Genomic DNA, 56,065 nt, shown 5'->3' on the forward strand with positions numbered 1-56,065 from the left:
CATCCCACAGGTGTGTATCGCCATTGTCTGCTGGACCGGACGTCGGCTCGGGCTCGGGCGCACGGGACGTGCTGTCGGTGTCGTCGTGCACGACTGATGTGGGGTCTGCGGGGTTGTTCACTCCGGGTTTCGCGGCTTTGGAGAACAGGGCTTCGAGGTAGGCGCGTAGTTCGGGGTCGACGCAGAAGCGTCCTTCCGACATCCCGTCGGCACCCTGCTCACCGAGATAGAAGAACGCATCACGTCGCTTCCGCGGCCTGGGCTGCCCGTTCTCGTCGTCGTCTTCGTCGTAGTCGCCGTCGGGGTTGAGGATCGAATCCAGGTGCGCCACCAGCGGCGCGAAGTCGTCGGGCCGCCTGGTCGATGCGTAGCCCACCAACTGCTGTTCGGCGAGATCGCGGGTCTGCGGATCCACACTCGAGGGCAGATGGCGGAAGAACTCGCGGATCATCTGCACATGCTTGGTATCGAGCAACCCGGCCCGTAATGCTTCGGCGGTGTGCGGCAGCAGTGCAGGCAGGACGTCACCGGACAATGCTGTCCGGTCGCCCAGCTCCGCAGCCAGACGTACCCGTGCCCCGGCCGCGCGTGGGGTGATCCGCAGCATCCACGCCACCGACGACGGCACCGACGCCGAATATACATCGAGTCCGTGCTGCGCGATCAACTCGTTCAACCAGGTGTGCGAGTGCGCAGTCAGCGACCGGGTCACCGTTTCCATCCGCTGGATCACCGCGCGCCGGTCGGCGTTCGTCCACGACACCGACGCCTGTTCCGTCAATGCGGCGACCGCGGACTCGACCCGATCGACCACCACCGATAGTTCGGGATCGGACACCTCAGGGGCGGGCGGCACCGTCTCGATGCCGTCCACCCCTGATCCGCCGTCCCCCGAAAGCATGCACAAAATCTATCGCGACCCACCGACACACTTTCGAACACACGTTCCCAACGGCCCTGCGTCGTGGAACGGGCCAATCGAAGTCGGAGGGCCTATGTGGCGGATTACACATGGCCCACAAGTGTGACGTTGCCGATTTCGAGTAACGACGAGTCGCGTAGATGCTGCCGGCGACGTTCAATATTCCCAAGGCGGACGTAACGATCACAGCAGCGTTGCTTGCATCGGTGACGAAAGCCACCGCTTGGCAGCATCTCCGAACTCGAGTGTCGAGCCGGTGTCCGATGTTGTGTGTTGACCCAGTGGGGATGATCGACATGAACGACGCATCTCGTTTCGCCGCATCGTGCAGTTCGCCGAAGGAACTGATCACTCGACTTCAGTTCGGTACCACGGACGTGTGGCCGGAGGACATCGCCCTTCCGGCCCGTTGGCGCTACATGGCCGACCTAATAGATTCCGATCGTGGCTTGCTCGTCGAGTTCGACGGTGCCCTGTCCACACCGGTTGCGGACGCACTCGGTGCGACGGCGGAACTGTGCAGGCAATCGGCCACCGAGTCTGTGCCCGCGGCCGACTGGCAGTATCTGCGGCGAGCGTTGGGATGGCTCGAGCGTGGCAGTTCCGGTGTCGATCGCGCTCTCATCGCCGTGGGCGACGAGTTGGCACTGATCGGGCTCGACGGGGCGGAACAGGACTTCTCGGTTGCGACCTGGCTGTGCATTGATGTCTTGGACAGGTTTGCCGCCGCTGGCGATACCGTCGGGTATTGGGTCGAGTACGTGTACAGATGTGAGTCGAATGTGGCCGAGCAGTGCATCGATTCAGGTCTTGTCGGCAGCGAGAGCACCGAACTGTCGGTAGCCGTGTGACTGGTGGTAACGGGAGAGTCGTCGCCGAACGCCGCGCGGAACATTTGCGTCGTGGTGACCGTTGTACCGCGCATGACACGAGCAGCGGTCGCAGCGTCCTACGGTAGTTCCGATGTCATCGAGATCGTCGACGTCGATCTACCGGAACCGTCCGAGGGTGAGGTACTGATCGCGGTGAAGGCGATCGGCGTCAACCCCTTCGACTACAAGAGCTACAGCGGTTCGTTCGGCACCGACGCGTCGAAGCTTCCGATGGCATTGGGCAGCGAGGCCTCGGGGATCGTGGTCGCGTCGGGCGGAGCCGTCGAGGGGCCTGCGGGACCCATTGCCGTCGGCGACGAGGTGATCGTGTCCGGCCACACCGGAACGTACGCCGATACGATTCTGGCTCCCGCGCGGTTCGTGTTCCCGAAACCGGCAGAACTGGACTGGGAGGTTGCTGCCGGTGTTCTCGCTGTCGCTGGAACTGCTTACGACGCACTCGAATCCGTGGGAGTCGAGAGCGGCGACACGCTGCTGGTGCACGGCGCGGCAGGCGGTGTGGGATCGGTTGTGACCCAACTCGCGGTGGCGCGCGGCGCCACCGTCATCGGGACCGCGCGCCGGCAGAATCACGATGCACTCCGGGCCTATGGTGCCGAACCCGTCGAATACGGCGATGGGCTGATCGACCGCGTCCGGGCAGCCGCTCCGAAGGGAATCGACGCCGCCATCGATGCAGTGGGTACCGACGAGGCCGTGGACGTCTCGCTCGAATTGCTCACCGATCGAGCCAGATTGGTGACGATGGCCGCGTTCGGTCGGGCAGCGGCAGACGGGTTCCTCGCCGTGGGAGGGCCGGAGAGTATGAAACGTCGACGCCTCGCGTCACCGACGCTGTTGGAGCAGGCCGGTGCGGGAGTGTTCGAGGTGACGGTCGCCAAGACCTTCCCGCTCGCCGACGCCGCGAGGGCGCACGCAGAGCTGCAGTCCGCGCACCCGCGCGGAAAGTTCGTCCTGATTCCGTAGCTCGGCCGTGAGGGGAGAACTATCGGTAGTAGTCGTCCCACCAGGTCAACACTCTGGTTCCGATCAACGTCAGCCACTTCGAGGGTTCACCCTCTGATACATCCGTCTCGAACCACACCTCGCCCGGGTGAGGCCTGGCCTGTAACCATGATCCATCGCTTCGGCGGGCGGACCTGATGGCTCCGATTGCCTCCTCCAGGCGAGGATCCGGCGCTGTCCCATCGAGCAGAGAGGCGCGTCGGAAGTAGTCGACAGCATTGAGCGCGCTGTACCTCCACCGGAACGGGTAGCAGAACTGCCCGACCCATTCTCCGACCCGTCTGCCCGTGGACAGGGTGTAGAGGAGTTTGCGCTCGAGCAGGTACTCCTCGCCGATCCGCCGGACCGCACGAGTTCTCTCGGTGCCACCGACTGCGGCGTCGTACTCCAGTAGCCCTTTCAGTGAGTTCAACGTCGAGTGGAACGAACTGCGAGTCGATCCCTCGACCCACTCGCAATTCCATCCACCGTCCGGCAGTTGATGGTCGAGAAACCATTCGACGATGCCGTCGACGTCCGCGCCGAGCCACACTCCATTGGCAACGGTCCACGCATTGATACAGCAGTCCACTTCGCCGCCCCAGTACGGCAGGTTCTCGTACTCCCACCGACTGTTCGTGTCGAGCAGTTCGACTGTGCGGCGGGCCCGCAGAACGGCGGCGTCGACGCCCCACTCGCGCAACGAATTCAGCGACCAGGTGGTTGCAGTCCAGGGCTGGCCCACTGCCGTGGCACCATCGAAGTTCGCAGGGAAGAACGCACCGCCCGCCCATTGGCCGTCCGGGTCCTGCAGCGCAAGAAGTCTCGCACCGAAACCCTCGGTGGCGACTCGGGCGCGAGTTGCTTCCCATACCGTGGCGGGTTCTCCCAAGAGGTCGCGCTCGACCTGCCAATGCAGCGCAGGATCGGAATCGACAAGCCAGTTGCGAAGCGAATCGGCGATCATGACGGCGAAGCCTAACGCCGCTCGTTCCAGCGGACGTGCCAGTTAACGATCGGGTCTCGACGCGCGTGGGGTAGTGGTCGGCACGATCTACGATGGGCTCATGACTGCCGATCCGACCACGCCCGCACCGTCGAACAGCTCGGTGAACTGGAAGAGGCGGGGGATCCTCGTTGGAGCCGGAATCGTCCTGCTGTTGATCGCCTACTTCGTTCTGGCTGCATTCCTGCCGCGCTGGTGGAGCCTCCGAGTGGAGAGCCTCGCCGATCGCACGTTCACCAAGGGCATTCTGTGGGGCCTGTTGTTCGGCATCGTGTGCACGTTCGCTCCGTTGGTGTTCTTCTGGAGCGCCTGGTCGGTTCGCAAGGGCAGAGCCGGAAAGCCGCTGGCCATCGGAGCGGTGATCCTGGCCGTCGTCACAGCCATCCCGAACCTGTTGACCCTCACCATCGTTCTCGGCACCAGCAACGCCGCCCATGCCGGCGAGCGCACCCTCGATACGAGCGCACCGGGTTTCCGCGGTGCGACGGCACTCGGTGCGATCATCGCCGTGGTCCTGGTTGCCCTGCTCGTATTCGTGGTGGTGCGCAGAAGCCGTCGACGCAGAGTTGCCGCGCTGCCGCACTGACCGTCCGGCGCTGCGCAATCTCGTCGGTTCGACGCCATCCGTCATCGACGCTGCGTGCGCCTGGGACCCGCGTGCCGAGATTTCAACCGTTCTGCCGTCGATCAGGCTCGCAGCGTCATGATCTCCGCGCCGTCCTCGGTGATCATGACGGTGTGCTCACTGTGGGCGGTGCGGCATCCGGTCGTACTGCGAAGGGTCCATCCGTCGGCATCGGTGACGAGTTCGTCGGTGTCCGCCATGACCCAGGGCTCGAGTGCCAGCATCAGGCCGGGGCGGAGCCCGTAACCCCGTCCGGGCCTGCCGTTGTTCGACACGTGCGGGTCCTGGTGCATCGTCGAGCCGATGCCGTGACCACCGAACTGCATGTTGATCGGGTAGCCGGCACCGCTCAGTACCGTCCCGATCGCGTGCGAGATGTCGCCGATCTTGTTGCCTGGACGCGCCGCGGCTATGCCCGCGGCCAACGCTCGTTCGGTCGCGTCGATCATCGTTGTGTCCTCGGGTCGAGGTTCGCCCACGACGAAGCTGATGGCTGAGTCCGCTGCCACGCCGCCGAGTACGACAGCGAGATCGAGCGTCAGTAGATCGCCGTCGGCCAGCGAGTAGTCGTGTGGAAGGCCATGCAGTACAGCGTCATTGACGGAGGTGCAGATGTAGTGACCGAACGGGCCGCGGCCGAAGGACGGGGCGTAGTCGACGTAGCAGGATGTCGCTCCCGCTCCGAGGATGATGTCCTTGGTCCACTGGTCGATTTCGAGCAGATTGGTGCCGATGGTGGCGCGCTCTCTGATGGTCCCGAGGATCTCTGCGACCAACGCGCCCGATTCACGCGCGAGGGGGATTGTGCTCGGCGGGAGGATTTCGATCATGTGCTGCCTTTCGTCGTATGACGAATAACTATACCGGTATAACTATTGGTGTCGAGACTCGACGGGTGTGTGTGCCCTGGGGCGTTCGTGCGACTCTATTTGCTGTGTCCGCCCATCCGCTCGACGATCCCGTCCGCAGTTCTCTCGAAGGCCCGCTCGCGCGGTTCGCGGTTCGGCGCGGCCGGGTAGTGCGTATGGATCCCGACGTGTCCCCCTTTCTGATGCACCCCGAGATTCTCGAGCCACAGGACTGGGAGGACATCGCCACGTTGTTCGGACCGCGAACCATCGTGGGATTGAACGGACCCGAACGCGAATTGCCGACCGGATGGTCACGTGTGGAGACTTTCGGCTTGGTGCAACTCGTCGGCACGCATCTCGAGACGCGGCCCTTCGGCGAGTCGGTCGAGCTGGGTGCTGCGGATGTTCCGGAGATGCTCGGTCTCGTTCGGCGCACCGAGCCCGGACCGTTCCTGCATCGGACCATCGAGCTCGGTACCTACCTCGGAGTCCGACGGAACGGTTCGTTGATCGCCATGGCAGGTGAGCGCATGCATCCACCGGGGTGGACGGAGATCAGCGCGGTGTGCACCGACCCTGCCTTCCGCGGGCAAGGTCTTGCCACGGACCTGGTGCGTGCGGTCGGCCACGGTATTCGTGCCCGAGGCGAGGAACCGTTCCTGCATGCCTCGGATGCGAACGTGCGCGCGATCGAGCTGTACCTGTCCATCGGATTCGAGCTGCGGCGAACATCGCGGCTGACATTGGTGAGAACGCCTGCATCGAACCTCGGGTAGGTGCCGAGATCCGCCGTTGCGGGAGCTGCCGTCGAGGATTTATCGTTACTTGTGCAAATAAATGGCGACGTCGTCTACGACGATGGTCTCGTTGTCCTCGACGAGGCCGGAGTCACGCTGAGGTATTACTACTTTCCTGTCGCCACCGCGAAGTTCGTGCCCTACTCGAAGATCCGCGCCGTCGACACCGCCGTCCTCGGCATGTGGAACGGTAGGTGGCGGCTGTGGGGTGCTCCGTGGATCGATCAGTGGCTTCCGCTGGACGTGAAGCGCCCCACGAAGGACACTGCAGTGGTGCTCACCCTTCGCCGCATCTCGCCGGTCTTCACTCCCGATGATCCGGAGCGAGTGGCCCAGCTGATCCGCGAGCGCATGACCGCGTCGACGTGACCCGGCCCGACGAGCGGTTCACTCTTGCGAGCGAACGCACTTTCCTCGCCTGGTTGCGGACCTCGCTCGGTCTACTCGCCGGCGGCATCGCGATCGTTCATCTCGTTCCCGACTTCAGCACCGGATGGGTCCGAACCACCCTCGGCCTGATCCTGATCGGACTTGCCGCAGCGGCCCCGATCATCGGTCTGCGACGGTGGATGCGCGTCCGAGACGCGCTCGAGAACGGCGCACCGATGCCGAGGTCCCGAGACCTGTGGGTCTTCGCCGTCGGCATCGGTGCAGTGGCTGTGCTTGCCGCGGTCGTCACCGTTCTGGGGATCCAGTAGCGCGCGGCCCACCGCGGCAGGTGCACAATCGAACAACTAGGACGACCAACGACAGGAGTTCGGCGTGGCGCAGGGTCTCAAGCTCGGGTACAAGGCATCGGCGGAGCAGTTCGGGCCGCGGGATTTGGTCGAGCTCGGTGTTCTGGCCGAGCAGCACGGTATGGATTCGGCAACGGTCAGTGACCACTTTCAGCCGTGGCGGCACGAGGGTGGCCATGCGCCGTTCTCTCTTGCATGGATGACGGCTGTCGGTGAGCGGACCAAGACGATTCAGCTCGGTACATCGGTGTTGACGCCGACGTTCCGATACAACCCATCGGTCATCGCCCAGGCGTTCGCGACGATGGGTTGCCTGTATCCCGGGCGCGTCATGCTCGGGGTCGGTACCGGCGAGGCTTTGAACGAGATCGCCACCGGGTTCACCGGCGAGTGGCCGGAATTCAAGGAACGGTTCGCGCGGCTGCGTGAGTCGGTGCGCTTGATGCGTGAGCTGTGGCTGGGCGATCGGGTCGATTTCGAGGGCGAGTACTACACCACCAAGGGCGCGTCGATCTACGACGTCCCCGAGGGCGGCATTCCCGTGTACATCGCCGCGGGTGGTCCGGTGGTGGCCAGGTACGCCGGACGGGCCGGTGACGGGTTCATCTGCACATCGGGTAAAGGCATGGAGCTCTACACCGACAAGCTTCTGCCCGCCGTGGAGGAAGGGGCCGGTAAGGCCGAGCGCGACAGCGGTGAGATCGACAAGATGATCGAGATCAAGATCAGCTACGACACCGATCCTGAACTCGCACTGGAGAACTGTCGTTTCTGGGCTCCGCTGTCGCTGACGCCCGAGCAGAAGCATTCGATCGACGATCCGATCGAGATGGAGAAGGCAGCCGACGAACTGCCGATCGAACAGGTCGCGAAGCGTTGGATTGTCGCGTCGGACCCCGACGAGGCGGTGGAGAAGGTCAAGCAGTACACCGATGCGGGCCTGAACCACTTGGTGTTCCACGCACCGGGACACGATCAGAAGCGCTTCCTCGAGCTGTTCGAGAAGGATCTGGCCCCGCGCCTACGCACACTCGGCTGACGCCGGGGAGCCGGTGATTCGACGAGGTCAGCGATCGGCCGTGAGCGCGAACAGTCGCATATCGCGGTCGGTTCGAGTCTCGTACTCGCCGTACACCTCGATCATCGCGTCGAACTGTCGGTAGATGCGGGCCTTCTCGTCGCCGGTGATCCGGGTTGCCGTCACCGGGATCTTCCTACCGCCGATAGCGACAACCGCTCTCGGGTCGGCGAGGAGATTGGAGGTCCACGCCGGGTGGTGCTGCTGGCCGAAATTGGATCCGACGACGAAAATCTTCTCGCCCTCCCGGTAGTACAGCAGCGGGCTCGTTCTCGGCTCACCGGACTTGCGGCCCGTGGTCGTCAGCAACAGCACCGGCGCAGCGATCGGGCCGAGGACGGTGAAGCGGCCGTTGGACTTGGTCAGCAGCCATCGGTCGATGCCTGCGAGATTCTTGATGACCCAGGAACCGGGCTTGGTCGAGGCGAATTTCACAGCGGGTTTACGGATGAACGAGTTCTCGCTGCCCCAGCGCACATCCGGGAATGGTGAATCGGCCATGGTTCATGGGACAACTGGACGCCACTCGCTGTCAACACCTGGACCACTAAGCTGTTGGTCATGGCTGAGCCCACCACTGCCGACCCTGCCGGTATGTACCCCTCCAGCATCTATGTCGCATCACCGGAAGGCGACACCGGGAAATCGACCATCGCGCTGGGGGTGCTGCAGATGCTCGCCGCTACCGCGGCCCGGGTCGGGGTGTTTCGGCCCATAGCGCGCTCGACCAACGAGCCCGACTACATTCTCGAACTTCTCGTCGAACACACCACCGCAGACCTCACGTACGAGCAGTCCCTCGGTGTCACCTATGAGCAGGTGCACACAGATCAGGACGCGGCGCTCAGCGAGATCGTCAATCGGTACCACGAGGTTGCCGCCCACTGCGACGCCGTGGTGATCGTGGGCAGCGACTACACCGATGTCGGTAGTCCCAGTGAGCTCGGCTTCAACGCCCGTATCGCGGTCAATCTCGGTGCCCCGGTGTTGCTCGCGCTGCGTGGATCCGACCGCACACCCGACGAGATCGCGCAGTTGGCCACGCTGTGCCGGGCCGAGCTTCGCCAGCATCACGCACACTTGGCGGCGATCGTCGCAAACCGCTGTGCGCCGGACGATCTCGATGCGGTGACCGACGCGCTGGCCTCCGTCGGCGTACCCGCATGGAGCCTGCCGGAAATCCCTCTGCTGGTGGCTCCGACCATGGCCGAGCTGCTCGAGGCGGTGGACGGCACGCTCTACAGCGGCGATTCGTCTTTGCTGCAGCGAGAAGCATTGCGGGTCATGGTCGGTGGGATGACGGCCGAGCACATCCTCGAACGTCTCACCGAAGGCGTCGTCGTCATCGCGCCGGGGGATCGTTCCGATGTACTCCTCGCTCTCGTCAACGCTCATGAGGCCGAGGGGTTCCCGTCCCTTGCCGGCATCGTCATGAACGGCGGTATCGAGCCCCATCCGGCAATCGCACGTCTGGTGGCAGGACTCGGCCCCCGGTTGCCGATCCTCACGACCGCACTCGGCACGTACGACACGGCCTCCGCGGCGGCGCGGACCAGAGGCCGAGTCGCGGTGGGATCGCAGCGAAAGGTCGATACCGCGCTCGGTTTGATGGAACAACGGGTGGACGCGAAAACGCTGCTGGGACGGCTCGATATCGCCATCCCCACCATCACGACACCGCAGATGTTCGAGTACCAGTTGATTCACCGGGCCCGCGCGGACCGAAAGCACATCGTCCTACCCGAGGGCGGCGACGACCGCATCCTCCGGGCCGCTGGGCGACTGCTGCAGCGGCAGGTCGCGGACCTGACCATCCTCGGCCAGGAAGGCCCGATTCGCCGACGGGCATCGGAGCTGGGCGTCGATCTCGACAAGGCCACGGTCCTCGACCCGACCGATTGCGAATACGCCGAGGACTTCGCGGTGGAATACACCGAACTGCGCAAGCACAAGGGTATGACGCTCGAGCGCGCACGCGAGATCATGACCGATATTTCCTACTTCGGAACGATGATGGTGCACAAGGGAATCGCCGACGGCATGGTCTCGGGTGCGGCGCACACCACAGCCCATACGATCAAGCCGTCGTTCGAGATCATCAAGACCACGGACGGAGTGTCGACGGTGTCGTCGATTTTCCTGATGTGCCTGTCCGATCGGGTGCTCGCCTACGGCGATTGCGCTGTGGTTCCGGACCCGACGGCCGAGCAACTCGCCGACATCGCCGTGTCCTCGGCGCAGACCTCGGCTCAGTTCGGAATCGAGCCGCGAGTGGCCATGCTGTCCTACTCCACCGGCGAGTCCGGGTCGGGGGCGGACGTCGACAAGGTCCGGCAGGCCACAGCGCTTGTCCGCGAACGCAACCCGGAGCTCCTCGTGGAGGGTCCGATCCAGTACGACGCCGCCATCGAGCCGTCCGTCGCTGCCTCGAAGCTCCCCGAATCGGAGGTGGCAGGCAGGGCGACGGTGTTCATCTTCCCGGACCTCAATACCGGCAACAACACCTACAAGGCCGTGCAACGCAGTGCCGGTGCCGTCGCCGTCGGACCTGTTCTGCAGGGCCTGCGCAAACCCGTCAACGACCTTTCTCGCGGCGCACTCGTCGAGGACATCGTCAACACGGTCGCCATCACCGCCATTCAGGCGCAGGGCATTTCGGATGCAGCGCAGCAGGAGGACACAGCGCAGCAGGAGGGCGCATCGTGAGCATTCTCGTCGTCAACTCCGGATCATCCTCGGTGAAGTTCCAACTGGTCGAGCCCGGTTCGGGCGAGTCCATTGCCGGTGGGCTCGTCGAACGGATCGGTGAGTCCGACGGCAGAGTCGAACTCGACTACCGAGGTGAGAGCCTCGAACGAACCCAGCACATCGACGATCACGGTGCCGGTCTCGCGCTGGCCTTCGAGATGCTCGCCGACGCCGGTGTCGATCTGGGCTCGAGCGTCACTGCCGTCGGGCATCGCGTCGTTCACGGCGGCACGGTGTTCTATCGTCCGACGATCATCGACGATGGCGTCGTTCAGCAAATATCCGACCTCAGTAGCCTTGCGCCACTGCATAATCCACCGAATGTGCTGGGTATCGAGGTCGCCAGGGCGCAGCTGCCGAACGTTCCGCACGTGGCGGTGTTCGACACGGCATTCTTTCATTCGCTACCGGCCGCGGCCGCGACCTATGCCATCGATGCGACCGTTGCCGCCGAGCACGACATCAGGCGCTACGGTTTTCACGGCACCTCGCATCACTATGTCTCGGGCCAGGTCGCGACGTTCCTCGGGCGCGATCCTGCAGATCTGAACCAGATCGTGCTGCACCTGGGCAACGGGGCGTCGGCCTCGGCGGTGGCGGGCGGTCGAGCGGTGGATACCTCGATGGGGCTGACGCCGCTCGAGGGCCTGGTGATGGGCACCCGTAGCGGGGACATAGACCCCGGCGTGATCATGCACCTTCGCCGCAGCGCCGGCATGAACATCGACGAGATCGACGATCTGCTCAACCGTCGATCCGGGTTGATCGGGCTTTCCGGGGTCAACGACTTTCGGCAGTTGCAGCAACTCATCGACGATGGAGACGCCTCGGCGCGTCTGGCCTACGACGTCTACATTCACCGCCTGCGCAAGTACATCGGCGCGTACATGCTCGGGCTGGGCCGGCTCGATGTCATCACGTTCACCGCAGGCGTCGGTGAGAACGCCGCGGCGGTGCGCGCGGACGCGCTCGCCGGTCTCGGCGGTTTCGGGATCGAGATCGACCCAGAACGTAATGGGGTGCGCAGCAAGCAGCCTCGGGTGATCTCCACCGACTCGTCGGTGGTGACGGTATTGGTGGTGCCGACCAACGAGGAACTGGCGATAGCGCGCTCGACGGACGATCTGGTGCGAGGCGGCAGCTAGAACAGCGAACGCGGCCGAATCGAGTTCGCCAGATCCACCAGTGAGAAGCGGTGTGAGCGGTCGGTTGCATTGCGGGCCAGCGCCCGTAGGCCCTTCTCGGTTCCACGCCGCAGCCCGTCCTCGGTGAACGGGACGCTCAGTATCGGCTCTCGTTCGGCGGTGGCAGCGTGGCCGGAGACGATCCAGTCCAGGGCCATCGCCAACACCAGTGTCCGCATTTGCAAGGCCCGGCTCTCGGCTTTGGGAAGCAATGCGACTCGTCTTGCGGCAGAACGGAAGTCGGCCTCCGTCAGCTCGGCCCGTGAGCGATCCATGAGGAGCGTCAACACACTGGTCATGCGGGCCATCGAATAATGGCGCGAGCTGATCGGGACCTGATCGAGTGCGGCAATGGCTCCGGCTTGATCGCCGCGCCGCTGTAGCTGCCGGGCCAGGCCGAACGCCGAGCTGACGATACCGCGATTGGTCCGCCACACGGCTCGGTAGAGTCCCTCGGCTCGGGCCCGCCACCGCTCGGCCTCGTCGGCGTCACCGGAGGCAGCATGACCGAGCAGTTCGGAGGTGGCACCGAGCGCGACCTTGGGGGCGAGCTCGCCGGGCATGGCGCCGAGCACGTAGTCGAAACTGGCGAACGCAGAGTCGTATTCGTGATGAAGCAATGCGATCAGACCCGCGTACCACTGCACGCGCCACGGATCGTCCTCCCGGTCCTCGGACTGCACGGCGGCGAGGACGGCGGTTGCTTCGACGACGTTCCCGAGGTCCAGGTGGGCTTTGACCTCGGCGAGGGTGATCTCCAGTCCCAGTTCGCCAACAGTGGTTTTTGCAGATTCTTCTGCTTCGGCGCTCGAGGCGACGCGCTCGATGCCGTTTCGTTTGGCATGTTGCAGTGAGTCCAGGGTCTGTCGGGGTTCGACGTGTACGGCCGCTGCAAGCAGTGCTGCACTCGGATCGTTGGGGTCTACCAGCGGAACGGGGAGCGCGGCAACAACTTCGGCTGCTGTCATGCGCTCGTGTCGCACGGTTCCGTCCACGTAGGTGTCGGTGCGACCTACCGACTGCTCGGTGCCGAAGGTGGTTCTGGGTGGGCTGAACACCGTCGACAGGCCGGGGCGCTCGACCCCGGTCCGAAGGGCCAGGATTTCGCGGAGCACACCGATCGCCTGCCCGGCGAATTCTTCGGCGGATCGGAACCGCTTCTTGGGGTCTTCGTGGATGGCGCGGAGGAGCAATCGGTGGAGCGACGGATACTGCTGCAGCACTTCGGAACTGTCCACCGGAGGCAGTCCGTCGAGATACTTTCCGTTCTTCGACGGCATGTCCAGTGTCAGTACCGCGAGGGTGCGGCCGACCGTGAAGATGTCCGATGCCACGGTCGGTCCGGTCTTGACTATCTCCGGTGCCTGGTAGCCCACCGTGCCGTACAGGTAGCCGTAGTCTCCGATGCCGGCGACCGCACCGAGGTCGATGAGTTTGATCTGATCCTCGGAGACCATGATGTTCTCGGGTTTGAGGTCGTTGTAGACCAGGCCGATCGAATGCAGGTAGCCCAGTGCCGGAAGTACTTCGAGGACGTAGGCGAGGGCCTGCTCGACGGGTAGGCGAGTGCCTTCGCAGGCGGTGAGGATGTCGCGCAACGACCGCCCGCCGACGTATTCCATGACGATGAAGCCGACGCTCGACCCGTCATCGCGGGGCTGTTCGACGAAGTTGTAGATCTTCACCACGCCGGGGTGTGCGACCTCGGCCAGGAACTGACGCTCCGCCACGGCGACGGCGTGTGCCTCTTCGTCGCCGAAGTGCAGCAGTCCTTTGAGTACCACCCAGCGATCGCTGACGTTGCGGTCGATGGCGAGGTAGATCCAGCCGAGCCCGCCGTGTGCGATGCAGCCCTGCACATCGTATTGGCCGACAACACGATCGCCTGGTTCGAGCAGTGGAGTGAAGTCGAACGTTGCGCCGCAGTGTGGGCATATTCCGGTGGCGATGTCCGGCTCACCGGGTTCGCTGCGGCCCACCTTCGCGTTGCATTTCCAACAGAATCTCTTGTGTTGCGGCACCGACGGATCCGACATCACTGCGGTTTCGGGATCGACCGGTTCCACTCGGGGCACGTCGACCAGGCCGCCGCCGAGTCGACGTCGAATGCTGGTGCTGCGCGATCGACCCGATCTCGATCTGCCCGATCGGGTGCGCGCGGACGTGGACGGTGGTGCGGCGGATTTCGCTGTGCCCGGTCCGGTTTTGTCGGCCGGCGGTGAGGAGGGTCGCGGCGTCGGAGCAGTTCCGTCGTCCACCGGCGACCGCGAGACGGACTGGGTGCGCTCGCCGTCGTCCGCCCGAACCACTGCCTGCGTTCGTTCGGCCGGAGCGGTGGAACGTTGTTCGCCTTCGTTCATGGTGCGGTCCTCTAATCGCTGTACGACGCGCTGGGCGGCCCGGGGGATGGCCCGAGTACGGTCAGCCACCGGTTGTAGATGCGATTCCACGTGCCGTCGGAGCGGATCCGCGCCAATGTGCCATTGACGAAGCGCACCAGATCCTCGTTGTTCTTGTTGATTCCGACGCCGTACGGTTCCGGGCTCAGGCTGGCACCGACTATCTCGAGGTACGGGTCCTGCGCCGCGAGACCGGCAAGAATGGCATCGTCGGTGCTGATGGCGTCGACCTGCCGCTGTTGCAATACCACCAGGCAGTCCGACCACATCGGAACCGTGACCACGGTCGCAGCGGGTTGTATTCGCTGCAGTCGACGCAACGAGGTGGTGCCTTCCACCGCGCACACCCGTTTGTTCGCCAGATCGTCGACATTGCGGATACCGGAGCCTTGCACAACCAGAACACGTTGCTGCGCTTGGAAGTACACGGTGGAGAACTGCACTTCGTTGCGCCGAGCGCAGGTGATGGTCATGGTCTTGACCACGATGTCCACCGAAGAGTCCTGCAGAGCTTCCAGTCGCTGCGCCGAGGTGAGGATGCGGAAGTCCAGCCGATTCGGATCACCGAAGATGTCTCGCGAGATCTCGCGAGCGATATCGACGTCGAATCCGACCAACTGCCCGCTCATCGGATCGCGGAAGCTGAAGAGATTGCTGCCGGTGTCGAGTCCGACGACCAAGCGGCCCTTGGCACGTAAAGCGTCGAGCGTCGGCTGCGGCGCATCCGAGCCGGGTGGCAGCGGGCGCAGGCTTGCGGTGGGGCGAGCGCACTCGTCGTCGGCGGGAGTTTCCGTGGGCCGAGCGGCCACCGAAGCACCGTCCGGCAGCGGCGGTTCGGTGAACGTCGTATCGACCTGCGGCGGAGGGCTTTCCGGCGGCGTGCAGCCGACCAGCAAGCTCATGGTCAGGATGCCGACGGCGAGCAGGCGTTTCACAGGTACTCACGCAACCTCGGGAACAGGCCGATGACGAATGCCACCGAGGCGGCGATGGTGAGAACCCATGCGCCGTTGGACAAGCCGGACAGCACCCACACCGAGCGGTCGATATTGGACCGCAGTTCGCCTCGTGCGTTCTCGATCCCGTCGACCAGGACGCTGTCGAGCGCATTGAACGCCGCAGCCGAATCGGACTCCCCGGTGCCGGTGGCGATCGCAACCGCACCGTTGAAATCGCCTGCCTCCAGCGCGGAATCGATCCGCGAATGCGAGGCGGACCAGGTGTCGAGTGCGTCGGTGACCGCGGTGTCGCCCTCGAACATCTCCGACATGCGAGAGACGTTGGCGTCGAACGACTGTCCGTAGTCCTGGCTCCCGCCGCGGCGCGCAAGATCGAGCGTCTCGTCCGCTCGGGCCTGTTGGGCCAGGATGAAACCCGTTGTGTAGGACTTCAACGGAGTGACGCCGCGATCGAGTGCGCGATCGGTGGCGATGGAGGAGACGAGTCCGACCACCAGCATCCAGCCGAGCAGCCCGGCAACGGCTGCCGTCGCAGTGAGGAACCCGGCATTGAGCGTCCGGCGCGTCGTGCGCGAGAGGTACCACTGGCTCAGGCCTGCCATGACCAACAGGAAGACCACGGACCCGATCGGAAACAACGGCGGGCTGGTGAACCGCTCCTGATCGGCCGACACCCGCGAGGCCTGCTCGGTGTACAACTTCTCGGCCAGCGGCAGCAAACTGGTCTGCATCATCGTCGACGCCTCGCCGAGATACGCAGCGCCCACAGGGTTGCCGCTCCGGTTGTTGGCGCGAGCGGTCTCGACGAGTCCGCTGTAGACCGGTAGTCCGGTCGCGATCTGCGTCAATACGGCGCTGGTGGCCTCGTCGTTCTCACTCACTCCTGCGGAGGCCACGATCAGCTCCGAGGACGCCTCGCCGAGCGCCTGCGAGTAGCGTTCACGCACCTCGGGCGGTTCGAGACCGCCCGCGATGAACGCGGTGGCGGCAGCGGCGTCGGCCACCGACAGGGCACCGTAGAGATTCTGCGCCGAGTTCGCGAACGGCTCCGTTCGCACCAGCAAGGTGCCCAGGGTGTCCACTCGTTCGGTCACGGCCGTGGAGGCCAAGCCCCCGACCGTCAATGCCAGGACGACGAGGGCGAATACCATCGCGACCAAACGCGCAGGCGTCGAGCGCATGGTGTATCGAACCGGCGGCTTACCTGCAGCAGCACCGACGGGAGTTGCCGTTGTCGGTGGGACGGCAGCAGAGGGAGTAATGCCGGCCGCGATCACGTCACCGAGCATATAAGTAGCCGGACCGTACTGCAGCCACTCGCCAGGATGATTCACCTAGGGTGGGGAACATGCGAGGTGACGGGGACGGTTGGGTGATCGGAGAGAACGGTTCTCGGCACTGGGGAAAGCACGGAGCCGCCGGACTGTTGCTGCGGGCACCGTCCAACCCGGGAACCTCGAACCCCGGTACCTCGAACCCCGGTGGTGCGAACTGGGGAGAGCCCGTCGTGCTGCTGCAACACCGCGCCCTCTGGAGCCATCAGGGTGGGACGTGGGCACTGCCCGGCGGTGCCCGTGATTCTCACGAGAGCACCGAGCACGCGGCGGTTCGGGAGGCCCACGAAGAAGCCGGAATCACGGCCGAGCAGCTCTGTGTCCGCAGCGAGCGGGTCACCGCGAGTGCCTCGAGTGGTTGGTCCTACACCACCGTCGTCGCCGATACCGACCGTGCCCTCACCACGGTGCCCAACGGCGAGAGCACCGAGCTGCGCTGGGTACCGGAATCCGTCGTCGCCGAGCTGCCACTGCACCCGGGGTTCGCATCGAGCTGGCCTGCCCTGCGCACCGTGCCGCTCCGGGTGCTGCTCGATACCGCCAACGTGCTCGGTTCGCGGCCGAACGGATGGTGGAAGGACCGCGCGGGGGCCACCGGCGCGCTTCTGGCCTCGCTCGCCGAGACGCTGCCCCGCACAGTCGAACTACCCGGCGGCCAGTACGGGTGGCTCACCCGCATCGAAGCGGTGCTCGAGGGCCGGGCCCGGGAGGCTGTGGTGAACGATCCACGAGTCCCGGTGATCATCGCCGACGGCAGCGGTGACGACACCCTTGCCGCGCAGGCCCAGCTCGACGGCGGTCTCACGGCGATGGTCACCGCCGACCGCGGCCTGCGGGACCGGCTGCCCGCATCGGTGCAGGTTCTCGAGCCCTCGGTCGTGCTCGGCTGGTTGTAGAACAGCGCCGGAGCTCGACGCCCGGCGGGAACCTCTGTCGTCGGCCCTCCAATCAGCGCGGGCTCCTGGTCACCAGTTCGGCAGCGCCACGAACAGAAAACTCACGCCGACGACAATGCCGAGCGCGCCGCTGCCCACCGCCAGGGCGGTGTCCTCGCGGGGAGCCCTCTCGCCCTCGAGGTCCGGGCTTCGATATGCCCACAGCGCAGTTGCGACGGCGACGAGTCCGGCCACGACACCGACACCTGCGGCCCAGAAGGTGACGACGGACAGGGCACCGATCATGATCGCGAACTCGGTCAGCTGCGCTCGGGTCCTGGGGCGTCGGTCCCACCACCGCGCCAGTACAGAGTTCTCGGGATCTCTGGTCGGTGGTGTGTCGGAAGCTACTGTCACGGCCGTCTCCTTTCTCTCGTCGCGTACGTCGCTGCTGTTCTTGCCCAGCACGGACGACCGGGAAGACGCATCGGCGTCGACTCGGGGGTGTCTTACAGAGGTGTTCTTCACCATTCTGGCAGCGGCCGGCCACGGCCGCCAATCCCTTTCGCGATTGCGATGCGGATCACCTGTCGGTGGGTCGTTCGGGCCAGGCCCGACCGAGGTTTCCTGCTGCGGAGGGGATTTCGTGAAGGGTCTACCTACGTCAGTGCGCGGAACGCTGCGTATGCCAGCGGCGGATCAGTATCGCGCCGCCCACCAGCCCAGCTACGACGAGAATCAGCCCTGCGGCCACACTGGACACGCGGCTCGGCCACGGCAGAAAAGTCGGAACATCGAACATGTTCAGCCAGAACGGCTCCAGCACCGCTCCGGCGGGGGCAACCAGACGCGCGAGCAATCCCGCGGGGCCTGTGTTTCGCGCTGCGGCCCCGAGAAGACCGAGGGGACCGCCCGTGACGAGGGCCAGAAGGAACCACCACTGGTTCGAGGCCCACACGGTCGCGTCGAACATGCCGAACAGCAGTCCGACACCGTAATGGACCCCCAGCGCGATCAGGCCTGCCGCGATCCCGGCCGCGAATGCCTGCAGCGGACGGCGGACGAACCAGCCGCACAGAATGGGCAGACCTGCCCACACTGCACCCGAATTGACCAGCTTGCTGATCGTCGAGCGCACCGCCAGCAGGGTGTCGGCCTCTGCTGACAGCTGGCTCACACTCGTCACGTTGGAGGCCAGCGACACCAGGGCCACGACCACCGCAGCCGCAACGACGAGCCCCCACCCCTTACGCGCCACGCCGGGTGACACTACGCACCGTTCGATGTCCTTGTTCGGCAGGTGAGCGTCGGCGTCAGACCTGCAACGCCTGCACCAGCTGACGAGCAGCGGCCTGCGGATCGCGGGCCTCGGTGATCGCGCGGACCACCACGATGCGATCGGCTCCGGCGGCCCGAACCTGATCCACATTGGTCCCGTCGACTCCGCCGATGGCGAACCACGGCCGCTCCGGCAATGCATCGGCAGTGGCCCGCAGCGTCTCTAGCCCTGCGGCCTTGCGGTTGGGTTTGGTGGGCGTCGGCCACACCGGACCGACGGCGAAGTAGTCGACCCCGTCCTCGATCGCGGCGAGTGAGGCCTGGGCGCGGTTCTGCGTCGAACGGCCGATCACCACGTCCGGGCCGAGGATCTGCCGCGCGTAATGCACCGGCAGATCCCCCTGGCCGAGGTGCAGCACGTCCGCGCCCGAGGCCAACGCCAGATCCGCCCGATCATTGACCGCAAGCAGCGCTCCATGTCGCTTGGTCGCGGCCACCAGGACGGCCAACGCAGCGAGCTCGTCCTTGGCTTCGAGAGGGCCGAACTCGCGTTCACCGGCAGAGTTCTTGTCGCGTAGCTGAATGATGTCGACGCCACCGGACAACGCCGCTTCGGCGAACTGGGCGAGGTCGCCTTTCTCGCGCCTGGCATCGGTACACAGGTACAGGCGAGCGGACGCAAGACGCTCGCGGGGAGTCTGATTGCGGACGGTCTGAGATGGATGCACGAGACGAACTGTATTCTCATAGTGGCCACCACCGAAGACGGAGTGGCCGAGAAATCGCGGGAGTCCCGGGGATCGTGGGGCTGAGAGTGGGTTCGCCGCCCTTACCGTCAATACCTGAACCCGATCATGCGGGCGCAGGGAGTGAGGTTGTGAATCGCGTGCATATCGTTGTGATCGGCGGAGGCGTCATCGGGCTGTCGACGGCGCTGCGACTGGGCCAGGACGGTCACCGGGTGGTCGTCCACGATCCCGCTCTCGGTCGAGGCGCGTCCTGGGTCGCAGGCGGAATGTTGGCACCGCTGTCCGAGGGCTGGCCCGGCGAACACGAACTACTGCATCTCGGTGCCGCCTCGTTGGCGCGCTGGCCGGAATTTGCCCGACGCCTCCCCGGCCCCTCGGTGTTCTCCTCGACCGGATCCGTCACCGTGGCCCTCGACTCGGCCGATGCCGCCGATCTGCGGACCATCGCGGAATGGGTGGCCGAGCAGGGGCACGAGCTGGAGATTCTCGGCCGTGCGCAGCTGCGAGAACTCGAACCCGCGCTGGCGCCCAACATCCGCCTCGGCTTGCTGGCCCCGACCGAACTGTCCGTCGACAATCGAGCGCTGGTCGCCGCCCTCGAGCAGGGCTGCATCGGTGCCGGAGTCGAGTTCGTGACGGAGCCGGTGCACACCGTGCCCGACGCCGATCACGTGGTCCTGGCCGCAGGGTCCAACTCGGCCGCGCTGTGGCCGACGCTGCCCGTTCGGCCGGTCAAGGGCGAAATTCTGCGATTGCGGCGACGGCCCAGCGCCGCTGCGCCGCCGCAGCGCACCGTCCGCGGCACGGTGCACGGCAGGCCGATCTACCTGGTGCCACGCGGCGACGGGTTGGTCGTCGGTGCAACACAATACGAATCAGGCCAGGACACCCAGGTCACCGTCGCCGGAGTACGAGACCTGATCTCCGATGCCGAACGACTCATGCCGAGCATCGGCGAGTACGAACTGTACGAAACCGCAGCGGGACTGCGCCCGATGAGCCCGGACGGCATACCGATCATCGGCCGCCTGACCGACAACGTCCTCGTCGCGACCGGTCACGGCCGCAACGGCATCCTCCTGGCCCCCATCACCGCCGACGCCGTTGCCGCGCTGATCGACGGCCGCGAACTCGGCGAGGCGAAAGCAGCCACCCCCGAACGTTTCTCGCACATGTGCAGCCAACAGATCGAAAGGACACCATGACTCAGGTCGCCATCGGCATCACCGTCAACGGTGAGGACCACCTGCTCACCGAGGACATGACCATGCGTCGACTCCTCGAGTTCCTGGGGTTGCCGGAGAAAGGAATCGCGGTGGCGGTCGACGGCACCGTGCTGCCCAGAAGCAACTGGGATACCACCACCGTCGAAAAGGGCTGGACCATCGACGTGCTCACGGCGGTGCAAGGTGGCTAGCGCTCTCACCATCGCCGGCCGTAGCTTTACCTCCCGGCTCATCACCGGCACCGGGGGAGCGGCCAATCTCGCGGTACTCGAAGACGCCCTCGTCGCGTCCGGAACCGAGCTGACCACCGTCGCGATGCGCCGCGTCGACGCCGCGGGTGGGACCGGAGTGCTGGATCTGCTGCGCCGGTTGAACATCGCGCCGCTGCCGAACACCGCGGGGTGCCGGGGTTCGGCCGAAGCGGTCCTCACCGCACAGCTGGCACGTGAGGCGCTCGAGACCGATTGGGTCAAGCTCGAAGTGATCGCCGACGAGCGAACCCTGCTGCCCGACGCCATCGAGTTGGTCAAGGCCGCAGAGCTTCTCGTGGACGACGGCTTCCAGGTGCTGCCGTACACCACCGACGACCCGGTTCTGGCCAAGCGCCTCGAGGACATCGGTTGTGTCGCCGTCATGCCCCTCGGCTCGCCCATCGGGACCGGCCTGGGAATCTCCAACCCACACAACATCGAGATGATCGTCGATGCCGCGTCGGTTCCGGTGATCCTCGATGCGGGTATCGGCACCGCCAGCGATGCGACCCTGGCGATGGAACTCGGCTGCGACGCAGTGTTGCTCGCGACGGCGGTCACGCGTGCGAAGGATCCGGCGATGATGGCGTCGGCGATGCGTCATGCGGTCGCCGCGGGGTACCAGGCTCGGCACGCAGGGCGTATCCCGAAGCGATTCTGGGCGCAGGCCAGCTCGCCCATGTGACCGCCGCGTCGTCTGCGCCCCCGGCCGCGCACACGGCCTCAGGGTTCGACTCATCCGAAAGGATGATGCGATTGGCGACTGTGGGTCGATGTGCGGTCGGTCTCGATCGAGCACAGTGATACCCATGATCGAAGTGACAGGACTGACCAAGCAGTACGGAGCGGTGACGGCGGTCGACAACCTCACCTTCACCATCAAACCCGGTATCGTCACCGGCTTCCTGGGTCCCAACGGCGCAGGCAAGTCGACCACGATGCGCATGATCCTCGGTCTCGACAGACCCACCTCGGGTACGGCGACGATCGAGGGCAAGAACTACAGCAATCTGAAGCAGCCACTGCGAACCGTCGGCGCTCTGCTCGACGCCAAGTGGGTACATCCGAATCGATCGGCACGTGCGCACCTCGAGTGGATGGCCGCCTCCAACGGCATCCCCAAGTCGCGGGTCGAGGAGGTGTTGCGTCTGGTGGGATTGTCCGAGGTGGCGAAGAAGAATGCCGGCGGTTTCTCGCTCGGTATGTCTCAGCGGCTCGGTCTCGCCGGTGCGCTGCTGGGCGATCCCAAGGTGCTGCTGTTCGACGAGCCGGTCAACGGCCTCGACCCCGAGGGTATCGTCTGGATCCGAAAGTTCATGCAGCGCTTGGCGGCCGAGGGTCGTACGGTGCTCGTGTCGAGCCACCTGCTCTCGGAGATGGCTCAGACGGCCGAACATCTCATCGTCATCGGACGCGGCAAGCTGATCTCGGATTCCTCGGTGCAGGAGTTCATCGATCACGCCTCCGAAGCGTCGGTGCGCGTGCGCAGCCCGCAGCTCGACGGCCTCCGTCAGGCCCTGACCACCGCCGGTCTCACCGTGCGTGAGCCGGACAGGACAGACGAGTTGCAACCTTCGCTCGTAGTGCTCAACTCCACGACCGATGCGATCGGCGATATCGCCGGTCGAGCCGGAATAACTCTGCACGAGTTGGCCTCTCAGCGTGGCTCGCTCGAGGAAGCTTTCATGAAACTCACCGGAGACACAGTCCAGTATCACGGCTCGGGAGCGGAAGATCCCAACAATCAGCAAGCGATGGGCGGTGCACTCTGATGGGCGTCATGGCAGCAGAGAGAATCAAGTTCACCTCGACCAAATCACCGTGGTGGTGCAGCGCGATCGTTGTCGTGTTCGGCCTCGGATTCGGAGCCATCCTGGGCTGGGCAGCCAAGACTGCCCTCGGTCCGGATGCGCCGGAGGGCCTGCCGCCGACCACCGCGTACGACGTCGTCGGGAGCGGTGTGGGCGGCCTGGGGCTGATGGTGCTGATGATCCTGGCAGCACTGACCGTCACCAGCGAATACCGCTTCGGCCTGATCCGAACCACCTTCCAGGCGGTCACCAACCGGGCATCGGTGCTCGGTGCGAAGGCACTCATCGTCGGCGTGTACGGCGCGGTGCTGTCGTTGATCCTGGCGTTCGGTGCGCTGTTCCTGGCCAAGGCGATCGCGGGTGAGGAGGCAGGGGCACTGCTGAGCTTCGATGTCGACGGCACCTGGCGCGTCATCTACGGCACGGCAATCCTGGCATTCGTGCAGATAGTCCTGGCCGTCGCGGTGGGTGCGCTCGTTCGGCAGTCCGCCGGTGCCATCGCCGTGCTGCTGTTGTGGCCGTTGCTGATCGAAAGCCTCGTCGGACTCATCCCGAAGGTCGGCGAGAAGATCCAGCCGTTCCTGCCGTTCAAGAATGCCGACCATTTCCTCGGCGGCTCGGCGGGGACCGATTTCCACTGGGGTCCGATCGGCAGCCTGATCTACTTCGTTGTCTTCACCGCGGTGATCTTCGGAGTAGCGGTCTTGGTCGTCAATCGTCGGGACGCCTGACCTCACTCTGGGTAGGGTGTCCGATATGCGGATTTCCTTGCTTGCAGGTAGCGCCGTCTCGGTCTTGATTCTGGCCGGCTGTTCGTCCACCTCGGACGAGCAACCGGCCAGAGTTTTCGCCACACCCGACGGGCCTGGTCTTGCGGCTGCGGTCACCGAGGACGGCCTCGTCGGGCATCTCGAGGAACTCGAAGCCATCGCAGCCGCGCACGACGGTAATCGGGCCGCCGGTACCGCGGGATACGACGCGAGCGTTGATTATGTTCTCTCGCAACTCGAATCGGCGGGCTTCGACGTCACCACTCCGGAGTTCGAATTCGAAACCTTCGAGGCGCAGACTCAAACTCTGTCACTGGCGGGCACCGAGGTTCCGGTGTTCGCCCTCAGCTACTCGCCGACCACCAGTGCCGAGGGCATCACCGCACGGGTCGTCGGCACCCCGGCTGACGAGGACGGGTGTGAGGCAGCCGATTACGAAGGCCTCGATCTGAGCGGTGCCGTTGCCGTCGTACCGCGTGGAGTGTGTTCGTTCGGCGTGAAACAGTCTGTCGCAGCCGATCTGGGAGCCGCTGCCGCAATCATCGTCAACAACGAAGCCGGACCACTCGATTCGGGGACGCTCGGCGATCCCGAGACCGGAAGGATTCCCACCGGCGGCGTCAGCCAGGAGGACGGCCCGGCGGTGCTCGCGGCCCCCGAGGTCACGCTCACACTCGTCACGGCGACCGACACGACCAAGAGCCGCAACATCATTGCGCAAACCACCACTGGATCCACCGAGAATGTGGTGGTGGCAGGCGCACACCTCGACAGCGTCCCGGAAGGTCCCGGCATCAACGACAACGGCACCGGTACCGCGGCAGTGCTCGAAACGGCACTGCAGATGGGCAGCGCGCCCGAGGTGACCAACGCGGTGCGCTTCGCGTTCTGGGGTGCCGAGGAGAACGGCCTCGTCGGCTCGACCAAATACGTCGAGAACCTCTCCGATGACGAGAAGCAGAACATCGCGCTGTACTTGAACTTCGACATGATCGGCTCACACAACGCCGGCTATCTCGCCTACGACGGCGATGATTCCGACCAGGTGGGTGAGCCCGCCGGACCGGCCGGGTCCGATGCCATCGAGCGCACCTTCGTCGAGCGATTGGGCGATGAAGGGATTGCCGTCGACGGTACCGATTTCGACGGCCGCTCCGACTACGGCCCGTTCATCGAAGTCGGTATCCCCGCGGGCGGCGTCTTCAGCGGCGCGGACGAGAACAAGACTGCCGCGCAGGCCGAGAAGTGGGGTGGCACGGCCGATCAGGCCTTCGACGAGAACTACCACACCGACCAGGACACCCTGGCCAACGTCGACCGTGACGCACTGGCGAAGAACGGTGCGGCCGTCGCCTACGGAATCGGCGTCTACGCACAGTCGGTGGAAGGCCCCAACGGGGTGCCGGTCGGGGCGGAGCGTGAGGCTGCGCGCGCCGAAGGATGACCGTGGGTATGTGTGACAGTGAGTTACGCTCGGTGCTGTGAACGCAGTCGTCGACTCGGTGGTGGAGTGGGTTCGCACCACCAACCGAGCGCCTACGGTCGTCGGGGCCGTCCGGCGCGTACGTCGAGCATTGCCCGGTGACCCCACGTTCGGTGATCCGCTGTCCATCGACGGTCCTGGGCGAGCACTGGCAGTGGCCCGGGTGGCCGATCGATTCCTCGCTGCGAACGGACTGGACGACGAACCGGGCGCGTCCCGGGAAGTCGGCCTCGGGGCACTGCAGGTATGGCAGGCGATCCTCGAGCGCACCGGACGCGGCCGCGGTGAGCGCGAGGTCACCATCGTGTTCACCGACCTGGTCGGGTTCTCGTCATGGTCGCTGCGGGCCGGTGACACCGCCACTCTGACACTGCTGCGCAAGGTCTCCAAAGCCGTCGAACCCGAGGTCGCGTTCCGCGGCGGCCACGTCGTGAAGCGACTGGGCGACGGCATCATGGCGGTGTTCACCGATGCGGGCAAGGCCGTCGAGGCGGTGTTCGCGGCCCGAGAGGCTCTCGCAGGCGTCGACGTGGACGGCTACACCCCGACGATGCGAGTGGGGATTCACACCGGCAATCCCCGCCAGGTCGGATCGGACTGGCTCGGCGTCGACGTCACGGTCGCCGCCCGCGTGATGCAGACCGGTGGAAACGGCAACGTGATGATCTCGGAGGCGGCGCTGGCGGCGGTACCGCCGGAGGTGCTCGACGCGTTGGAGGTGGTGTCCAAGCCTTATCGACGCAGCTTCTTCGCTCCGAAGATCAAGGGTGCACCGGACGATCTACGCATCCTCCGACTCGTGCAGTCGCCACAGCGGTGATACCGGGCCGTGCCCTGCGCCCAGGTCGTAGGACGCGGCCAGGCAGCGGGTGACCCACTGCTTTCCGAACGCCACCGCGTCGGGCATCGAGTAACCGTGGGCCAGCGCCGACGCGATCGACGCGGCGAGGGTGTCGCCGCCGCCGTGATCGTTGCCGGTGTCGATGCGCTCGCTGGTGAATTCGAGGAACTTGTCGCCGTCGAAGAGAAGGTCGGTGCTGTGCGTCGACGTGCGTAGATGGCCACCCTTGACCAGGGACCACTGTGCTCCCAGGTCGTGCAGGGCCTCTGCGGCGCGGCGGGCACTGGCGTCGTCCACCACGTCGATGCCGGTGATGAGCCGTACCTCGTCGAGATTGGGGGTCACCAGCGATGCGATCGGGAACAGGGTGTGCCGGATGGCGTCGAGGGCCTCGGCGTGCAGCAGTGGATCGCCGTGCATGGATGCACACACCGGGTCGACGACGAGGGGAACCGGCTGGTCACGGCCGATGCCGACTTCGGTGCACACGGCGGTGACGGCCTCGATGATCCCGGTGGACGCCAGCATCCCGGTCTTCGCGGCGCCGACGCCGATGTCCGAGACGACGGAGCGCACCTGCGCCGCCACCACATCGGGGGGAACCTCGTGAAAGCCCGTCACGCCGACGGTGTTCTGGACCGTGACCGCTGCTACGGCAACGCACGCGTGGACACCCAGCAGTGCCATCGTGCGGCTGTCGGCTTGGATTCCGGCTCCGCCGCCGGAGTCGGTTCCGGCGATCGTCAGAGCGCGAACGGGAGTCTCGCCGTTGGGCGTGAGCGGTAGGAACTTCACGAGAGACGACAGTACCGGCGGCGCACCGAGTGCAGCCCCGGCGGCCGAACTCGAACCTGTGAATATCGGTAGAAAATGTGGTCGGCTTCGAATGTTGTTGTATCACAAGGTCGAACAGGGGCCCTTATGACCGATACCAGCATTCGACTCGGGAACGACATGCAAACCTACGCATCCGAAGGTTTGTTGGTAGAAAAGGTGACAGGGCCACTGCGCGCATGTTTAATAGTGGTGCACGTCACATCGAATCCACTCGTTCATCACTTCATACACAGCGAAGGGGGCGTCCTATGCTTGCGAATACTCCTAGCGCTGATGTCTCGATCAACAAGGATCAGAACCGGTTCGAGCTGCGATTGAACGGCGATCTCGTCGGGATCGTCGGGTTCTACGAGGTGGAGGGGAACGGAACGCGCGCGACGCGAACGCATGTCGTGTCGTTCATGCATACCGTCGTCACCGAGGATTTCGGCCATCAGGGTCTCGCCGGCATTCTGGTGCGCCGCGCTCTCGACAGTGCCCGTTCCTACGGATGGAAAGTCCGGCCCGTCTGCACCTACGTGCAGCGATTCGCCGCCGCCAATCCGGAGTACAACGACATGCTCGTTCCGCTCTGACGCAGCTCCCGGTAAGGCTCGATCACGGTAGGGCCTGATCACGGTAGAGCTCGATCACATCGAGGACTCGACTCGGCGACAATCGGAGCACTTTTCTCCCGTCACACGAGTAACACTGGTCTCATGAGTGACATGAGTCACATCATTTCCCGACGCGCCGACGCGGTGACCCCCGTCGAGCGACCCGTCGTCCGTATCGAGGACGACGTCGATCACAGTAGGTTCGATCTCTTCGTCGACGACGAGCTCGTCGGCATTCTGGGGTACCGCTCAGGTGATGGCAGCGTCGGGGACGGCTCCGTCGTCGCCCTGATGCATACCGTCGTCAAGGAGGAGTACGGCGACCGTGGTTGGGCCGGAGTGCTGGTGCGCGCCTCGCTCAACACCGCGCGCGATCGCCGGTGGCGCATCGTTCCCATCTGTACGTTCGTGCGACGGTACCTGGCTGAGCACGAGGAATTTCTGGATCTCGTAGCCGAATAGAGAGCACTGCTCTTGCGATGGGGCGGGGTTGGGTGAATACTGCTTCCTGGAGAGAGCGCCGCTCTCGAAAGGATGTGGATCCCGATGCGCCCAACTCTGTATCTCTTCATCGGACTGATGTTCGCCGTGTACCCGGCGCTTCGGCCCTACTCGGACGAGGTGGGTACAGCCGGAGCGGAGGCTTTCGCATCCCCGGCCTGGGTCCTTGCCCACACCGCCGCGATGCTCGGTTTCATCGCTGTCGGACTGGCCGTGACGTACACCGGTCGGCGGTCCGATGTCGCAGTGGTCGCCACCTGGATCGGTGTCGGACTGGTGCTGCCGTACTACGGCGCGGAGACGTTCGCCCTGCACGCGTTGGGCGTCGACGCTCTCGCGAACTCGAACCCCGGCCTGATCGAATTGGCCGAACCGATCCGCTACTCGCCTGCGCAGTCGGTCATGTTCGGCCTCGGCCTGGTGCTGCTCGCCGTCGGTCTGGTGGCATTCGCGCTGCACAATCGCTACGCCATGGTGCTGGCGGCCGGATTCGTGCTCTTTCTGCCGCAGTTCTACGCGCCCCCTGCCGTGCGCATAGCGCACGGCCTGCTGATCGCCCTCGGAGCGATTGTTGCCGCCCGCGCAGTGGCAGCCCCGTCGGATGCGTCTGATCAGCCGATCTCGACGACCACCGGGGCGTGATCGCTGGCACCCTTGCCCTTGCGTTCCTCGCGGTCGATCGACGCTCCGGTCACGCGGGCCGACAGGGCAGGCGAGGTCAACGCCATGTCGATGCGTAGACCCTGCTTCTTCGGGAAGCGCAACTGCGTGTAATCCCAGTAGGTGTACGTTCTCGGTTCGGGAGTGAACTGCCGTGTGACCTCGGTGAATCCGGCGTCGGCGAAGGCGGCGAAGGCATCACGCTCGGCCTGGGAGGTGTGCGTCTTGCCCTCGAACAGTGCCGGATCCCAGACATCGTCGTCGGTGGGCGCGATGTTCCAGTCGCCCACGAGGGCGATCTGCGCCTGCGGATCGGCCGCCACCCACGCCTGGGCGTCGGCTTTGAGCGCAGCGAGCCACTCGAGCTTGTACGTGTAGTGCGGATCGGCCAGTTCGCGCCCGTTCGGCACATACAGGCTCCAGACGCGCACCCCGTCGCAGGTGGCCCCGATGGCACGGGCCTCCTGAGCTGGGTCGATCTCGGGGTCCTTGCTGAAACCGGGCTGATCCTCGAACCCGACCTGCACATCGGCCAGTCCGACTCGCGACGCGATCGCGACGCCGTTCCACTGACTCAGCCCGACATGGGCCACCTCGTACCCGATGTCGGTGAACCGCTCGTACGGAAACTGTGCGTCCTTGCACTTGGTTTCCTGCATCGCCAGTACATCGACATCCGATCGTTGCAGCCAATCGACGATTCGATCCTGACGGGAGCGGACGGAGTTCACATTCCAAGTAGCCAAGCGCACGGGAACAAACCCTATAGAACCCTGCCGACAGAGTTCGCACCGATCGCTTCGGTCGGTCGGGCGTAGCGGTACCGGTGATGGTCGATGAAGCCCAGATCTCGGTACAGGGCAACGGCTTCGGCGTTGTCCACCGATACCTGCAGATAGGCGTGCGTCGCTCCGATCTGGCGCCCCCATCGCACCAGTTCTCCGCACATCAGGGTGCCGAGTCCGTTGCGGCGATGCTCCGGGGCAACCCGGAGCGAGGCCAATCCCACCCAGCGGCGACCGTCGGGTGCGGTAGTGACCGCTGCGCGCCCCACGGCAACGGCCCCGAAACCGAGCGTGCCGAAGCCGAGCGCACCGTCGTGGACGGCGGACACCACCTCCGCTGCGCCCGCGGGTGCTGTGCCGCCCTGGTAGTGGAGGGAAGCCAACCACTCGGCCGTCGGCTCCTCTGTCACGGCGATGGCCGAATCGCCATCGCGTAGACCGAGATTCGAGATGTCCGCAGCCATGACGGCGCTCTCGTTGTAGGTCGACCAGCCGTCCGGGGCCCGGCCGAGGCGGTCGGGCAATGACAGCGTGGGCGGCAGTGCGCGTGCGGCGTACCAGGCGGTGATCGCCGACAGCGTCTCGGCACTCGTCGAGGCTCCGGGCTCGAGCGGTGACGCCGAATTGGCGCGGCCGGTGAACCCGTGCCCGAAGCGCAGCTGCCAGCCATCGATCCATTCACGTTCGACGCCCGGCCAGCCGTCGGCGGCAGCAGCCTCGAGCGCGCGGATCTCGGAAGTCCGAATCGGTCTGGGGCCCAAGGGTTTCAATGCGACGACGCGATCGGCCGCGATCTGTACCAGCGCGCCGTCGCGGCCGCGGACCGAGACCGCCTGCGCGTCGATCGCCACCAGTTCGCCGATGATGTCCGTCATCGGATGGGTGTGCCCGGGTGGCAATCGGTATCGGAGCATCACCCGCGAGCCCACGGCGGCGCTCACTGCTCGGCCATCGAGTCGATCAGTCCTCGTCGTCGTGGCCGAAGGGATCGTCGACCGTTCCCGGCGTCCAGCTCAGTCCCGGCACGCCCCACCCGGCGCGTTTGATGGCCTTCTTGGCCGCCCGGGCATGCCGACCGATGAGAACATCGGTGTACAGGAAGCCGTCGAGATGACCCACCTCGTGCTGAAGCATCCGAGCGAAGAAGTCCCGTCCCTCGATATCTACCGGATCGCCGTTGGCGTCGGTGCCGGTCACTCTGGCCCAGTCCGCGCGGCCGGTGGGGTGTTGCTCACCGGGCACCGACAGGCAGCCCTCGTCGTCGTCCTCGGGATCGGGCATCGTCTCCGGGATCTCGGAGGTTTCGAGCACCGGGTTGACGACCTCGCCGCGGCGGCGGATCATTTTCCCGTCCGAACCCTGATCGGGGCAGTCGTAGATGAACAGACGCTTGCCGACGCCCACCTGGTTGGCTGCGAGACCGACACCGTTGGCGGCGGCCAAGGTCTCGTACATGTCGGCGATCAACTCGGCCAACTCGGCGGGTGACTCGGTGACGGGAGCGGTAGCGGTGTGCAGCACCGGATCGCCGACGATCCGGATGGGAAGAATTGCCATGGTCGACAAGGATAGTGGGTCGCTCACGTGACCTGGCCGAGGGCAACCGCACCTGGTTGTTCGGTATCGGCGTCGAGGCGCGGGATTTCGCCGACGAAGAGCGATAGTGAACCGTCAGGTGCGGATCGACCCTGGGCGTCGCGCAAGCGAAGCCGCGGAACACGCCACGCGCCGGTACTTCGTCGGAGCCGTGCCTCGGGCGTCGAGCATGGTTGAATGATGGCCGAAGTACAACTGTGTAATTCGCTCGAGGTTCGGTCGGCGTTCGTACGGATGCCGGCAGCACTGGGGGTAGCAGATTTCCCAGGGTTCGGTTGTCGCGCGCGTTCGGTGATCACGCAGGCCCTTGGGAGTCGAGAAGTCGAGGAGTGGGATGGACGGCGCAGCAGCGCGTGACTCGAACCAGTCTCAGCAATCGGGAAGTTCGGACAGCACCCAGGACCCGAACGAGGTCGGCGCGGACGGACTGAGTCGACGAGAGCACGACATCCTGTCCTTCGAGCGGCAGTGGTGGAAGTACGCCGGAGCCAAGGAAGAGGCCATCAAGGAACTCTTCTCCATGTCGGCAACCCGCTACTACCAGATCCTCAACGCCTTGGTCGATCGTCCCGAAGCCCTTGCCGCGGATCCGATGCTGGTCAAGCGTCTGCGTCGACTGCGGGCCAGTCGGCAGAAGGCCCGCGCAGCTCGACGCCTGGGTTTCGACGTCTGAGCGGGTCCGTGATCAGGTGTTCCGAGTCCTCGTCGACGGTCGGCTAGGGTCGAGTACGTGAGCAGCCCCAACCCGGAACAGACCGGGCCACCACTCCGCGCGCTGGCGATGGTGCTGATCTCGCTGGCGATTCTGTTCGCAGCGATCGGTGCGCTCTCGCTCACCGGTTCGGACTCCGACGAGGCGGCGGCCGAGCCCTCCTCCTCCGAGACCGCCGCAGCCGAGACCACGAGCGCACCGGCAGCCGCGCCTACCTCGCAGGCACCCGTCGGCGACGCGTCGACCAGCAGTGCACCCCAGACCACCACCTCGAGTACCCCCGCCGACGTCGAGGTGCGAGTGCTCAACAACTCGAACATCTCCGGTCTCGCCGCCGACACGGCCGGTACGTTGACTGCCGACGGGTGGACGATCACCGAAACCGGAAACTTCAACGAAGCCCAGTTCGCACAGAGCGCCGTCTACTACGGCACCGCTGCAGGTGAGGAACAGGCTGCGCAGGCGATCGCCACGCAACTCGGCGTCCCGGCCGAGGCCAAGCCGAGCTCGCTCGAGTCCACGACCGGCGTGGTAGTCATCGTGACCCAGTAATTTCGGCCTTCGAGATCGTGCCCGGTTCTTCCGAATCGGGCGGCACGTTATCATTTTTCGAGCCCGGCGAAACTGCCTGAAAGAGGAGCGATTTCCGATGGACATGTTCAACAGACGCACTACTGCGACACGATCGCTGCATTACGTGGTGCCGGTCCTCGCGATCGCGGCCCTTGGGCTCTCTGCCTGCAGCAACGGTGAGGTCGCCTCCGACGTACCCGGAACCGTGCCGCCGGTATGGACCGGCGAATCCGATCCGTCGGCGGCAGCCGTCGCCGGAGACGGACGGGGCGGGTCGGACTCCGCCGACTCCATCGAAGGCACGTTGCGCAACCCGTCCGGGGCGCAGGTCGGCACGGTGACGTTCACGTCCGAGGGCGACAAGCTCACCGTCACCGCCGAGGTCGAGGACATGACCCCCGGCTTCCACGGATTCCACGTCCACACCGTCGCCGCATGCGAGCCCAACTCGGTGGCACCCACCGGCGGCGAACCGGGTGCGTTCCTGTCCGCGGGCGGCCACCTGCAGGTCGATGGCCGAACCGGTCATCCCGCCAGCGGTGATCTGACGTCCATTCAGGTCGGCGAGGACGGCACCGGCCGCCTCGTCACCACCACAGATGCGATCACGCTCGACGATCTGCGCGCGGATGGTGCGGGAACTTCGGTGATCGTGCACGAAGGTGCCGACAACTTCGCCAATATTCCGCCGCGCTACACCCTTCCCGACGGTGCGGCGGTGCCCGACATGACTACGTTGATGACCGGCGACGCCGGTGCCAGGGCTGCGTGCGCGGTACTCCAGTAGTTTGAGCGCTCCCCGGATCCACTTCGCGAGCTCCCCGCGCCCGACGCTCGGCGTCGAATGGGAGATCGCATTGGTCGACAGGAACACGCGAGATCTCGTCAACTCCGCCGAGGCGGTCATCGACGGCGTCCACGAACTGGCCGGGGACACCCCGAGGGTGACCAAGGAGTTGCTCCGCAACACCGTCGAGCTCGTCACCGGTGTGTGCGAGAACGTCGGTGAAGCGATGGCGGACCTGGGTGGCTCCCTGGAATTGGTGCGACGCGCAGCGGATCCGTTGGGAATCGACTTGTTCTCGGCAGGTACGCATCCTTTTGCCGAGTGGTCCACCCAGCAGCTCACCAGCTCGCCGAGTTACGACGAGTTGATCGCTCGAACTCAGTGGTGGGGTCGGCAGATGCTGATCTGGGGTGTGCACGTGCACGTGGGAGTGTCGTCCCCGGACAAGGTCTTTCCCATTCTCAACTCGCTGTTGCTGCAGTACCCGCACCTGCTGGCGCTGTCGGCATCCTCGCCGATCTGGGCGGGCAACGACACCGGATACGCCAGCAATCGCGCGTTGATGTTCCAGCAGCTGCCGACGGCAGGGCTTCCGTTCCAGTTCGAGGACTGGTCGCAGTTCGAGGGATTCGTTCGCGACCAACTCAAGACCGGGGTCATCGAACAACTCGGTGGCATGCACTGGGACATTCGGCCGGCACCGAAGTGGGGAACCATCGAGGTCCGAGTGTGCGACGGGGCGTCGACCAAGCGGGAACTCGCTGCGCTGGTCGCGCTGACGCACTGCCTCATCGTGAACCTCGACGAGCGGCTGGAAGCGGGGGAGACATTGCCGTCGATCCCACCGTGGCACGTGCAGGAGAACAAGTGGCGGGCGGCCCGATACGGACTCGACGCCGAGATCATCGTGGACTCGGACAGTAGCGAGCGATTGGTCACCGATGACCTGAGCGACCTGCTCGAGAGGTTGACTCCGACCGCCGTCCGTCTGAACTGTGTGGACGAGCTCGCCGCGGTGGCCGATATTCCCCGGCTGGGGGCGTCGTATCAGCGTCAACGTGCGGTTGCGGCGACATCAGGCGGCGATTTGCGTGCCGTCGTGGAGTACTTGGTGTCCGATCTCCACTCGTGATACCAGGTCACCGATCGGAGTCGTTCGGTTCCCTCTCGTTGACGATCAGCAGTCCGTCGCGGCCCCGCTGCTCTCGGTAGGCGACGCGGCCGACGGTGTGTGCGATGACCGGAGCGGTCACCAGCGTGAACACTCCGACGAGCAGCAGCATCCAGATGTCGACGTTGCCCCGCAGGCTGATGATGGCCCCGATCAACACCATGATCAGGCCGGCCACCTGCGGCTTGGTGGCCGCGTGCATCCTCGACAGCGTGTCGGGAAAACGCACGATGCCGACGGCGGCGGTGAATGCCATCACAGCTCCCGACAGGATGAATACGGAAGCGATGACCTGAGTAACGGTGCTCATTGGTCCCTCACAGTAGTGCTCATTCGTCCTTCACCCTGAATCGTGCGATGCTGACCGATCCGACGAAGCTGACCAGCGAGAGCGCAACGATGGCCGGTACCAGGGTGGTGTCGCGGCTGTAGACGGCCCACACCGCGAGGCCGCACATCGAGACCGCCAGGATCGTGTCTATGGCGACCAGTCGGTCCAGCGTGCTCGGCCCGTCGAGCAGTCGGTACGCGGTGAGGACCGCAGCGGCGAGCAGAAGAGCGCCGGCGATGGCGAGAACGACGGTCACGACCACTCTCCCTTCCTGCTGTCGTCGGTCTTCTTGTCGTCTCGCGGGGCGTCCGGATCGCCGGATTTCGGATCGTCGCCGAACACCCCGTGATACTGCTCGTACTCTTGATGGTGCAGGGGACTGGGCTTCCAGTCGGAGTCGCGCTCGAAGCCTGCGATGAACAGTTTCTCCAGGTGCCGAACATAGGCGTAGAAGCCGTCGACTGCCTTCTGAGTGCCCATGTCCAGCACGTGTACGTACAGCAGACGTCTGGTCCGGTCGATCTCGAGCACCATGGTGCCGGGCACGAGATTCATTGCATCGACGAACAGGGTGAGCACCAGATCGGACTTGATTGCGATGCGGCAGCGCAGCACCCCGGTGACCGGCGGAGCTTTCGGCCGGATCGCCAGCCACGCAACGCTGAAGCTCGATTCCATGGCGTAGTAGAGGAACACGCCTGCGAGTTTGACGAGGGAGAACACGTGGATTCGGCCCTCGACCGGTACGCGCGGCAGCGGCAGGAGCACCATGATCAGCACTCCGACGCCGATGCCGCCGAGAATGTTGGCCGCAGAGACGTTGCCCCACAGCAGGACCCAGATCGCCGTCAACCATGCCAGCGTCCAGACGCGGAGCAGTAGGGAGCGGTTCATCGTCATCGGGTGCCCTCCTCCTCGGCGCGCGCCTGTTCGTAGGCCTGGTCGCCGACGAATTCCGCACCGCGCACGGCATCGATGTACAGAGATCGATCCCGCAGGTCTCTGGCAGCGCGATCACTGATGTCGATGATCGGGCCGGCGAATACGGTCATGGCCAAACCGACGACGACGAGGCCGATGGTCGGGATCAACATGAAGGCAGGCATTCGGCCGACGTCCTCGCGATCACCGAACTGAATATCGGAGGAGTCGTCGAGCAGAGCGGACGGGCTGTTGTCCGCGAGGTCTCCCTCCGGGGCGTCGGCGCGAGCTCGCCAGAACGCCTTGGTCCATACTCTCGCCACGACGTACAGCGTCAGCAGGCTGGTGACGGTGCCGCCCGCGACGAGCAACCAGGCCAGCACACTGCCTTGTTCGCTACCGGCTTGCAGGAGCGCCACCTTGCCGATGAAGCCCGAGAACGGGGGAATGCCACCGAGGTTGAGGGCAGGAACCAGAAACACGATCGCCAGAACCGGGCTGGCCGCAGCCAGGCCACCGAGTCGCCGCAGCGAGGACGAACCGGCCTGCCGTTCGATGAGTCCGACCACGAGAAACAGCGTCGTCTGCACCAGAATGTGGTGGGCGACATAATAAATCGCTCCCGACAGTCCCGATTGTGTCGACAGAGCCACGCCGAAGATCATGTAACCGATGTGGCTGACCAACGTGAACGACAACAGCCGTTTGATGTCGCTCTGCGCGATGGAGCCGAGAATGCCGACGAGCATGGTCAGCAGACCACAGACCATCAGAACGTTGTCGAGGGAGCCGTCGGGGAACAACAGCGTGTGTGCGCGAATGATGGCGTACACACCGACTTTCGTCAGCAAACCCGCGAACACCGCGGTGACCGGAGCGGGGGCGGTGGGGTACGAGTCCGGTAGCCACGTCGAGAGCGGGAACACAGCGGCCTTGATGCCGAACGCGACCAGCAGAACGGCGAAGATTGCGGTTCTCGTGCCCGGCGGAACGTCGTCCATCCGTACGGCGATGTGCGCCAGGTTCAGCGTCCCGGTTGCGGCGTACGCCAAGGCGATACCGATCAGGAAGATCAACGAGGACACCATCGAGACCATCACGTACGACACACCCGCACGGACTCGATCGGCGCTCGCTCCGAGCGTCAGCAGTACGAACGACGCGGCGAGCAGAACCTCGAAGCCGACGAACAGATTGAACAGGTCGCCTGCGAGGAAGGCGTTGCACACACCCGCGGTCAGCGCCAGGTAGGTCGGCAGGAAGATCGAGACGGGCTGATTCTCGTTCCCGTCGCGAATACCCTGACCGATCGAGTACACCATGACGGCCAGCAACACGATGGACGAGACAAGCAACATCATCGCCGAAAGCCGGTCCACGACAAGGGAAATCCCGAGTGGGGAATCCCAGCCGCCGACCTGAAGCGCGCTGACGCCGTCCCGATCGGCCAGATAGAGCATCATCGACGAGATCGCGACCACCGCGGTCAACGCGACCAGGGTGATGAAACGCTGCGCGCGGGGGCGTCGACCCAGCACCAGCGTCAGGGCAGCCGCCAGCATCGGAATGAGCACCGGAAGCGGAGTCAGGACATCGATCACGTGCGGGGAGATCGTCATTTGTGGTCTCCCTTCTTCTTGTTCGGCGCGCTCTCGTCCTTCTCTGCATTGTCGAGCCCGTCGAGTCCCTCGACGCCCGGCTCGTCGTCATCGAAGTCGTTCTCCCGGATGTCCTCGTAGCACTCGAGGTCTTCGAGATTCTCGAGCTGATCCATCGGAATCGGATTGCCCTTCGAGTCGAACGCGTCACCGCCGAAGCTGGGTTCACCTGTCACCGGGTCGTCCGAGCGGTCACGGTCGGGGGCCTCGGCCATCGACCGGCGCTGGGAGACCTTGGCGTCCTCGGGGTCGTTCTCGATGTCGTCCTTGGTGTTGAGCGTGAACGACCGGTACGCGAGCGCCAGGACGAATGCCGCGATGCCCATGGTGATGACGATCGCTGTCAGGATCACTGCCTGCGCCAGCGGATCGGCCATCTGCTGATTGACCGCGTTGTCACGGCCGACGATGGGCGGGCCGCCTGCCGGACCGCCGACCGTGAGCAGCAGCAGATTGACGCCGTTGCCGAACAGGAGCAGGCCGAGCAGCATCTTGGTGATGCTGCGTTCGAGCAGCAGGTAGACACCGGCGGCGACCAGCACTGCCACGATGAACAGCATTCCGAGATCAGCGGTCATGGGGCGCTCACTCGGGCTTGGCTCTGCATTTCCACCTGTGCGTCGAGACGTGCCCCGAGACTGCGGAGCACATCGAGTACCAACCCGACCACGATGAGATACACACCGAGGTCGAAGAACAATGCGGTGACGAGCTTGATGTCACCGAGAATCGGCAATGTCACCTCGAACGTGGCCGATGACAGCGCCGGGGCACCGAGGAACATCGACGCCACCGCTGTGCCCGCCGCGAAGATCAATCCGAGGCCGAGGATCTTTCCGGCGTCGATCGGCACCGTCTCACCGAGCTCGTACCGTCCGCCGGCCAGGTATCTGAGCACCAGCGCCAGGCCCGCGGTGAGTCCGCCCGCGAAACCGCCGCCGGGGGCGTTGTGACCGGAGAAGAAGAAGTAGATCGAGAGCACCATGATCGTCGGGAAGATCAACCGGGTGGTGACTTCGAGAATCAACGAGCGATGCCGCGGATCGATCAGCTCACCGCCGAGCAACCACGTCGTCTCGGCCGCGAACTTCGCATCCGAGTTCGATGTGGGGGCGCTCGATGCCGGGGCGTCGGACACCCGCGGAGCGCTGCCGAACCGGCGGTTGCGGAAGACCAGGCTGGCCACGCCCGTCGCGGCGACGAGCAAGACGCAGATCTCGCCGAGGGTGTCCCAGGCGCGGATATCGACCAGGATCACGTTGACGATGTTCTTGCCGTCGCCCAGTTCGTACGCGGCCTCGGGGAACTGCAAGGACACCGGAGCGGCGCTGCGGGCGTTCATCGCGAACGCTCCCAACACGCTGACGGTCGCTCCGACAGCCACGGCGAGCGCGGCGCGGACACCGCGAGACCCGGCTGCGCCCCGGTCGGCGACTTCGGCGGGCAGCTTGCGCAGCACCAGCACGAACACCACGAGGGTGACTGTTTCGACCAGGAACTGAGTCAGGGCCAGGTCGGGAGCTCCATGGATGGCGAAGATGACGCCGCAGCCGTAGCCGGTGAGCCCGACGAGGATGACGCTGGCCAGACGGTTGCGCATGACCGTTGCGCCGATGCCACCCGCGACCATGATCAATCCGATGACCACTTGGAGCGGAGTGTTCCAGAGCGTGTAGTTCAGTCCCGGCTTCTGCCCGACGACCAGCACGATGATCGGCAACAGCACCAGCGTCAGCAGGATCGTGCCCTGAGTGAGGGGGAGCGAACCGCGCTGTGTGGTGCCGGTGAGGCGGATGGACAGCGTGTCCATGAACTTGAGGACGTTGTCGTAGGTGCGGTCGGCGTTGCCGAGCGGGGGATGCTCGAACTTGAGCCGGTTGACCACTCGGTGGGCGATGAACAATCCGACACCGCCGGTGACGACGATGACCGTCAGCGCCAGTGGCAGGTTGAACCCGTGCCACAGGGCCAGGTGGTAGGGCTCCTGGCCGTAGGACGGCAGGGTCCGCGCGTACGGGCTGACGATGCGGTCGACGATGGAGGAGCCGAATCCCGCGATGAGTCCGAGTACCGCCAGGAAAGCAGGCGTTGCCAGGAACAGTGCGGCCGGTGCGTGCATGTTCTTCACCGACGGGCTCGGACGCTTGAGTTGCTTGCGGCCGAAGGCACCCCAGACGAAGCGGATGCTGTAGGTGACCGTGAGAATCGACCCGATCACCAGGCCGGCGACCACGACGGCTGCGACGGTTGGATCGAGCGTCGGGGTGCTGATCACGGCCGACAGGGCGGTTTCCTTGCCGACGAACCCCAGCAGCGGTGGTAGGCCTGCCATGCTCGCGGCCGCGAGCGCAGCGATGGCGGCGAGCCAGGGGGCCTTCTTGCCGAGGTGGGCGAGTTTGCGGATGTCGCGGGTGCCGGTGGTGTGGTCGATGATGCCGACGACCATGAACAGCGCCGCTTTGAACATCGCGTGCGCGATCACCATCGTCAGGCCTGCGAGCATCGCCTTCTCCGAGCCGATGCCGACCAGCACGATCAGGAATCCGAGCTGACTGACGGTGCCGAACGCGAGAACGAGTTTGAGATCGAATGCGCGCAGTGCTCGCCAACCGGCCAGGATCATCGACAGCAATCCGAGCGTGATCACCGTGGCGCGCCACGGACCCGAATCGGCGAATCCCGGTGCCAGGCGCGCGACCAGGTAGATGCCGGCCTTGACCATGGCGGCGGCGTGCAGGTAGCCGCTGACCGGCGTCGGGGCGGCCATTGCGCCGGGGAGCCAGAAGTGCAAGGGGACGATGGCCGATTTGCTCAGCGCGCCGATGAGGACCAGCACGATCGCGACCCCGGGCAACCAGCCGGACGGTGCGTTCGCCACCAGTTCCGACAGGTTGTAGGTACCGGAGACCTGGCCGAGGATGATGATGCCGACCAGCATCGCCAGGCCGCCTGCGGTGGTGACGAGCAGAGCCTGGGTGGCCGCGCGCCTACTGGAGGCCCGTTCGGCGTAGTGGCCGACGAGCAGGAACGACAGGACCGTCGTGATCTCCCAGAAGACGTACAGGACGAGCATGTTGTCGCTGGTGATCAGCCCGAACATGGCACCGGCGAATGCGACCATCTCGGCGGCGAACAGACCCAGCCGGGGCTCGTCGTCCTCGAAGTAGCGTGCGCAGTACAGCAGAATCAGGGCACCGATCCCCAACACCAGCAGCGACATGAGGGCTGCGAGGGAGTCGAATCGCATGTCGATGTTCATCGACAGGCCGGGGACCCATTCGATGCTCAGCGTCTGTTCGGAGTTCCAGTTGCCGAACACCCAGAGCAGACTCAGCAGCGGGACGAGAGCAAGCGGAAAGAATGCGTTGCGACCCCACCACCGAACGAGCAGCGGTGCAAGAAGCGCAGCCGCGGCATGCGCAAGAAGGATAGCGAGCAAAAAACACTCCGTCGTCTCGGTCGCATCGGCGGCGAGGCCGATGCGGTGGTCGTAGGGCGGCGATGAGTAGGGTCTTGAAATCGGTATGAAATTCGGCGTGATTGTTTGTGAAATAACGAATCGGCTCCCGAACGGCAGCACGTAATCGATCGGGTTCTATCGTACTTTGCGTGGTGGGCCGCGTGCCGACCGGTACAAAACGGTCGTGTGGGCACGAGTCGGGGAGACTGTGGCGGTGACCCATCCGAAGCTCATTCGTACTGCCGGTCTGGCCTATGTTCGCGATCGCCGAATGATCCAGACGCGATCGGTCGGGAAAACCGCGTTCTACATGGCCGGCGGCAAGATCGATCCCGGCGAGAGTCCCGAGCAGGCGCTGCACCGAGAGATCAGGGAGGAACTCGACGCGGCGGTGATCGACGCCAGGGTCCTCGGAGTCTTCGAGTGTGAGGCATGGGGGCACCCGGCAGGCACGCCGCTCGAGATCACCTGCTTTCTGGCCGACCTCAGCGCCGATCCGACGCCCACCAGCGAAATCGCCGAGATCAGGTACTTCACCCGGGACGAGTACGCAGCCATGCCCGACGTCGCTCCGGGGTCGCTGATGGTGTTCGACCGGATGAAGGCGCTCGATCTGATCGACTGAAGCGCGTATGTTGGTGCACGAGAGAACGTACGTTCTCCCGAGGCCACCGCGAAGGAGTTTTCATGACGAACCTGTCCCAGAAAGCCAGCACCCTGCTCGAGCTACACCAGCCGGGCAACCCCGTCGTGTTGCCGACGGTATGGGACGCCTGGTCGGCCAACCTCGCCGTATCGGCAGGCTTCACCGCACTGACCGTCGGAAGCCACCCAGTGTCGGACTCCATCGGCAAGCCGGACAACGAGGGCATCACCTTCGACGAACTCCTCGCCCGCATCTCGCAGATCTCCGCAGCCGTGGACGCCCCGCTGTCGGTCGACATCGAGTCCGGGTACGGCGAGGACCCCAAGCGCCTGATCGAGGGCCTGATCTCCGCCGGTGCCGTCGGCCTCAACATCGAGGACACCGTGCACAGCGAGGGCGGACGACTCCGTGAGGCGCAGGAGCACGCAGACTTCGTCGGCGCACTGCGCGCGGCATCGGACGCCACCGACGTGCACGTCGTCATCAACGCCCGCACCGACCTGTTCGTCAAGGCAATCGGCGACGAGAACGACCGCGTCGACCGCGCCATCGCGCGGCTGAAGCTGGCCGCCGAAGCCGGAGCCGATTCGCTCTACCCCGTGGGCTTCCACAGCGACGCCGACTACAAGCGCCTCGCCGAAGAACTCCCACTGCCGATCAACGCCATCGCCAACCCGGCCGAGGGCGACCTGTCGCACTTCGCCTCCCTCGGCGTCGGTCGCATCAGCTTCGGGCCGATCTTCCAGATGGAATTGGCCAAGCGGGCCGAAGAGGTGCTCGCGCGCTGGAAGTGAGTGCCTTCGGCAGTGGTGCGGTTGAGTGCCCTCAGCGGCACCTAACCACGCCACTGCTCATCCGGGTCGTTCCGCAGGCTCCACTCCTGCCGCTAGGCACTCCCGTAGGCCCGCAGATGCGCCACCTGCTCGGGATCGAGTGACGGTTTGACCGTTGCCCGAGCGGTGGCGACATCGGCGGCGGTGACGTCGGCCGCATCCATCGATCGACGCATGGCCGTCAGAGCGGCCTCGCGTAACAGCGCCGCGCAGTCGGCGGCGGAGTAGCCGTCGAGATCGCGGGCGAGCGATTCGAGATCGACGTCGTCGGCGAGCGGGATGGATTTGCCCGACGCCTTCAGGATGTCCACCCGGGCGTCGGAATCCGGCGGCGGCACGAAGACCAGACGCTCGAGTCGGCCGGGCCGCAGCAACGCAGGGTCGATCAGATCGGGCCGGTTGGTTGCGCCGAGAACGACGACATCGCGCAACGGTTCGACGCCGTCGAGCTCGGTCAGCAGCGCCGCCACCACCCGATCTCCGACGCCGGAGTCCGAGCTCTGCCCGCGTCGGGGTGCCAATGCATCCACCTCGTCGAGAAAGATCAGTGAGGGTGCAGAGTCGCGGGCTCGCTGAAAGAGCTCGCGCACAGCCTTTTCCGAGGAGCCGACCCACTTGTCCATCAGCTCCGCGCCCTTGACTGCATGCACACTCAGTTGACCCGAGCTGGCGAGGGCGCGAACCAGAAACGTCTTGCCGCACCCGGGTGGCCCGTAGAGCAACACGCCGCGTGGTGGTTCGATCCCCAGTCGCGCGAAGGAATCCGGGTGGCGAAGCGGCCACAGGACCGCCTCGGTGAGCGCCTGCTTGGTCTCGACCATGTCGCCGACGTCGTCCAGGGAGATGCTGCCGATGGCCAGTTCCTCGGCGCCCGAGCGCGACAGCGGACGGATGACCTGGAGCGCGCCCACCAGATCCTCCTGGGTCAACGCCGCCGGTGCCGCATCGTTCGACGCGCGCGCCGCTGCCCGCAGCGCCGCTTCACGGGTCAATGCAGCGAGATCGGCAACGACGAAACCGGGTGTCCGTGACGCGATCTCGACCAGATCGACATCGCCCTGGGGGACCTTCTTCAGCAGGTGCTCGAGCAGCCCTTTGCGCCCGGCCGCATCCGGCAGCGTGAGAGTGAGCTCGCGATCGCAGAGTTCCTGACCGCGCAGTCTCGCGTCGGTGGCCTCGGGATGAGCCGTCGTCGCGATCAGGGCCAGACCCGGAGTGTCGACGCCGCGGCGAAGCACATCGAGTACGAACGTCGACGCGGGTTCGGGATCCGAGGGCAACAAGGCGTCGACGTCGGTGATCAACAGGACGCCGGAGCCGGCGAGTTCGTCCACGGCGGCGGTGACCCGCTCGACCCGAGCGGAGGCCTCGAGCGCGCCGATCGACGGACCGTCCAGTACCCCCCAGATGTGGTGACGCGCCGAGAGTCGCCAACAGCTCCGACTCGTCCAGTGCCAGCCGCAGCCACTCGGTGAGCTTGGCCTGCGCAGGGCCAACACCCACCAGGTCCCCGATGCTCACCCGCGGTTCCGTCGCCCTCGGCACCTGGACCGATGCCGACGGCGCTGCGGGGGCTGTGGTGACGGTGCCCGTTCCCCAGCTCACCGCCGAATTGGGCTGCACACTGACCGGTCCACCCGCCGGGTCGACGGCCGAGACCGTCAACAGCTCGGTGGTCCAGGCAACCCCGAATGTTCTCGACAGCGCCTGCGTCGCCGATGTGGTCGAGGTGCCGGGTCCGAGATCGCGGGGGAGAAGTGACACCGTGTCGCCCACCGTCAGCACCTTCCCGAGCAACGCCTGCCGCAGGGTGGTCTCGGAGATGGAGCCGGTTGCGAGCGCGGATCCTGTCACCGTGACGGTTCTGCCGCCGTAGACGGTGACGGGTCCGACTGCGACAGAGGCGTTTTCACGTAGGCCGGCGTTGGAGAGGGTGACGTCGTCCAGGAGCGCGGTGCCCTGCGGCGAACCCTCGGGGGCCGCGGCGACGACGGCAGCAGTACGGCGAGAACCGATGAGAGAGAGCGCGTCCCACTCGCGCAGACCGAGGGCGGCCAGTACCTCCGGATGCAGTCGCACGACGCCGCGCCTGGCATCGGCGGCCGAGGTGTTGAGGCGAGCAGTGAGTACGAGCTCGGGCGAGCTGGATGAGGTCACCGGTCCAACCTAATGGCTGGTTCGTCAGCTGCGCGGACGACGCAGGCCGAGGCGCGCCTGCGAGCGGCGGGCATTTCCCGGTGCGCGGCGAATGGCGCGGCGTTCGGCGCGGCGTTCGGCGGGCTTGGCATCCCACGTGTAGGGCCGAGCGGCGGTCCAGCGCTGCGAACGGACTGCGAACGGAATGTGCACCAGATAGGCCAGTACCAATCCCATGAGCAGGACCAGCGGGAAGGTGATGAGCGCGGCAGCGAGGAGCGCCACCAGAACCAGCAGTATCGCGGCCAGCCGCGGCGGCACCGAGACGGTCTTGAGGGCCAGTGTGGGGATGCGGCTGACGATCAGGGCGGCTGCGAAGATCGACCAACCGGCGACGACGTAGAACGACGCCCACCAGCCCTCGCCGAACTCTTCGAAGGCCGCGATCGGCGTCATCGCGATGAGGGCACCGGCTGGAGCGGGAACGCCGGTGAAGTATTCGCGGGCGTAGGCGGGGGTGTCGTCCTCGTCGAGCAGAGTGTTGAAACGTGCGAGCCGGAGCACGATGCTCACGGCGTAGACCAACGCGATGATCCAGCCGCCGCTGCTGCCCTCGAGCAGCGTCACGTACAACACCAGTGCGGGAGCCACACCGAACGAGATGGCGTCGGACAGCGAGTCCAGCTCGGCACCGATCTTGCTGGTGGCGTCGAGCAATCGGGCGATTCGACCGTCCAGCGCATCGAGGATCGCTGCGGCACCGATCATCGCGAGGGCTGTTCCAAGCTGACCGTCGAGTGCGAACTTGACCGCGGAGAGCCCGGAGCACAGCGCGAGAATGGTGACGACGGAGGGAAGCAGACGGATGGCAGCAGGCGGCTTGGCGCGTCTGGTGATCATCGAATCGCTACTGCGGTAGCTCGGCGAGAACGGTTTCGGCTCCGACTGCGCGTTGACCTCGTTCGACCAGCAGCGTCGTGCCTGCGGGGAAGTAGGTGTCGACGCGCGAGCCGAACCGGATGAGGCCGTACGTGTCACCGATCGTCAGGGTCTGCGCGACGGTGGCGTTATTGATGATGCGTCGGGCAATGAGACCGGCGATCTGGACGACGGCGACATCGTGACCCGAGTCGGTTCTGATGTGCATGCTGTTGCGCTCGTTGACCTCGCTGGCCTCGGCGAGATCCGCGGATTTGAACTGGCCCCGGCGATGCACGACCTCGATGACCGTGCCACCGACGGGAACACGCTGGACGTGCACATCGAGAACGGACAGGAAGATGCTCACGCGCGGTACCGGCTCGGTGCCGAGATCGAGTTCGGCCGGGGGTGCTGCGGTGTCGACGAGGGTGACGAGCCCGTCGGCAGGTGCGACGACGACGCCGGGACGGTTCGGCGGCACTCGGGACGGGTGTCTGAAGAAGGTGGCGCAGGCTCCGGCGGCCACGAGGCCGGCGTTTCGTACCCACTTGGACCTGCGGCCGAGCACTGCAACGGCGAGCGGGCCTCCGACGAACGGTAGGCCTGCCGGGTGCAGCGGCGGGACCGTCTCACGAACCAAATCGACGATGTGAGCCACTCCGGTGCGTGGCGGTTGACCAATCGGGGCGGGACGGCGTGCCACGGTCTCCTCTTACTACTTCGTCGGGCAGGTATTGGCATGTCGTGGTGCTGCCAACAGTCGAGGCGCGCAGATGCACGACTGCCGGGGCCCTCACAGAGTACGTGAGACGCCCCGGCAGTCGGGAAGTGCGAGTGCGATCAGACGCGGCTGCGACCGGTCACGAGCTTGACCAGGAACAGCAGGATGCATGCGCCGAGGATGCAGGTGATGAAGCTGAAGATCAGGCCGCCACCTTCGACGTCGACCCCGAAGACCTTGAGGAGGTAGCCGCCGATGAGGCCGCCGATGATGCCGACGACGATGTTCAAGATGATGCCCATCTGAGCGTCGGTCTTCATGATCTTGCTGCCGACCCAGCCGGCCAGTCCGCCGATGATGATCCAACCGATGATTCCGAGACCCAACATTCGTAGCCCCCACTTTCCGTTTGTGTCGTGTGATTGTCGAAACCCCGCATGCCCCTGGGGTCCCAACCTGAAACATTCCTGAGAATGTTTATTTTCGGCCGAGCTTCTCGCTCTCGGCCTTGATGCGACGCAGGGTGGTGTTCATGCCTTCGACGAGTTCGACGTCGAACTCGTCGATGCCCCCGAGGAAACGCTTGACCAGTAGCGAGGACACGTTCGAGGTGCCTGTGGGGGCTTCCCTCTTCTCGACGACGGTCGTCCCGCCTGCCGTGGGGGTGAGGGTGTAGGACCACGTCGTCTTGTTCTCGATCACGCGGAAGGCGAGTTCGCGATTGGGTTCGAAGGTGACCACCTTGGCTGTGGTCGGCCAGACGAGCAGGCCTTTGCGGTTGATGTTGAGCGTCCTGGTACCGGTGCCGATGGTCCCGCCGAGGACCTTCATCTTCGTGCATTGCGGGCTCCACTCGCTCATTCGCCGAAGGTCCGACACGATCTTCCAGACGGTCTCGGGGCTCGCGGCGATGTCGATCGTGGCTTCGAGAGTCTTGCTCAACGTTGGCCTCCAGGTAGCGGGAATATCTGCAACTGACTGTCACACTCAATCGTGCGCATCCTATGTGGCAGCAGACACAGTTGGCCAGAGCGGGCCAGGGCACAGCACCCCCCGTCGTGCGCCTTTTGCGTACCTCCAGGTACGCAAAAGGCGCACGACAGGGACTCGGGGGGGCTTACATCCGGGCGCGACGAGCCAGGACGAAGGCGTACAGGCCGTAGAGCCCGATTCCCACTCCCGCGAGGATCAGCAGAATCCGGCCGTAGGGCTGAGCGCCGAGGGTCTTGACCGCGGCGTCGATTCCCGAGGCTTTCGACGGGTCGGACTGCAGTACTGCAACCCCGACGAGGATTCCGGCTCCTACCAGGGCAGCGCCCTTGGCTGCGTATCCAGTCATGCCGAGTTTGACGACCGCCTCGCTCTGATGACCTTTCAGATCGTCGAGGAAGCCTTTCGATACCCCCTTGTAGATGTGGTAGCCGCCGACGCCGATGACGATCAGGCCCACCACGATCAGGACGAGCTTGCCGCCGCCGGATTCCATCAACCGCGCCGAGTAGCCGGCATTCTGCCGTCCACTGTCTTCGCCCGAGCCGGTCGCGAAGCCGTAGGTCGAGAACGCGAACGTGAGGTAGACCACGGCCAGTGCCACTGCCTTGGCCCGGTCCAAGGCGCTGCCTGCATCCGAATCGGACTTCTTGCCGACTATCGCCTCGAGGATCCGCCACAGGGCCAGCGCCACGAAAGCGACAACCGCGACCCACAGGGCAATTCTTCCGCCCGGCTGCGCGGCCAGCGCGGCGAGTGCGCCGGACTGATCAGCATTACCGGACTGACCGAACGCCAATCGGACGGCAATGTAGCCGATCAACACGTTCAGCAGTCCGCTGACGAAGTGGCCGCCCCGAGCCGCGTACTCGAAAGCACTGTTGTCTTGCACCGAGTTGGCCACAGAATTTCCCGACGTGTTCACGAACTGTCCCCGATCAGTAGATTTGAGGATCCGATTACCCGAACAGCACGGTCGGAAACGGTCTCCGGCCGCGAAACGCCGTACGAGATCCCACCGAGGCGTTAACACCGGGCGGACACTGATCGATGTAGCAAGCGGAGTGTCGGGACCAACGAATACCTTGTTCGGAGTGATCCACCGTGAAATTACAGTCGATACTGCGTCGTAGCAGCAGTGATCTACCTTTGTTGAAGACTGCCAGGATGAGCGGGCGGCCACGCTCGTGGCCCGCCGAGAAGCTCGAACGGCTACTCACCCCGCAGGAACTCGATCTGATCCGTCGCGGCCTGATCTGACCCCGACCCCAGGTTCCGGGGGCTACCGCATGCCTCCCGTTCGGGGCGCTGCGGTGGCATGCTCATGAGGTTGACGAGCATCAGTCCTGGAGGGTCATGAAACCGGTCATTCTCAGCGTCGACGACGATCCCGGAGTATCGCGATCGGTCGCCCGCGACCTGCGCCGCCGCTACGGCGAGCGCTACCGTATCGTCCGCGCCGAATCCGGTGCCGGAGCACTGGACGCACTCAGAGAACTCGCTCTGCGCGGCACCCCGGTCGCCATTTTGTTGGCCGACTACCGCATGCCCCAGATGAGCGGCATGGAATTTCTCGAACAAGCAATGGACCTGTTCCCGACGGCCCGTCGCATTCTGCTCACCGCCTACGCCGATACCAATGCAGCGATCGACGCCATCAACGTCATCGATCTCGACTACTACCTGCTCAAGCCGTGGGATCCGCCCGAGGAAAAGCTCTACCCCGTGCTCGACGCCCAACTGGAGGCCTGGTGTGCCTACGACCACCGCGCCACCTCGGACACCAAGATCATCGGCCATCGCTGGTCTGCGCGGTCCTCGGAGATTCGCGAGTTTCTCGCCCGAAATCAGCTGCCGTACCGGTGGTACATGTCCGACGAGTCCGAGGGTGCGCGGCTACTGGCCGCAGCCGGTGTGACCGAGGATCGACTTCCGGTGGTGATCACCACCGAAGGTGATGCGCTCGTCGAGCCTTCCGATGCCGCCCTCGGCGACCGGCTCGGCCTGACCGTCTCGCCCTCGGAGGAGTTCTACGATCTGGTCGTCATCGGCGGCGGTCCGGCAGGACTCGGCGCCGCGCTGTACGGCGCATCCGAGGGCCTGCGGACGACGCTGATCGAGCGCACCGCGACAGGCGGTCAGGCCGGGCAGAGTTCTCGCATCGAGAACTACCTGGGCTTTCCGGACGGCGTATCGGGAGCGCAGCTGGCCGAGCGGGCGAGGCGTCAAGCCCTCAAGTTCGGTGCCGAGGTCGTCACCACCCAGGATGTGGTGGGACTCGAGGTCAACGGTGCGGCGCGCACCGTGCGATTCGCGGACGGCCGAAGTATCAGCGCCCAGACGATCATCCTGTCCACCGGAGTCGCCTACCGCCGGTTGGACGCTCCCGGGATCGACGATTTCACCGGGCGGGGTGTGTTCTACGGATCTGCGATGACCGAGGCCGCGCGCTGCGCCGAGCAGGATGTCTACATCGTCGGCGGAGCCAACTCGGCCGGTCAGGCCGCGGTGTACCTCGCGCGCGGTGCCAGGTCGGTCACCATCTTGATCCGGGCCACCTCACTCGAAGCATCGATGTCGTACTACCTGATCAAGCAGATCGAGGAGAATCCGAAGATCACCGTCCGGCCGTGCACCGAGGTCGCGGGTGTGGCCGGTGACGGTCACCTCGAATCGATCACGCTGCACAACAGGGCCACCGACGCCACCACGACCGTCGATGCGCAGTATCTGTTCCTGTTCATCGGAGCGGCCCCGCGCACCGAGTGGCTCGACGGAGTGCTCGTTCGGGACGATCATGGATTCGTGGTGACCGGGCCGGATCTCGTCGTCGATGGACGCGGTCCCGCCGGGTGGACTTCTGCCCGGCTCCCACACCACCTCGAGACGAGCGTGCCGGGCGTGTTCGCGGCCGGTGACGTGCGATCCGACTCGGCCAAACGCGTCGCGTCGGCAGTAGGAGAGGGAGCCATGGCCGTGATGCTGGTGCACAGATATCTGGCGAACCCGTGAGCGCGTCGAGCTGTGAGCCGGAGGAATTGCGGACGCTGTTTCTGTTCGAGCAGCTCACCGACCCGCAGTTGGCGGAGCTGTGCCGGGAGGGACGCATCGAGACGATCGAACCGGGGCCGGTGTACTCGGAGGGTGATCCGGCGACGTGCTTCTACGTGCTGATCGACGGAGCGTTGGTGCTCTCGAAGCTGTCGGGCGGGGAGGACCTGGTGGTCAACCGGACCTCCCAGCGCGGGGTGTACGCAGGCGCGTGGCAGGCGTACCTGGGTGATCGGGTGCCGCAGACGTACCAGGGTTCGATGCGGGTGACCGAGCGTTCGCGGTTCTTCGTTCTCGATGCCGAGTGCTTCGCGGCCATCGTGCGGGAGTGGTTCCCGATGGCGCTGCACCTACTGGAGGGGCTGTTCTTCGGCAATCAGAGCACCAAACAGATAGTGGAGCAGCGAGAACGCTTGTTGGCCTTGGGTTCTCTGTCGGCCGGGCTGACGCACGAGCTGAACAACCCGGCCGCAGCCGCGGTGCGGGCGACGTCGGCGTTGCGTGACCGGGTGGCGCACATGCGGCAGAAGTTGGCGATGATCGCAGGCGGCACTCTCGATCGCGGCAGTATGGCGCATCTGGTCGGCCTGCAGAACGAGGCCGTGGAGTTGGTTGCCAAGGCTCCGAAGCTGACCGCGATGGAAGCCTCGGACCGCGAGGACGAACTCGGCGAGTGGTTCGAGGACAAGGGCATCGGTGGCGGTTGGGACCTGGCTCCGACGTTCGTCTCGGCCGGTCTCGATGTGCCGTGGCTCGACAAGGTTTCCGCGACGGTCGACGATCCGAGGATGCTCGAGGGGGCGATCCGGTGGCTCAACTACACCGTGGAAACCGAATTGCTGATGAACGAGATCGCGGATTCGACCACACGGATCTCGACGCTCGTCGAGGCAGCGAAGCAGTATTCGCAGATGGATCGTGCGCCGTATCGATCGGTGGATGTGCACGAACTACTCGACAGCACCCTGATCATGTTGGGCCGCAAGATCGGTGACGATATCCGCGTGGTGAAGGAGTACGGCCCGGCGGTGCCGCCCATTCCTGCCTATGCCGCCGAACTCAATCAGGTATGGACCAATCTGATCGACAACGCCGTGCAGGCCATGGACGGTGCTGGGGTGTTGACGGTACGCACGTCCGTGGACGAAAACCGAGTCCAGATCGAGATATGCGACACCGGACCTGGTGTGCCGCAGGAGATTCGGTCGCGAATCTTCGAGCCCTTCTTCACCACCAAGGCCGTCGGCGAGGGCACGGGTCTCGGCCTGGACATCTCGTGGCGGATCGTGGTGAACAAGCATCAGGGTGATCTGCGGGTGGTGTCCGAGCCCGGCGACACGCGATTCGTCGTGCGACTGCCCGTCGACCCGGCGACAGAGGAGCAACCATGACCATCGAAGGCATCGACCCACAGGTACCGCCGTCGGGCCCGGGGTGTGTCGAGTGCACGCAGTCGCAGGGGTGGTGGGTCCATCTGCGTCGGTGTGCACAGTGTGGTCACATCGGATGTTGTGATTCCTCGCCTTCGCAGCACGCGAGCAAACACGCCGAGTCCACTCGGCATCAATTCGTGCGCAGTTACGAGCCGGGCGAGGACTGGTTCTACAACTACGCTGACGAGCAGATGTACGATGGCCCGGAATTGGCTCCACCGCAACATCGTCCACTCGACCAGACGGTTCCCGGTCCGCGGGAGCGGGTGCCGTCCAACTGGCAGGCTCTGCTCAATTGAACGAGAATCTCACGCGCCCCACCGACGAATCGGCCGAGGATTTCCTGGCCGCCGTGCAGCATCCGGTTCGGCGTGCGGACGGGCTCGCGCTCGCGGAGACGATGGGTCGGGTGACCGGGCAGCCGGCCGTGATGTGGGGGCCGACGATGGTGGGTTTCGGTTCCTACCGGTACACGACGGGCAGCGGCCGTCGAGGGGAGTACTTCGTCGTCGGGTTCTCCCCGCGTAAGTCGAGTCTGACGGTGTACGGCGCCACGTACGCCCCGGAATCGGATGCGTTGCTCGAACAGTTGGGGAAGCACAGGCGAGGAGCAGGTTGCCTGTACGTGAACAAGCTCGCGGACGTGGACACAGCGATCCTCGAGCAATTGGTGGCATACAACTATCGGTACATTCTGGGTAATCTCGCGTCATGACCTCGACCGCGGCGGTGCGCACGCAGGCTCCGACGTCATGAAGTCGACCACGAGCAGCAGAAGGCCGGAATATGAGTAGAAGCGTTGCAATTCTCCTGTTCGACGATGTCGAGGTGCTCGACGCGTGCGGTCCGTTCGAGGTGTTCTCGGTGGCCAATAGGGTGGCCGAACGAGCGGGGAGCCCGGTGCCTTTCGAGGTGACACTCGTCGGGATCGAGGACAGGGCGGTTGTTGCTCGAGGTGCCATGAGGATCGGCGTCGACACCACGATCGAGGACCCGCGGGGATACGACGTCGTCGTGGTCCCTGGCGGTGTCGTCGATGCTGTCTCGGCCGACAGTCGAGTTCTGCAGTGGTTGAAGGGCCTTCGGCCCGACGCCGAGTTGATGGCGTCGGTGTGCACCGGCGCTTTCGTTCTGGCGGCGGCGGGGCTGCTCGATGCTCGTCCGGTCACCACGCACTGGGAAGATCTGGACTTACTGCGGGAAAGCTGGCCCGCGCTCATCGTGCACGAGGGCGTTCGGTACCTCGATCACGGCGATCTGGCGACGTCGGCGGGAATCAGCGCCGGCCTCGATCTGGCGTTGCATCTGGTCGCGCGGTGGGCGGGTGCGGATCACGCGCTCGCCACCGCGGGCCAGATGGATTACGACTGGTCAGGCGCTGAGCACCCGTAGAACCAGGACGACGACGGCGAACACGGCCAGCCCGGCCGCCGGCGCGAATTGCTTGTCCTTGGCGCGCAGGTGCGCGGTGACGGCACCGATGAAGTAAGCAATGACGCCGACGGCCGCCGCGACACCGATGGGCCACACGACCAGGCCGACGAGAAGGCCGAGGGCACCCAGGATTTCGAGGTAGGCGAGCCACGGAATCTTGTCGGTGGGAACGCCGACCTGCTCGAGCATCGGAATCACCGAGGGGTTGCGCGTCAGTTTTCCGATCGCGGAGACCGTGAGCGCCACGGCGAGGAGCACCGAGGCGATGAGGGTTGCAATGAACATGAGCCCTGCTTTCATTTCTGGGGTCACTAGCAATTCAGAAGTAGCCGGGCGGACTGTAGCACCTCGGTAGGGTTGTTTCATGGCCCCCGACGAGCAGCCCCATGAGTCTCGTGCCTGCGACGGAGCTCTCGCCAAAGCCTTCGGTTGCCTCGGCAAGAGATGGAACGGACTGTTGCTGGCCACTCTGATGGACGGTCCGATGGGATTCTCGGACCTACGGCGTGCAGTGGGGAGCATCAGCGATTCGGTGCTCTCGGATCGACTGGGCGAACTCGGCACCGCCGGACTTGTTGCGCGCACCGTCGACGAGGGCCCGCCTACGTCGGTGCAGTACAGCCTGACGAAGTCGGGTCGGGCACTGTCGCCGTCCCTGCAGGCACTGACCGATTGGGCTTCGAAAAATCTCTGACCCCCGCGGCAATCGCGAGGGTCAGAGAACGAGCGGTCGAATCAGGCCGAGTGATTGTTCTGATTCTGGCCTTCGGCGGAGTCTGCGAACTCCTGGGTGTCGAAAACCTCACCGCCGAGCGGATCGACGGGAGCGTTGTCACTGGAGTACTCGACGGCCCCGGTTTCGGGATGGACCTCGAGCTCCTCGGTGGACACCTCGTGCACCGCCAGCATGACCGTGCCGCCGCCGCGAGGCGTCGACAACCCATCCCGTGAGGGACTGAGACCGGAGAACGTCGAGGAGATGCCGACTCGCTTGCGCTTGGCCGGCGCGGTGGCGTCACCCGCCACGGCCTCGGGAGTGGCGACGGCCTCGTCGGTTGCGGTGACGCGGATGTACCGCGGCGTGGTGGCGACGTCGTAGCGGAACGCCTTGAGCATCGACACACACGCGAGCACGAGAACCACCGAGAACGGTACGGCCGTGGCTATCGACATCGTCTGTAGAGCGGTCAGGGAACTCGTTCCACCGACCAACAGCAGCACGGCTGCGGCAACACCTTCCAGGACTGCCCAGTAGACCCGGGTGATCCTCGGTGTCTCCAGTTCTCCGCCGGTGGAGAGGATATCGACCACCAGTGAGCCGGAGTCCGAGGATGTGACGAAGAAGAACACGATGACCGCGATGGCGATGACGCTGGTGATGGTGGCCAGCGGCAGGCCGTCGAGCATCTGGAAGAGGCTGGTGTTGTTGTTCACCGCGCCGTCGGCGTCGAGCAAATTCCCCTCGTTGCGCTGCCGCAGGATGCCGGTGTCACCGAAGATGGTGAACCACAGCGAGCCGACGATCGTCGGGGCCAAGAGCACACCGAAAACGAACTCGCGAATGGTACGGCCGCGGGAGATGCGGGCGATGAACATACCGACGAAGGGCGCCCAGCTCATCCACCAGCCCCAGTAGAAGATGGTCCAGCCGGCAGCCCAGCCGTCGTCCGCGAACGGTGAAGTGCGGAGCGCCAACTCGGGCAGGGCCTGGACGTAGCCGCCCAGGTTCTGAACCCAGGACTGCATCAGGAACAGGGTCGGTCCGAGAATCAGCACGAACACTGCCAGTGCCCCGGCCATCGCCATGTTGATGTTCGAGAGCCACTTGAGGCCCTTGGACACTCCGGTCACCACCGAGAACGTGGCGATGCCGGTGATGAGGGCGATCAACAGCACGACGAACCAGTTGGTGGTCTCCACCCAGCCCAGGTACTCGAGGCCTGCCGAGATCTGTTGGACGCCGAATCCGAGCGAGGTCGCCACGCCGAACAGGGTGCCGATGATCGCGACCGCGTCGATGGCATGTCCGATGCCGCCCTCGATGCGCTTGCGGCCGAGCAGTGGCTCGAGCAGCCACCGCACCGTCAGCGGCCTGCCCTTGCGGTAGGTCATGTATGCCATGCCGAGACCGACGACGACGTAGATGGCCCACGCGTGCAGACCCCAGTGGAACAGCGTCAATTCCATCGCCTGGCGACCGGCTGCGTCGGTGGATCCGGGAATGCCGCCTGCTTCGGGCGGATTGACGTAGTGCGAGAGTGGCTCGGCGACGCCGTAGAACACCAGGCCGATGCCCATGCCTGCGCTGAACAGCATGGCGAACCAGGACAGGACGCCGAATTCGGGCTTCTCGTCGTCACGGCCGAGGCGGATGTTGCCGACGCGGCTCAGGCCGCAGTACAGCGCGAACAGTACGAAACCGGTGGCAGCGAGGATGTACCACCACCCGACGCCGTCGGCGATGATGCCGTTGAGGGTGTCGAAGGCGTCGGCGGCAGTCGATGCGTAGATGACCGAAAAGGCGATCATCCCGATGATCACCACCGATGCCGGGACGAAGACCGGCTTGAGCAGGCCTCCCCAAGCTTCTTTTATTGCTTTCACTTACTTGACTTCCTTAGAACTCGAGTCGCCGTAATCGGCTGACCACTAACGGTTTGCCGTTCTTCTTCTCTTGTTTTGGTCAAGTACCACTAGTCACCATAAACGACGTCGGCGCAGGTGGCGAAACTCGAGAGCACTGGGGTGCAGTGTGTGATCAAGCCGTGACCGGAGCGATCGGAGTCGATCGAGTCGCCTGGTATGTCACATGCAGGTCAGTTGTCGGTTGCTCGATGGCGCAGTCCGGGCCTCGACGACCCGCCTTCCGGCCGCCAGGCTTCGCCGGTGCCACGGGTGCTCGGCAGGCTCCGAGGTTGCCGAGCGCGGACCGTCGATGCTCGCCGCCGGGTACCTGCCCGTCACGTGCCCGGCGGTGGCGTCGGACATGGGGTTGTCGTGGTTCGCCGTTGGCGGACGACCTTGCACTCGCCATGGTCGAGTGCTAGAAATGCAGTTGGCACTCTCGACACGTGAGTGCCAGGTCGGGACACGGTGAGGCCGGGGAATCAACGACACCCCTGGTCGTCCGTCGCGGGCACCGAGCTCGGCCAGCAATGTGTCACCCCCAATCCGGAGGATCACTTCGCAATGGCCAAGATCATCGCGTTCGACGAAGAGGCACGCCGTGGCCTCGAGCGCGGGCTGAACGCCCTCGCCGACGCAGTAAAGGTGACGTTGGGCCCCAAGGGTCGCAACGTCGTACTCGAGAAGAAGTGGGGAGCTCCCACGATCACCAACGATGGTGTTTCCATCGCCAAGGAGATCGAGCTCGAAGATCCCTACGAGAAGATCGGTGCCGAGCTCGTCAAGGAGGTCGCCAAGAAGACCGACGACGTCGCAGGCGACGGCACCACCACCGCTACCGTTCTCGCTCAGGCGCTCGTCCGTGAAGGTCTGCGCAACGTCGCAG

The 56,065-nt window shown here is 65.1% G+C and carries 61 protein-coding genes, 1 pseudogene and 1 riboswitch (1 of these 63 running past the window's edge); of the genes and pseudogenes, 33 read left to right on the top strand and 29 right to left on the bottom strand.

Annotation, left to right across the window (positions count from 1 at the left end; all coding sequences use genetic code 11):
- Positions 1-901 (bottom strand): DUF222 domain-containing protein (locus tag J1M87_RS07150; RefSeq protein ID WP_206488872.1); only part of this gene is annotated, 901 nt, incomplete at its 3' end.
- 317 nt (positions 902-1,218) lie between these two features.
- Between J1M87_RS07150 and J1M87_RS07155 the strand changes: the two genes are divergently transcribed.
- Positions 1,219-1,773 carry a hypothetical protein gene (locus tag J1M87_RS07155; RefSeq protein ID WP_206488873.1) on the top strand — a complete coding sequence of 185 codons (555 nt, stop codon included), beginning with the start codon at positions 1,219-1,221 and terminating at the stop codon, positions 1,771-1,773.
- 72 nt (positions 1,774-1,845) lie between these two features.
- Positions 1,846-2,781 carry an NADP-dependent oxidoreductase gene (locus tag J1M87_RS07160; RefSeq protein WP_206488874.1) on the top strand — a complete coding sequence of 312 codons (936 nt, stop codon included), beginning with the start codon at positions 1,846-1,848 and terminating at the stop codon, positions 2,779-2,781.
- 19 nt (positions 2,782-2,800) lie between these two features.
- Here J1M87_RS07160 and J1M87_RS07165 read toward each other — a convergent pair whose 3' ends face one another.
- Positions 2,801-3,766 (bottom strand): squalene cyclase, encoded by a 966-nt coding sequence (locus J1M87_RS07165; RefSeq protein WP_206488875.1) that lies wholly within the window; start codon positions 3,764-3,766, stop codon positions 2,801-2,803.
- 100 nt (positions 3,767-3,866) lie between these two features.
- Here J1M87_RS07165 and J1M87_RS07170 point away from each other — a divergent pair, with 100 nt between their 5' ends.
- Positions 3,867-4,391, top strand: coding sequence for a permease (locus tag J1M87_RS07170; RefSeq protein ID WP_206488876.1), 525 nt, complete (start codon positions 3,867-3,869; stop codon positions 4,389-4,391).
- A gap of 101 nt (positions 4,392-4,492) precedes the next feature.
- Here the strand turns inward: J1M87_RS07170 and map are convergent, their stop codons facing one another.
- A complete protein-coding gene (gene map / locus J1M87_RS07175) occupies positions 4,493-5,260 on the bottom strand; it encodes a type I methionyl aminopeptidase (protein WP_206488877.1) in 768 nt (255 codons plus the stop codon).
- Positions 5,261-5,364: 104 nt separating this feature from the next.
- Here map and J1M87_RS07180 point away from each other — a divergent pair, with 104 nt between their 5' ends.
- The 4 genes from J1M87_RS07180 (at position 5,365) to fgd (ending at position 7,854) form a co-directional block, all read left to right on the top strand.
- Positions 5,365-6,057 carry a GNAT family N-acetyltransferase gene (locus tag J1M87_RS07180; RefSeq protein WP_307830750.1) on the top strand — a complete coding sequence of 231 codons (693 nt, stop codon included), beginning with the start codon at positions 5,365-5,367 and terminating at the stop codon, positions 6,055-6,057.
- A 51-nt stretch (positions 6,058-6,108) separates the two neighbouring features.
- A complete protein-coding gene (locus J1M87_RS07185; RefSeq protein ID WP_206488879.1) occupies positions 6,109-6,447 on the top strand; it encodes a hypothetical protein in 339 nt (112 codons plus the stop codon).
- The gene (locus tag J1M87_RS07190; RefSeq protein ID WP_206488880.1) at positions 6,444-6,776 is read left to right on the top strand and encodes a DUF202 domain-containing protein; all 333 of its coding nucleotides are present in this window, start codon (positions 6,444-6,446) and stop codon (positions 6,774-6,776) included. Before J1M87_RS07185 ends, J1M87_RS07190 begins: the two co-directional genes overlap by 4 nt.
- Positions 6,777-6,840: 64 nt before the next feature.
- On the top strand, positions 6,841-7,854 hold the full coding sequence (gene fgd, locus J1M87_RS07195) for a glucose-6-phosphate dehydrogenase (coenzyme-F420) (protein WP_206488881.1): 1,014 nt from the start codon (positions 6,841-6,843) through the stop codon (positions 7,852-7,854).
- A gap of 27 nt (positions 7,855-7,881) precedes the next feature.
- Here fgd and J1M87_RS07200 read toward each other — a convergent pair whose 3' ends face one another.
- Positions 7,882-8,394, bottom strand: coding sequence for a nitroreductase/quinone reductase family protein (locus J1M87_RS07200; protein ID WP_206488882.1), 513 nt, complete (start codon positions 8,392-8,394; stop codon positions 7,882-7,884).
- A 60-nt stretch (positions 8,395-8,454) separates the two neighbouring features.
- Between J1M87_RS07200 and pta the strand changes: the two genes are divergently transcribed.
- The gene (gene pta / locus J1M87_RS07205) at positions 8,455-10,599 is read left to right on the top strand and encodes a phosphate acetyltransferase (protein ID WP_206488883.1); all 2,145 of its coding nucleotides are present in this window, start codon (positions 8,455-8,457) and stop codon (positions 10,597-10,599) included.
- Positions 10,596-11,786: an acetate kinase gene (locus J1M87_RS07210; RefSeq protein ID WP_206488884.1), complete on the top strand. Its 1,191-nt coding sequence runs from the start codon at positions 10,596-10,598 to the stop codon at positions 11,784-11,786. Before pta ends, J1M87_RS07210 begins: the two co-directional genes overlap by 4 nt.
- On the opposite strand, the gene J1M87_RS07215 is transcribed toward J1M87_RS07210, so the two are convergent.
- Genes J1M87_RS07215 through J1M87_RS07225 form a run of 3 tightly spaced genes read right to left on the bottom strand, consistent with a single transcriptional unit; the run spans position 11,783 to position 16,517 of the window.
- Complete coding sequence (locus J1M87_RS07215; protein WP_206488885.1) at positions 11,783-14,185, bottom strand: serine/threonine-protein kinase; 2,403 nt, start codon at positions 14,183-14,185, stop codon at positions 11,783-11,785. The genes J1M87_RS07210 and J1M87_RS07215 overlap by 4 nt on opposite strands.
- An 11-nt stretch (positions 14,186-14,196) precedes the next feature.
- Positions 14,197-15,126: a glutamate ABC transporter substrate-binding protein gene (locus J1M87_RS07220; RefSeq protein ID WP_206489083.1), complete on the bottom strand. Its 930-nt coding sequence runs from the start codon at positions 15,124-15,126 to the stop codon at positions 14,197-14,199.
- A 29-nt stretch (positions 15,127-15,155) separates the two neighbouring features.
- Positions 15,156-16,517 carry a hypothetical protein gene (locus J1M87_RS07225; RefSeq protein WP_307830751.1) on the bottom strand — a complete coding sequence of 454 codons (1,362 nt, stop codon included), beginning with the start codon at positions 16,515-16,517 and terminating at the stop codon, positions 15,156-15,158.
- A 14-nt stretch (positions 16,518-16,531) separates the two neighbouring features.
- Here J1M87_RS07225 and J1M87_RS07230 point away from each other — a divergent pair, with 14 nt between their 5' ends.
- Positions 16,532-17,413, top strand: coding sequence for an NUDIX hydrolase (locus J1M87_RS07230; RefSeq protein ID WP_206488886.1), 882 nt, complete (start codon positions 16,532-16,534; stop codon positions 17,411-17,413).
- A gap of 69 nt (positions 17,414-17,482) precedes the next feature.
- On the opposite strand, the gene J1M87_RS07235 is transcribed toward J1M87_RS07230, so the two are convergent.
- The 3 genes from J1M87_RS07235 to thiE form a co-directional block, all read right to left on the bottom strand.
- Positions 17,483-17,809, bottom strand: a complete 327-nt coding sequence (locus tag J1M87_RS07235) for a hypothetical protein (RefSeq protein ID WP_206488887.1) — start codon at positions 17,807-17,809, stop codon at positions 17,483-17,485.
- A 247-nt stretch (positions 17,810-18,056) separates the two neighbouring features.
- Positions 18,057-18,650 (bottom strand): hypothetical protein, encoded by a 594-nt coding sequence (locus J1M87_RS07240; RefSeq protein ID WP_307830752.1) that lies wholly within the window; start codon positions 18,648-18,650, stop codon positions 18,057-18,059.
- A gap of 55 nt (positions 18,651-18,705) precedes the next feature.
- Entirely contained in the window at positions 18,706-19,398 is a 693-nt protein-coding gene (thiE, locus tag J1M87_RS07245) for a thiamine phosphate synthase (RefSeq protein ID WP_206488888.1), read from the bottom strand.
- Positions 19,399-19,444: 46 nt separating this feature from the next.
- Positions 19,445-19,558, top strand: a riboswitch (TPP riboswitch).
- On the opposite strand from thiE, the gene thiO reads away from it, so the two are divergent.
- From thiO to J1M87_RS07280, 7 genes are all read left to right on the top strand, one after another.
- Positions 19,557-20,624 (top strand): glycine oxidase ThiO, encoded by a 1,068-nt coding sequence (gene thiO, locus J1M87_RS07250; RefSeq protein ID WP_307830764.1) that lies wholly within the window; start codon positions 19,557-19,559, stop codon positions 20,622-20,624. Its footprint overlaps the riboswitch before it by 2 nt.
- Entirely contained in the window at positions 20,621-20,836 is a 216-nt protein-coding gene (gene thiS, locus J1M87_RS07255; RefSeq protein ID WP_206488889.1) for a sulfur carrier protein ThiS, read from the top strand. Before thiO ends, thiS begins: the two co-directional genes overlap by 4 nt.
- Positions 20,829-21,581, top strand: a complete 753-nt coding sequence (locus J1M87_RS07260) for a thiazole synthase (protein ID WP_206488890.1) — start codon at positions 20,829-20,831, stop codon at positions 21,579-21,581. Before thiS ends, J1M87_RS07260 begins: the two co-directional genes overlap by 8 nt.
- 124 nt (positions 21,582-21,705) lie before the next feature.
- Entirely contained in the window at positions 21,706-22,668 is a 963-nt protein-coding gene (locus J1M87_RS07265) for an ABC transporter ATP-binding protein (protein ID WP_206488891.1), read from the top strand.
- Positions 22,668-23,438: an ABC transporter permease gene (locus J1M87_RS07270; protein ID WP_206488892.1), complete on the top strand. Its 771-nt coding sequence runs from the start codon at positions 22,668-22,670 to the stop codon at positions 23,436-23,438. Before J1M87_RS07265 ends, J1M87_RS07270 begins: the two co-directional genes overlap by 1 nt.
- Before the next feature lie 25 nt (positions 23,439-23,463).
- On the top strand, positions 23,464-24,921 hold the full coding sequence (locus J1M87_RS07275; protein WP_206488893.1) for a M28 family peptidase: 1,458 nt from the start codon (positions 23,464-23,466) through the stop codon (positions 24,919-24,921).
- A gap of 37 nt (positions 24,922-24,958) precedes the next feature.
- Positions 24,959-25,780 carry an adenylate/guanylate cyclase domain-containing protein gene (locus tag J1M87_RS07280; RefSeq protein ID WP_206488894.1) on the top strand — a complete coding sequence of 274 codons (822 nt, stop codon included), beginning with the start codon at positions 24,959-24,961 and terminating at the stop codon, positions 25,778-25,780.
- Here the strand turns inward: J1M87_RS07280 and thiD are convergent.
- Positions 25,742-26,596: a bifunctional hydroxymethylpyrimidine kinase/phosphomethylpyrimidine kinase gene (gene thiD / locus J1M87_RS07285; RefSeq protein WP_206488895.1), complete on the bottom strand. Its 855-nt coding sequence runs from the start codon at positions 26,594-26,596 to the stop codon at positions 25,742-25,744. The genes J1M87_RS07280 and thiD overlap by 39 nt on opposite strands.
- A 290-nt stretch (positions 26,597-26,886) precedes the next feature.
- On the opposite strand from thiD, the gene J1M87_RS07290 reads away from it, so the two are divergent.
- The 3 genes from J1M87_RS07290 to J1M87_RS07300 all read left to right on the top strand — a co-directional run bounded on the left by J1M87_RS07290 (position 26,887) and on the right by J1M87_RS07300 (position 28,377).
- A complete protein-coding gene (locus J1M87_RS07290; protein WP_206488896.1) occupies positions 26,887-27,213 on the top strand; it encodes a GNAT family N-acetyltransferase in 327 nt (108 codons plus the stop codon).
- Between the two features lie 123 nt (positions 27,214-27,336).
- Positions 27,337-27,696, top strand: a complete 360-nt coding sequence (locus J1M87_RS07295) for a GNAT family N-acetyltransferase (RefSeq protein ID WP_374222365.1) — start codon at positions 27,337-27,339, stop codon at positions 27,694-27,696.
- A gap of 84 nt (positions 27,697-27,780) precedes the next feature.
- On the top strand, positions 27,781-28,377 hold the full coding sequence (locus J1M87_RS07300) for a hypothetical protein (protein WP_206488897.1): 597 nt from the start codon (positions 27,781-27,783) through the stop codon (positions 28,375-28,377).
- On the opposite strand, the gene J1M87_RS07305 is transcribed toward J1M87_RS07300, so the two are convergent.
- The 3 genes from J1M87_RS07305 to J1M87_RS07315 all read right to left on the bottom strand — a co-directional run bounded on the left by J1M87_RS07305 (position 28,347) and on the right by J1M87_RS07315 (position 30,737).
- Positions 28,347-29,147: an exodeoxyribonuclease III gene (locus tag J1M87_RS07305; RefSeq protein WP_206488898.1), complete on the bottom strand. Its 801-nt coding sequence runs from the start codon at positions 29,145-29,147 to the stop codon at positions 28,347-28,349. The two genes, J1M87_RS07300 and J1M87_RS07305, sit on opposite strands and share 31 nt — an antisense overlap.
- Positions 29,148-29,158: 11 nt before the next feature.
- A complete protein-coding gene (locus tag J1M87_RS07310; protein ID WP_241256535.1) occupies positions 29,159-30,055 on the bottom strand; it encodes a GNAT family N-acetyltransferase in 897 nt (298 codons plus the stop codon).
- A gap of 85 nt (positions 30,056-30,140) precedes the next feature.
- The gene (locus J1M87_RS07315) at positions 30,141-30,737 is read right to left on the bottom strand and encodes a peptide deformylase (RefSeq protein ID WP_206488899.1); all 597 of its coding nucleotides are present in this window, start codon (positions 30,735-30,737) and stop codon (positions 30,141-30,143) included.
- Positions 30,738-31,110: 373 nt separating this feature from the next.
- Here J1M87_RS07315 and J1M87_RS07320 point away from each other — a divergent pair, with 373 nt between their 5' ends.
- The 4 genes from J1M87_RS07320 (at position 31,111) to J1M87_RS07335 (ending at position 33,980) form a co-directional block, all read left to right on the top strand.
- Entirely contained in the window at positions 31,111-31,449 is a 339-nt protein-coding gene (locus J1M87_RS07320; RefSeq protein ID WP_206488900.1) for a DUF3263 domain-containing protein, read from the top strand.
- A gap of 57 nt (positions 31,450-31,506) precedes the next feature.
- Positions 31,507-32,040, top strand: a complete 534-nt coding sequence (locus tag J1M87_RS07325; protein ID WP_307830753.1) for a LytR C-terminal domain-containing protein — start codon at positions 31,507-31,509, stop codon at positions 32,038-32,040.
- A gap of 97 nt (positions 32,041-32,137) precedes the next feature.
- Positions 32,138-32,848 (top strand): superoxide dismutase family protein, encoded by a 711-nt coding sequence (locus J1M87_RS07330; protein ID WP_206488901.1) that lies wholly within the window; start codon positions 32,138-32,140, stop codon positions 32,846-32,848.
- Between the two features lies 1 nt (position 32,849).
- Positions 32,850-33,980, top strand: a complete 1,131-nt coding sequence (locus tag J1M87_RS07335) for a glutamate--cysteine ligase (RefSeq protein WP_241256536.1) — start codon at positions 32,850-32,852, stop codon at positions 33,978-33,980.
- A 7-nt stretch (positions 33,981-33,987) separates the two neighbouring features.
- Here the strand turns inward: J1M87_RS07335 and mnhG are convergent, their stop codons facing one another.
- The 6 genes from mnhG to J1M87_RS07365 are packed head-to-tail and all read right to left on the bottom strand — an operon-like array spanning position 33,988 to position 40,368.
- Positions 33,988-34,329, bottom strand: coding sequence for a monovalent cation/H(+) antiporter subunit G (gene mnhG / locus J1M87_RS07340; RefSeq protein WP_206488902.1), 342 nt, complete (start codon positions 34,327-34,329; stop codon positions 33,988-33,990).
- Between the two features lie 19 nt (positions 34,330-34,348).
- Positions 34,349-34,606, bottom strand: coding sequence for a monovalent cation/H+ antiporter complex subunit F (locus J1M87_RS07345; RefSeq protein WP_206488903.1), 258 nt, complete (start codon positions 34,604-34,606; stop codon positions 34,349-34,351).
- Positions 34,603-35,244, bottom strand: coding sequence for a Na+/H+ antiporter subunit E (locus J1M87_RS07350; RefSeq protein ID WP_206489091.1), 642 nt, complete (start codon positions 35,242-35,244; stop codon positions 34,603-34,605). Before J1M87_RS07350 ends, J1M87_RS07345 begins: the two co-directional genes overlap by 4 nt.
- Positions 35,245-35,246: 2 nt before the next feature.
- Positions 35,247-36,890 (bottom strand): Na+/H+ antiporter subunit D, encoded by a 1,644-nt coding sequence (locus J1M87_RS07355; RefSeq protein ID WP_206488904.1) that lies wholly within the window; start codon positions 36,888-36,890, stop codon positions 35,247-35,249.
- On the bottom strand, positions 36,887-37,507 hold the full coding sequence (locus tag J1M87_RS07360; protein ID WP_206488905.1) for a Na(+)/H(+) antiporter subunit C: 621 nt from the start codon (positions 37,505-37,507) through the stop codon (positions 36,887-36,889). Before J1M87_RS07360 ends, J1M87_RS07355 begins: the two co-directional genes overlap by 4 nt.
- A complete protein-coding gene (locus J1M87_RS07365; protein WP_206488906.1) occupies positions 37,504-40,368 on the bottom strand; it encodes a Na+/H+ antiporter subunit A in 2,865 nt (954 codons plus the stop codon). The genes J1M87_RS07360 and J1M87_RS07365 overlap by 4 nt, the downstream gene beginning before the upstream one ends.
- A gap of 235 nt (positions 40,369-40,603) precedes the next feature.
- On the opposite strand from J1M87_RS07365, the gene J1M87_RS07370 reads away from it, so the two are divergent.
- Complete coding sequence (locus J1M87_RS07370; protein WP_206488907.1) at positions 40,604-41,014, top strand: NUDIX domain-containing protein; 411 nt, start codon at positions 40,604-40,606, stop codon at positions 41,012-41,014.
- A 62-nt stretch (positions 41,015-41,076) separates the two neighbouring features.
- Complete coding sequence (locus J1M87_RS07375) at positions 41,077-41,829, top strand: isocitrate lyase/phosphoenolpyruvate mutase family protein (RefSeq protein ID WP_206488908.1); 753 nt, start codon at positions 41,077-41,079, stop codon at positions 41,827-41,829.
- Positions 41,830-41,921: 92 nt separating this feature from the next.
- Here J1M87_RS07375 and J1M87_RS07380 read toward each other — a convergent pair.
- The 6 genes and pseudogenes from J1M87_RS07380 to J1M87_RS07405 all read right to left on the bottom strand — a co-directional run bounded on the left by J1M87_RS07380 (position 41,922) and on the right by J1M87_RS07405 (position 47,561).
- Positions 41,922-44,025: pseudogene (locus J1M87_RS07380) on the bottom strand (AAA family ATPase).
- 24 nt (positions 44,026-44,049) lie between these two features.
- Entirely contained in the window at positions 44,050-44,904 is an 855-nt protein-coding gene (gene pssA, locus J1M87_RS07385) for a CDP-diacylglycerol--serine O-phosphatidyltransferase (protein WP_206488909.1), read from the bottom strand.
- A gap of 7 nt (positions 44,905-44,911) precedes the next feature.
- The gene (locus J1M87_RS07390) at positions 44,912-45,628 is read right to left on the bottom strand and encodes a phosphatidylserine decarboxylase (protein ID WP_206488910.1); all 717 of its coding nucleotides are present in this window, start codon (positions 45,626-45,628) and stop codon (positions 44,912-44,914) included.
- 137 nt (positions 45,629-45,765) lie between these two features.
- Positions 45,766-46,035: a GlsB/YeaQ/YmgE family stress response membrane protein gene (locus tag J1M87_RS07395; protein WP_206488911.1), complete on the bottom strand. Its 270-nt coding sequence runs from the start codon at positions 46,033-46,035 to the stop codon at positions 45,766-45,768.
- 88 nt (positions 46,036-46,123) lie between these two features.
- The gene (locus J1M87_RS07400) at positions 46,124-46,588 is read right to left on the bottom strand and encodes an SRPBCC family protein (protein WP_206488912.1); all 465 of its coding nucleotides are present in this window, start codon (positions 46,586-46,588) and stop codon (positions 46,124-46,126) included.
- Between the two features lie 175 nt (positions 46,589-46,763).
- On the bottom strand, positions 46,764-47,561 hold the full coding sequence (locus J1M87_RS07405) for a DUF1206 domain-containing protein (RefSeq protein WP_206488913.1): 798 nt from the start codon (positions 47,559-47,561) through the stop codon (positions 46,764-46,766).
- Between the two features lie 431 nt (positions 47,562-47,992).
- Between J1M87_RS07405 and J1M87_RS07410 the strand changes: the two genes are divergently transcribed.
- The 5 genes from J1M87_RS07410 to J1M87_RS07430 all read left to right on the top strand — a co-directional run bounded on the left by J1M87_RS07410 (position 47,993) and on the right by J1M87_RS07430 (position 52,512).
- Entirely contained in the window at positions 47,993-49,648 is a 1,656-nt protein-coding gene (locus tag J1M87_RS07410; RefSeq protein WP_206488914.1) for an FAD-dependent oxidoreductase, read from the top strand.
- On the top strand, positions 49,645-51,078 hold the full coding sequence (locus J1M87_RS07415; RefSeq protein WP_206488915.1) for an ATP-binding protein: 1,434 nt from the start codon (positions 49,645-49,647) through the stop codon (positions 51,076-51,078). Before J1M87_RS07410 ends, J1M87_RS07415 begins: the two co-directional genes overlap by 4 nt.
- Complete coding sequence (locus tag J1M87_RS07420) at positions 51,075-51,419, top strand: UBP-type zinc finger domain-containing protein (RefSeq protein WP_206488916.1); 345 nt, start codon at positions 51,075-51,077, stop codon at positions 51,417-51,419. Before J1M87_RS07415 ends, J1M87_RS07420 begins: the two co-directional genes overlap by 4 nt.
- A complete protein-coding gene (locus J1M87_RS07425) occupies positions 51,416-51,835 on the top strand; it encodes a DUF1801 domain-containing protein (RefSeq protein WP_241256538.1) in 420 nt (139 codons plus the stop codon). Before J1M87_RS07420 ends, J1M87_RS07425 begins: the two co-directional genes overlap by 4 nt.
- 71 nt (positions 51,836-51,906) lie before the next feature.
- Positions 51,907-52,512, top strand: coding sequence for a DJ-1/PfpI family protein (locus J1M87_RS07430; RefSeq protein WP_206488917.1), 606 nt, complete (start codon positions 51,907-51,909; stop codon positions 52,510-52,512).
- Here J1M87_RS07430 and J1M87_RS07435 read toward each other — a convergent pair.
- A complete protein-coding gene (locus tag J1M87_RS07435) occupies positions 52,492-52,839 on the bottom strand; it encodes a DoxX family protein (protein ID WP_206488918.1) in 348 nt (115 codons plus the stop codon). The genes J1M87_RS07430 and J1M87_RS07435 overlap by 21 nt on opposite strands.
- Before the next feature lie 79 nt (positions 52,840-52,918).
- On the opposite strand from J1M87_RS07435, the gene J1M87_RS07440 reads away from it, so the two are divergent.
- A complete protein-coding gene (locus J1M87_RS07440; protein ID WP_206488919.1) occupies positions 52,919-53,248 on the top strand; it encodes a helix-turn-helix domain-containing protein in 330 nt (109 codons plus the stop codon).
- 41 nt (positions 53,249-53,289) lie between these two features.
- Here J1M87_RS07440 and J1M87_RS07445 read toward each other — a convergent pair whose 3' ends face one another.
- Both J1M87_RS07445 and J1M87_RS07450 read right to left on the bottom strand, forming a co-directional pair.
- Positions 53,290-55,158 carry a BCCT family transporter gene (locus J1M87_RS07445; protein ID WP_206488920.1) on the bottom strand — a complete coding sequence of 623 codons (1,869 nt, stop codon included), beginning with the start codon at positions 55,156-55,158 and terminating at the stop codon, positions 53,290-53,292.
- A gap of 201 nt (positions 55,159-55,359) precedes the next feature.
- Positions 55,360-55,542, bottom strand: a complete 183-nt coding sequence (locus tag J1M87_RS07450) for a hypothetical protein (RefSeq protein ID WP_206488921.1) — start codon at positions 55,540-55,542, stop codon at positions 55,360-55,362.
- Between the two features lie 201 nt (positions 55,543-55,743).
- Here J1M87_RS07450 and groL point away from each other — a divergent pair, with 201 nt between their 5' ends.
- Positions 55,744-56,065, top strand: the 5' end (the start) of a protein-coding gene (gene groL, locus J1M87_RS07455) for a chaperonin GroEL (protein WP_206488922.1). It continues 1,304 nt past the right edge of the window; 322 of the gene's 1,626 nt are visible here — the first part of the coding sequence; it begins with the start codon at positions 55,744-55,746; its stop codon lies beyond the right edge, outside the window.

This window comes from Rhodococcus sp. KRD162 (genome assembly GCF_017168335.1).
In the GTDB taxonomy this organism is placed as follows: domain Bacteria; phylum Actinomycetota; class Actinomycetes; order Mycobacteriales; family Mycobacteriaceae; genus Rhodococcoides.

Excerpts from the sequence above, each read along its gene's own strand:
- J1M87_RS07155 (WP_206488873.1), top strand. The coding sequence starts at position 1,219 with ATGAACGACGCATCTCGTTTCGCCGCATCGTGCAGTTCGCCGAAGGAA.
- J1M87_RS07160 (WP_206488874.1), top strand. The coding sequence starts at position 1,846 with ATGACACGAGCAGCGGTCGCAGCGTCCTACGGTAGTTCCGATGTCATC.
- J1M87_RS07165 (WP_206488875.1), bottom strand. The coding sequence starts at position 3,766 with ATGATCGCCGATTCGCTTCGCAACTGGCTTGTCGATTCCGATCCTGCG.
- J1M87_RS07170 (WP_206488876.1), top strand. The coding sequence starts at position 3,867 with ATGACTGCCGATCCGACCACGCCCGCACCGTCGAACAGCTCGGTGAAC.
- map (WP_206488877.1), bottom strand. The coding sequence starts at position 5,260 with ATGATCGAAATCCTCCCGCCGAGCACAATCCCCCTCGCGCGTGAATCG.
- J1M87_RS07200 (WP_206488882.1), bottom strand. The coding sequence starts at position 8,394 with ATGGCCGATTCACCATTCCCGGATGTGCGCTGGGGCAGCGAGAACTCG.
- pta (WP_206488883.1), top strand. The coding sequence starts at position 8,455 with ATGGCTGAGCCCACCACTGCCGACCCTGCCGGTATGTACCCCTCCAGC.
- J1M87_RS07215 (WP_206488885.1), bottom strand. The coding sequence starts at position 14,185 with ATGAACGAAGGCGAACAACGTTCCACCGCTCCGGCCGAACGAACGCAG.
- J1M87_RS07220 (WP_206489083.1), bottom strand. The coding sequence starts at position 15,126 with ATGAGCTTGCTGGTCGGCTGCACGCCGCCGGAAAGCCCTCCGCCGCAG.
- J1M87_RS07230 (WP_206488886.1), top strand. The coding sequence starts at position 16,532 with ATGCGAGGTGACGGGGACGGTTGGGTGATCGGAGAGAACGGTTCTCGG.
- thiS (WP_206488889.1), top strand. The coding sequence starts at position 20,621 with ATGACTCAGGTCGCCATCGGCATCACCGTCAACGGTGAGGACCACCTG.
- J1M87_RS07265 (WP_206488891.1), top strand. The coding sequence starts at position 21,706 with ATGATCGAAGTGACAGGACTGACCAAGCAGTACGGAGCGGTGACGGCG.
- J1M87_RS07270 (WP_206488892.1), top strand. The coding sequence starts at position 22,668 with ATGGGCGTCATGGCAGCAGAGAGAATCAAGTTCACCTCGACCAAATCA.
- J1M87_RS07275 (WP_206488893.1), top strand. The coding sequence starts at position 23,464 with ATGCGGATTTCCTTGCTTGCAGGTAGCGCCGTCTCGGTCTTGATTCTG.
- J1M87_RS07290 (WP_206488896.1), top strand. The coding sequence starts at position 26,887 with ATGCTTGCGAATACTCCTAGCGCTGATGTCTCGATCAACAAGGATCAG.
- J1M87_RS07295 (WP_374222365.1), top strand. The coding sequence starts at position 27,337 with ATGAGTGACATGAGTCACATCATTTCCCGACGCGCCGACGCGGTGACC.
- J1M87_RS07300 (WP_206488897.1), top strand. The coding sequence starts at position 27,781 with ATGCGCCCAACTCTGTATCTCTTCATCGGACTGATGTTCGCCGTGTAC.
- J1M87_RS07310 (WP_241256535.1), bottom strand. The coding sequence starts at position 30,055 with ATGACGGACATCATCGGCGAACTGGTGGCGATCGACGCGCAGGCGGTC.
- J1M87_RS07315 (WP_206488899.1), bottom strand. The coding sequence starts at position 30,737 with ATGGCAATTCTTCCCATCCGGATCGTCGGCGATCCGGTGCTGCACACC.
- J1M87_RS07320 (WP_206488900.1), top strand. The coding sequence starts at position 31,111 with ATGGACGGCGCAGCAGCGCGTGACTCGAACCAGTCTCAGCAATCGGGA.
- J1M87_RS07330 (WP_206488901.1), top strand. The coding sequence starts at position 32,138 with ATGGACATGTTCAACAGACGCACTACTGCGACACGATCGCTGCATTAC.
- mnhG (WP_206488902.1), bottom strand. The coding sequence starts at position 34,329 with ATGAGCACCGTTACTCAGGTCATCGCTTCCGTATTCATCCTGTCGGGA.
- J1M87_RS07350 (WP_206489091.1), bottom strand. The coding sequence starts at position 35,244 with ATGAACCGCTCCCTACTGCTCCGCGTCTGGACGCTGGCATGGTTGACG.
- J1M87_RS07355 (WP_206488904.1), bottom strand. The coding sequence starts at position 36,890 with ATGACGATCTCCCCGCACGTGATCGATGTCCTGACTCCGCTTCCGGTG.
- J1M87_RS07360 (WP_206488905.1), bottom strand. The coding sequence starts at position 37,507 with ATGACCGCTGATCTCGGAATGCTGTTCATCGTGGCAGTGCTGGTCGCC.
- J1M87_RS07375 (WP_206488908.1), top strand. The coding sequence starts at position 41,077 with ATGACGAACCTGTCCCAGAAAGCCAGCACCCTGCTCGAGCTACACCAG.
- pssA (WP_206488909.1), bottom strand. The coding sequence starts at position 44,904 with ATGATCACCAGACGCGCCAAGCCGCCTGCTGCCATCCGTCTGCTTCCC.
- J1M87_RS07395 (WP_206488911.1), bottom strand. The coding sequence starts at position 46,035 with ATGTTGGGTCTCGGAATCATCGGTTGGATCATCATCGGCGGACTGGCC.
- J1M87_RS07410 (WP_206488914.1), top strand. The coding sequence starts at position 47,993 with ATGAAACCGGTCATTCTCAGCGTCGACGACGATCCCGGAGTATCGCGA.
- J1M87_RS07420 (WP_206488916.1), top strand. The coding sequence starts at position 51,075 with ATGACCATCGAAGGCATCGACCCACAGGTACCGCCGTCGGGCCCGGGG.
- J1M87_RS07430 (WP_206488917.1), top strand. The coding sequence starts at position 51,907 with ATGAGTAGAAGCGTTGCAATTCTCCTGTTCGACGATGTCGAGGTGCTC.
- J1M87_RS07435 (WP_206488918.1), bottom strand. The coding sequence starts at position 52,839 with ATGTTCATTGCAACCCTCATCGCCTCGGTGCTCCTCGCCGTGGCGCTC.
- J1M87_RS07440 (WP_206488919.1), top strand. The coding sequence starts at position 52,919 with ATGGCCCCCGACGAGCAGCCCCATGAGTCTCGTGCCTGCGACGGAGCT.
- J1M87_RS07450 (WP_206488921.1), bottom strand. The coding sequence starts at position 55,542 with ATGTCCGACGCCACCGCCGGGCACGTGACGGGCAGGTACCCGGCGGCG.